This is a genomic window from Marinobacter sp. (assembly GCF_044799475.1).
Classification (GTDB): domain Bacteria; phylum Pseudomonadota; class Gammaproteobacteria; order Pseudomonadales; family Oleiphilaceae; genus Marinobacter.
This window is the reverse complement of record NZ_CP085217.1, coordinates 228736-286406: the sequence shown is the minus strand read 5'-3', so window position 1 is coordinate 286406 and position 57671 is coordinate 228736. Positions and strand designations below refer to the sequence as shown.

47 protein-coding genes and 1 pseudogene (2 of these 48 only partly in view) are annotated in these 57671 nt (G+C 58.0%); 23 read left to right on the top strand and 25 right to left on the bottom strand.

Annotation, left to right across the window (positions count from 1 at the left end; all coding sequences use genetic code 11):
* Both astD and astB read left to right on the top strand, forming a co-directional pair.
* Nucleotides 1-1092, top strand: partial view of a succinylglutamate-semialdehyde dehydrogenase gene (gene astD, locus LG327_RS01305; protein ID WP_404364980.1) — the 3' portion only. 390 nt of this gene lie to the left of the window's left edge; the window shows 1092 of its 1482 coding nt (coding positions 391-1482); its start codon lies off the left edge, out of view; its stop codon occupies nucleotides 1090-1092.
* Between the two features lie 52 nt (nucleotides 1093-1144).
* A complete protein-coding gene (astB, locus tag LG327_RS01300; protein WP_404364978.1) occupies nucleotides 1145-2494 on the top strand; it encodes an N-succinylarginine dihydrolase in 1350 nt (449 codons plus the stop codon).
* 18 nt (nucleotides 2495-2512) lie between these two features.
* Here astB and LG327_RS01295 read toward each other — a convergent pair whose 3' ends face one another.
* A complete protein-coding gene (locus LG327_RS01295) occupies nucleotides 2513-3154 on the bottom strand; it encodes a TetR/AcrR family transcriptional regulator (protein WP_404364976.1) in 642 nt (213 codons plus the stop codon).
* A 191-nt stretch (nucleotides 3155-3345) separates the two neighbouring features.
* On the opposite strand from LG327_RS01295, the gene LG327_RS01290 reads away from it, so the two are divergent.
* Nucleotides 3346-4431 (top strand): efflux RND transporter periplasmic adaptor subunit, encoded by a 1086-nt coding sequence (locus LG327_RS01290; protein ID WP_404364974.1) that lies wholly within the window; start codon nucleotides 3346-3348, stop codon nucleotides 4429-4431.
* Nucleotides 4428-7463: an efflux RND transporter permease subunit gene (locus tag LG327_RS01285; RefSeq protein WP_404364972.1), complete on the top strand. Its 3036-nt coding sequence runs from the start codon at nucleotides 4428-4430 to the stop codon at nucleotides 7461-7463. Before LG327_RS01290 ends, LG327_RS01285 begins: the two co-directional genes overlap by 4 nt.
* 16 nt (nucleotides 7464-7479) lie before the next feature.
* On the opposite strand, the gene LG327_RS01280 is transcribed toward LG327_RS01285, so the two are convergent.
* From LG327_RS01280 to LG327_RS01260, 5 genes are all read right to left on the bottom strand, one after another.
* Complete coding sequence (locus LG327_RS01280; protein WP_404364971.1) at nucleotides 7480-8508, bottom strand: succinylglutamate desuccinylase; 1029 nt, start codon at nucleotides 8506-8508, stop codon at nucleotides 7480-7482.
* 20 nt (nucleotides 8509-8528) lie between these two features.
* Complete coding sequence (locus LG327_RS01275; RefSeq protein WP_404364969.1) at nucleotides 8529-9251, bottom strand: ABC transporter permease; 723 nt, start codon at nucleotides 9249-9251, stop codon at nucleotides 8529-8531.
* A gap of 3 nt (nucleotides 9252-9254) precedes the next feature.
* On the bottom strand, nucleotides 9255-9959 hold the full coding sequence (locus LG327_RS01270) for an ABC transporter permease (protein ID WP_404364968.1): 705 nt from the start codon (nucleotides 9957-9959) through the stop codon (nucleotides 9255-9257).
* Nucleotides 9960-10010: 51 nt separating this feature from the next.
* Nucleotides 10011-10766 carry a transporter substrate-binding domain-containing protein gene (locus tag LG327_RS01265; RefSeq protein WP_404364966.1) on the bottom strand — a complete coding sequence of 252 codons (756 nt, stop codon included), beginning with the start codon at nucleotides 10764-10766 and terminating at the stop codon, nucleotides 10011-10013.
* Nucleotides 10767-10852: 86 nt separating this feature from the next.
* On the bottom strand, nucleotides 10853-11623 hold the full coding sequence (locus LG327_RS01260) for an ABC transporter ATP-binding protein (RefSeq protein WP_404364964.1): 771 nt from the start codon (nucleotides 11621-11623) through the stop codon (nucleotides 10853-10855).
* Nucleotides 11624-11865: 242 nt separating this feature from the next.
* Between LG327_RS01260 and LG327_RS01255 the strand changes: the two genes are divergently transcribed.
* A complete protein-coding gene (locus tag LG327_RS01255) occupies nucleotides 11866-12072 on the top strand; it encodes a hypothetical protein (protein WP_404364962.1) in 207 nt (68 codons plus the stop codon).
* Between the two features lie 109 nt (nucleotides 12073-12181).
* On the opposite strand, the gene LG327_RS01250 is transcribed toward LG327_RS01255, so the two are convergent.
* Nucleotides 12182-12925, bottom strand: coding sequence for an FCD domain-containing protein (locus tag LG327_RS01250; RefSeq protein WP_404364960.1), 744 nt, complete (start codon nucleotides 12923-12925; stop codon nucleotides 12182-12184).
* Nucleotides 12926-13215: 290 nt separating this feature from the next.
* Between LG327_RS01250 and dctP the strand changes: the two genes are divergently transcribed.
* The 7 genes from dctP to glcF all read left to right on the top strand — a co-directional run bounded on the left by dctP (nucleotide 13216) and on the right by glcF (nucleotide 20989).
* Entirely contained in the window at nucleotides 13216-14337 is a 1122-nt protein-coding gene (gene dctP / locus LG327_RS01245; RefSeq protein ID WP_404364958.1) for a TRAP transporter substrate-binding protein DctP, read from the top strand.
* A 99-nt stretch (nucleotides 14338-14436) separates the two neighbouring features.
* The gene (locus LG327_RS01240) at nucleotides 14437-15141 is read left to right on the top strand and encodes a TRAP transporter small permease subunit (RefSeq protein ID WP_404364956.1); all 705 of its coding nucleotides are present in this window, start codon (nucleotides 14437-14439) and stop codon (nucleotides 15139-15141) included.
* Nucleotides 15138-16673 carry a TRAP transporter large permease subunit gene (locus LG327_RS01235; RefSeq protein WP_404364955.1) on the top strand — a complete coding sequence of 512 codons (1536 nt, stop codon included), beginning with the start codon at nucleotides 15138-15140 and terminating at the stop codon, nucleotides 16671-16673. The genes LG327_RS01240 and LG327_RS01235 overlap by 4 nt, the downstream gene beginning before the upstream one ends.
* 85 nt (nucleotides 16674-16758) lie before the next feature.
* Nucleotides 16759-17184 carry a heme-binding protein gene (locus LG327_RS01230; RefSeq protein WP_404364953.1) on the top strand — a complete coding sequence of 142 codons (426 nt, stop codon included), beginning with the start codon at nucleotides 16759-16761 and terminating at the stop codon, nucleotides 17182-17184.
* Between the two features lie 48 nt (nucleotides 17185-17232).
* On the top strand, nucleotides 17233-18705 hold the full coding sequence (locus LG327_RS01225) for an FAD-linked oxidase C-terminal domain-containing protein (RefSeq protein ID WP_404364951.1): 1473 nt from the start codon (nucleotides 17233-17235) through the stop codon (nucleotides 18703-18705).
* A gap of 1 nt (nucleotide 18706) precedes the next feature.
* Nucleotides 18707-19765 carry a glycolate oxidase subunit GlcE gene (gene glcE, locus LG327_RS01220; RefSeq protein WP_404364949.1) on the top strand — a complete coding sequence of 353 codons (1059 nt, stop codon included), beginning with the start codon at nucleotides 18707-18709 and terminating at the stop codon, nucleotides 19763-19765.
* A 12-nt stretch (nucleotides 19766-19777) separates the two neighbouring features.
* Nucleotides 19778-20989: a glycolate oxidase subunit GlcF gene (gene glcF / locus LG327_RS01215; RefSeq protein WP_404364947.1), complete on the top strand. Its 1212-nt coding sequence runs from the start codon at nucleotides 19778-19780 to the stop codon at nucleotides 20987-20989.
* Between the two features lie 18 nt (nucleotides 20990-21007).
* On the opposite strand, the gene LG327_RS01210 is transcribed toward glcF, so the two are convergent.
* The 8 genes from LG327_RS01210 to LG327_RS01175 form a co-directional block, all read right to left on the bottom strand.
* Nucleotides 21008-22006, bottom strand: coding sequence for a bile acid:sodium symporter family protein (locus LG327_RS01210; protein ID WP_404364946.1), 999 nt, complete (start codon nucleotides 22004-22006; stop codon nucleotides 21008-21010).
* Nucleotides 22007-22017: 11 nt separating this feature from the next.
* Nucleotides 22018-24810, bottom strand: coding sequence for a cation-translocating P-type ATPase (locus tag LG327_RS01205; RefSeq protein WP_404364944.1), 2793 nt, complete (start codon nucleotides 24808-24810; stop codon nucleotides 22018-22020).
* Between the two features lie 108 nt (nucleotides 24811-24918).
* Nucleotides 24919-27114, bottom strand: a complete 2196-nt coding sequence (locus LG327_RS01200) for a TonB-dependent receptor family protein (protein WP_404364943.1) — start codon at nucleotides 27112-27114, stop codon at nucleotides 24919-24921.
* Between the two features lie 143 nt (nucleotides 27115-27257).
* The gene (locus tag LG327_RS01195) at nucleotides 27258-28739 is read right to left on the bottom strand and encodes a DUF4856 domain-containing protein (protein WP_404364941.1); all 1482 of its coding nucleotides are present in this window, start codon (nucleotides 28737-28739) and stop codon (nucleotides 27258-27260) included.
* A gap of 33 nt (nucleotides 28740-28772) precedes the next feature.
* A complete protein-coding gene (locus tag LG327_RS01190; protein ID WP_404364939.1) occupies nucleotides 28773-29789 on the bottom strand; it encodes a sterol desaturase family protein in 1017 nt (338 codons plus the stop codon).
* Between the two features lie 15 nt (nucleotides 29790-29804).
* On the bottom strand, nucleotides 29805-31055 hold the full coding sequence (locus LG327_RS01185; RefSeq protein ID WP_404364937.1) for an imelysin family protein: 1251 nt from the start codon (nucleotides 31053-31055) through the stop codon (nucleotides 29805-29807).
* An 88-nt stretch (nucleotides 31056-31143) separates the two neighbouring features.
* A complete protein-coding gene (locus LG327_RS01180) occupies nucleotides 31144-32124 on the bottom strand; it encodes a PA14 domain-containing protein (protein WP_404364935.1) in 981 nt (326 codons plus the stop codon).
* Nucleotides 32125-32348: 224 nt separating this feature from the next.
* Nucleotides 32349-33011, bottom strand: coding sequence for a DsbA family oxidoreductase (locus LG327_RS01175; RefSeq protein WP_404364933.1), 663 nt, complete (start codon nucleotides 33009-33011; stop codon nucleotides 32349-32351).
* 213 nt (nucleotides 33012-33224) lie between these two features.
* On the opposite strand from LG327_RS01175, the gene LG327_RS01170 reads away from it, so the two are divergent.
* A complete protein-coding gene (locus LG327_RS01170; RefSeq protein WP_404364931.1) occupies nucleotides 33225-33893 on the top strand; it encodes a cupin domain-containing protein in 669 nt (222 codons plus the stop codon).
* Between the two features lie 2 nt (nucleotides 33894-33895).
* Nucleotides 33896-35011 (top strand): flavin monoamine oxidase family protein, encoded by a 1116-nt coding sequence (locus LG327_RS01165; protein WP_404364930.1) that lies wholly within the window; start codon nucleotides 33896-33898, stop codon nucleotides 35009-35011.
* 157 nt (nucleotides 35012-35168) lie between these two features.
* On the opposite strand, the gene rhuM is transcribed toward LG327_RS01165, so the two are convergent.
* The 10 genes and pseudogenes from rhuM to LG327_RS01115 all read right to left on the bottom strand — a co-directional run bounded on the left by rhuM (nucleotide 35169) and on the right by LG327_RS01115 (nucleotide 50608).
* The gene (gene rhuM, locus LG327_RS01160) at nucleotides 35169-36206 is read right to left on the bottom strand and encodes a RhuM family protein (protein ID WP_404364928.1); all 1038 of its coding nucleotides are present in this window, start codon (nucleotides 36204-36206) and stop codon (nucleotides 35169-35171) included.
* Nucleotides 36207-37313: 1107 nt separating this feature from the next.
* Nucleotides 37314-39833 carry a DUF748 domain-containing protein gene (locus LG327_RS01155; protein ID WP_404364926.1) on the bottom strand — a complete coding sequence of 840 codons (2520 nt, stop codon included), beginning with the start codon at nucleotides 39831-39833 and terminating at the stop codon, nucleotides 37314-37316.
* Between the two features lie 27 nt (nucleotides 39834-39860).
* Nucleotides 39861-40601: an NYN domain-containing protein gene (locus tag LG327_RS01150; RefSeq protein WP_404364924.1), complete on the bottom strand. Its 741-nt coding sequence runs from the start codon at nucleotides 40599-40601 to the stop codon at nucleotides 39861-39863.
* A gap of 120 nt (nucleotides 40602-40721) precedes the next feature.
* A pseudogene (locus tag LG327_RS01145) lies at nucleotides 40722-40859 on the bottom strand (IS3 family transposase); the annotation flags it as partial.
* 90 nt (nucleotides 40860-40949) lie between these two features.
* The gene (locus tag LG327_RS01140; RefSeq protein ID WP_404364922.1) at nucleotides 40950-42284 is read right to left on the bottom strand and encodes a DUF1329 domain-containing protein; all 1335 of its coding nucleotides are present in this window, start codon (nucleotides 42282-42284) and stop codon (nucleotides 40950-40952) included.
* Nucleotides 42285-42299: 15 nt separating this feature from the next.
* The gene (locus LG327_RS01135; protein ID WP_404364920.1) at nucleotides 42300-44240 is read right to left on the bottom strand and encodes a DUF1302 family protein; all 1941 of its coding nucleotides are present in this window, start codon (nucleotides 44238-44240) and stop codon (nucleotides 42300-42302) included.
* A 52-nt stretch (nucleotides 44241-44292) separates the two neighbouring features.
* Nucleotides 44293-46749 (bottom strand): RND family transporter, encoded by a 2457-nt coding sequence (locus LG327_RS01130; RefSeq protein ID WP_404364918.1) that lies wholly within the window; start codon nucleotides 46747-46749, stop codon nucleotides 44293-44295.
* An 11-nt stretch (nucleotides 46750-46760) separates the two neighbouring features.
* Complete coding sequence (locus tag LG327_RS01125) at nucleotides 46761-47741, bottom strand: WD40/YVTN/BNR-like repeat-containing protein (protein WP_404364916.1); 981 nt, start codon at nucleotides 47739-47741, stop codon at nucleotides 46761-46763.
* A 305-nt stretch (nucleotides 47742-48046) separates the two neighbouring features.
* Nucleotides 48047-48619: an antibiotic biosynthesis monooxygenase gene (locus tag LG327_RS01120; RefSeq protein WP_404364914.1), complete on the bottom strand. Its 573-nt coding sequence runs from the start codon at nucleotides 48617-48619 to the stop codon at nucleotides 48047-48049.
* 282 nt (nucleotides 48620-48901) lie between these two features.
* Nucleotides 48902-50608 (bottom strand): sigma 54-interacting transcriptional regulator, encoded by a 1707-nt coding sequence (locus tag LG327_RS01115; protein WP_404364912.1) that lies wholly within the window; start codon nucleotides 50606-50608, stop codon nucleotides 48902-48904.
* A 383-nt stretch (nucleotides 50609-50991) separates the two neighbouring features.
* Between LG327_RS01115 and LG327_RS01110 the strand changes: the two genes are divergently transcribed.
* The 9 genes in view from LG327_RS01110 to LG327_RS01070 are tightly spaced (at most 49 nt apart) and all read left to right on the top strand, a layout consistent with a single transcriptional unit that may run on beyond the window.
* A complete protein-coding gene (locus tag LG327_RS01110; protein ID WP_404364910.1) occupies nucleotides 50992-51243 on the top strand; it encodes a phenol hydroxylase subunit in 252 nt (83 codons plus the stop codon).
* A gap of 49 nt (nucleotides 51244-51292) precedes the next feature.
* The gene (locus LG327_RS01105) at nucleotides 51293-52297 is read left to right on the top strand and encodes an aromatic/alkene monooxygenase hydroxylase subunit beta (RefSeq protein ID WP_404364908.1); all 1005 of its coding nucleotides are present in this window, start codon (nucleotides 51293-51295) and stop codon (nucleotides 52295-52297) included.
* The gene (locus tag LG327_RS01100; RefSeq protein WP_135954373.1) at nucleotides 52294-52563 is read left to right on the top strand and encodes an MmoB/DmpM family protein; all 270 of its coding nucleotides are present in this window, start codon (nucleotides 52294-52296) and stop codon (nucleotides 52561-52563) included. Before LG327_RS01105 ends, LG327_RS01100 begins: the two co-directional genes overlap by 4 nt.
* A gap of 14 nt (nucleotides 52564-52577) precedes the next feature.
* Nucleotides 52578-54125, top strand: coding sequence for an aromatic/alkene/methane monooxygenase hydroxylase/oxygenase subunit alpha (locus LG327_RS01095; RefSeq protein ID WP_404364906.1), 1548 nt, complete (start codon nucleotides 52578-52580; stop codon nucleotides 54123-54125).
* A gap of 15 nt (nucleotides 54126-54140) precedes the next feature.
* Complete coding sequence (locus LG327_RS01090; protein WP_404364904.1) at nucleotides 54141-54551, top strand: phenol hydroxylase subunit P4; 411 nt, start codon at nucleotides 54141-54143, stop codon at nucleotides 54549-54551.
* 10 nt (nucleotides 54552-54561) lie between these two features.
* The gene (locus LG327_RS01085; protein WP_404364902.1) at nucleotides 54562-55623 is read left to right on the top strand and encodes an NADH:ubiquinone reductase (Na(+)-transporting) subunit F; all 1062 of its coding nucleotides are present in this window, start codon (nucleotides 54562-54564) and stop codon (nucleotides 55621-55623) included.
* Between the two features lie 14 nt (nucleotides 55624-55637).
* Nucleotides 55638-55970 carry a 2Fe-2S iron-sulfur cluster-binding protein gene (locus LG327_RS01080; protein WP_404364901.1) on the top strand — a complete coding sequence of 111 codons (333 nt, stop codon included), beginning with the start codon at nucleotides 55638-55640 and terminating at the stop codon, nucleotides 55968-55970.
* A gap of 5 nt (nucleotides 55971-55975) precedes the next feature.
* Nucleotides 55976-56899: a catechol 2,3-dioxygenase gene (locus tag LG327_RS01075; RefSeq protein ID WP_404364899.1), complete on the top strand. Its 924-nt coding sequence runs from the start codon at nucleotides 55976-55978 to the stop codon at nucleotides 56897-56899.
* 31 nt (nucleotides 56900-56930) lie between these two features.
* Nucleotides 56931-57671 carry the 5' portion of a 2-hydroxymuconic semialdehyde dehydrogenase gene (locus LG327_RS01070; RefSeq protein WP_404364897.1) on the top strand. It continues 720 nt past the right edge of the window, so only the first 741 of its 1461 coding nucleotides appear in the window; the start codon lies at nucleotides 56931-56933; the stop codon falls past the right edge of the window.

The window sequence follows — 57671 nt, the reverse complement described above, 5'->3', positions numbered from 1 at the left end:
GCCGCAGGCCGGGCGGTACTCCGACATCGGCCTCACGGCGTGGTGGCGGTCTTTGGCCCCTACAATTTTCCCGGCCATCTGCCCAACGGCCATATAGTGCCAGCGCTTCTGGCTGGCAACACGGTTGTTTTCAAGCCCAGCGAACTGGCCCCGGGCGTGGCCGAAATGACTGTCAGACTCTGGGAGCGCGCGGGCATCCCGGCGGGTGTCATCAACCTGGTCCAGGGCGGCCGGGATACAGGCATTGCCCTGGCGCGCCACGATTCCATTGATGGACTGTTTTTTACCGGCAGCGCCGATGTCGGGCACAAGCTGCACGAGCAGCTGGCAGGCCAGCCGGAAAAAATCCTGGCGCTGGAAATGGGCGGCAATAACCCCCTGATCGTTCAGGATGTGAAGGATCTTGATGCGGCTGTTCACCACACCATCCAGTCTGCCTTTCTCTCGGCTGGCCAGCGTTGCACCTGCGCCCGGAGGCTGCTGGTGCCGAAAGGCGCTGAAGGCGACCGGTTTATTGACCGTCTGGTCGAGGTGAGCGGTAAGATCCAGGTAGGTGATTTTGATGCGGATCCCCAGCCATTCATGGGTTCCGTCATATCGCTGGATGCCAGTAACAGGCTTCTTGATGCTCAAAAGCTCCTCAGGAAGGCGGGCGGCAAGGTGCTGCTGGAAATGAAGCGGGTCCGGGAGGGCACGGCCCTGATGTCACCGGCCATCATTGACGTCACTGGAGTGAAGCTCAAAGACGAAGAGTTTTTCGGGCCGATGCTCAGTGTGTATCGCTACGACGATTTCGATGAGGCACTGGCTGTGGCCAACGACACCCGCTTTGGCCTTTCCGCCGGCATACTCACGGACGACAGAAAGCTCTATGAACGCCTTTCCGAAGAGGTAAGGGCCGGCATAGTGAACTGGAACCGGCCACTGACCGGTGCCAGCAGTGCCGCGCCTTTTGGTGGCGTAGGTGCCAGCGGAAACCATCGCCCCAGTGCTTATTACGCCGCGGACTACTGCGCCTGGCCAATGGCTTCGCTGGAAGCAGATAGAACCGAGATGCCCGAGAGCCTGCCGCCAGGGCTGAAGTTCGACTGAGCGCAGGCAACGGCGGTCGTTGCCCCGGCCGTCGAAACCATCAGGATGTGTCATGCCAATAGATGCAGTTGAAGCGAACTTTGACGGCCTGGTCGGGCCAACCCACAACTACGCTGGCCTGTCCTGGGGCAACGTGGCATCCAGATCCAATGTGCGGGCAGTTGCCAATCCCCGTGAGGCCGCACTGCAGGGGCTGCAGAAGATGAAACGCCTGGCGGACCGGGGTTATGTCCAGGGTGTTCTGCCGCCCCATGAACGGCCTCACATACCGACGCTGCGGGCGTTGGGCTTCAGCGGCTCTGACAGTGATGTGCTCCGGGCGGCCGCCCGGGACAGTCCGGTCATCCTGGCGGCTGTCGCTTCAGCCTCCACCATGTGGACGGCAAATGCGGCAACTGTGTCTCCCAGTGCCGATACCCGTGACCGGCGGGTGCATTTCACTCCTGCCAATCTCAGCGCCAAGTTTCACCGGTCCATCGAGCATCTGGTGACCGGCCGCGCCCTGAAATCCATCTTTGCCGATGAGGCCTGTTTTGCCCATCATCCTGCACTGCCCCCGGTGAGCCAGTTCGGGGACGAAGGGGCCGCCAATCACACCCGGCTCTGCGCTGCCTACGGCGAGCCAGGCGTGGAGCTTTTCGTCTACGGGCAGATTGCCATGGACGAAAGTGCACCGGCTCCCCGGCGGTTTCCCGCCAGGCAGACTCTGGAAGCAAGCCAGGCCATCGCCAGGCTCCACGGGCTCAGCGATGCCCGCGCCGTCTTCGCCCAGCAGAACCCGGACGCCATAGATGCGGGGGTGTTTCACAATGATGTGATTGCCGTGGGCAATGGCAATGTGCTTTTTTATCACGAAAAGGCCTTTCTTGATGAAGACCGGGTGCTGGCGGATGTCCGCAGCCGGCTCAGGGGCGCGGAGCTTGAAGCCGTTCGGGTGAGCGAGTCGGATGTTCCTCTTGGGGATGCGGTCTCTTCCTACCTGTTCAACAGCCAGTTGCTGAATCTCCCGGGGGGCAAGGGCATGCTGCTGGCGGTTCCCGGGGAATGCCGTGAAATTCCCTCGGTGAGCCGTTATCTGGATTCCCTGCTGGACGCTGGCGGTCCCATCCGGGCGGTCGAGGTATTTGACGTCAAACAGTCCATGCGTAATGGCGGCGGCCCTGCATGCCTGAGGCTGCGGGTGGCGCTCACCAATGAAGAACTGGCCGCCATGCATCCGGGGGTTCTGCTGACAGATGAGCTCTATGAACGGCTTACCACCTGGGTGCAGGGCCATTACCGCAGTGAAATGAGTCAGGAAGATCTCGCCGACCCCATGCTGCTGGATGAAAGCCGTCATGCCCTGGACGAACTCACCGGTATCCTCGGGCTTGGCTCTATCTACGATTTCCAGCGCAACTGAAGCGCTTTGCCCGGCTGGTCATCCGGCGATGGACGACATCAGCATGGCCATGGTGTGTTCGATCAGCTGCTCCCGGGGATAATCAGCCAGCGGCCCTTCTGCGTTCATCTTCTGCTGGCAAAGCATGATCACGCCGTGGAACGAACCCCGGAGGTAGAGCGCCGTGTTCAGCGGATCACGGACGCGCTGCCGGCTGAGTGATCCGTCTGCCAGACCGCGCCTGATAGCGGCGACCATCAGTTCCATGGTCGCTGATTCACCACAGAGCATCTGTTCAGCCTGCACCTCATCCGCATCCTGCATGGCGGTGGTGGCCTGGGTCAGCGCGGTAAAGTAGTCCGGCTCTTCCAGATAAAACTGGTAATAGGCTTGCCCGATCGCGCGGATCTGCTCCAGGCCACTGTTTTTTTCCCGGCAGGCAGCGGCAAAGCGCTGACGCAGACTCTCCCCCGCACGAAGCATGATGCCCCGCTGAATGGCGGCTTTGTCACGGAAGTAGACATAAAGCAGAGCCCGGCTCAGCCTGGCCTGGCGTGCGATGTCATCCATGGAGGTGCGCTCATAGCCTTTGCTGGAAAATATCTGCTCCGCAGCATCAAGAATGGCCTGGTATCTGGCCTGTTTTTCCTGTTCTCTCCGCGATTTCAGATCATTGCTCATGGGTGCCTGATGTCCGTTACAGGGTGCGAGTGATAACGACAGCCCAGTGACAGGAGCTTATCGTTGACAATCTGTCAAAGAGTGACATTATGGCTCATCCGTAACCGGAAATCGATCACGGAATACCAGTCACAGGTCAATCAAAGCCAGTCACAGGTCAATCAAAGACAGGGACGAACGGAGAGTCCGGCATGAAACCAGGAAAAATCGCCCTCCTCTGGGCAATGGTCATCACCCTTCTGACGGTGTCCGGCTGCAAGTTTAATGAGCCGGAGCAGGCGCCAGCGGAGACGGTTGTCACTGTTCGCACGGCCCCGGTGGCAGAGGGAGAGTCCATTGCCGAGCCCCTCAGGTTTGCCGGTATCGTCCAGGCCCGTCAGCGCGCCACACTGACTTTTCAGATGAGTGGCACTCTCAGGGAGCGGGCGGTGGAACTGGGCGAGCATGTTGGAAAAGGTCAGGTTCTCGCCCAGCTGTACAACCCTCGCCTGGCACCGGCAAAGGCGTCTGCCGAGGCCCGGCTGCAGGAGCTTTCCACTCAGCTGGAGCAGGCTCAGCGGGAAGTTGAGCGCTCCAGGCAGTTACGGGAAAAAGGCGTGGTCTCGGAACAGGCGCTGGAGCAGATCACTGCCCGCAGGGATGGCCTCATGTCCAGTGTTGCAACCGCCAGGGCGGCGCTTTTTGAAGCTACCCAGATGGAATCCGAGAGCATTCTGCGGGCGCCATTTGCCGGCCGCGTCGTGGCTCTGCTGGTGGAAAAGGATGAATTTGTGGCTGCCGGACAGCCGGTGCTGAAGCTGTCCTCGCCAGAGGGCAGGGAAGTGGAGATACGGGTGCCGGCCTACCTGCTCAGCCAGCTCGCCGTGGGGGATGACGTGCCCGTCTGGTCGGTTCAGGACCGGCGCCAGGCTCCGGCGGCCGGCCAGGTCAGCGAAGTAGCCCAGGCCGGAGCCGAGAGGGGGCAACTGCATCAGGTGCTTGTCGCGCTCCCGGACGCCGCTTCCACGCCCGGTGTTGGCGAGCCGGTCGAGGTTGGCGTAACACCCCGCATTCAGGGCCAGATCAGCGTGCCGATTCTTTCCGTCATACGTTCGAACACCGGCACCAGTGTCTTCCGTATCAGCGGTGATACGGCCAGGCGCGTGCCGGTTTCCGTGCACCGCATCATCGGCGAGCAGGTGGTGGTGTCCTCTGACATCCTGGTGGCGGGAGAGCAGGTAGTCTATGCCGGCCTTACACGTCTGGCCGACGGCGACAGGGTGGAGATTCTGCCATGATGGGCGCTCTGCTGGGCTGCCGTCGCCTTATTGGCATGGTAGTGGTCATGCTCTGCCTGCTTGGTATCGCCGCCTACAACACCATGCCGCGCCAGGAGGATCCTTCCTTTCCCCAGCGTGCCGGTCTGGTCACGGTGAGTTATCCCGGAGCCACTGCCAACGCCGTTGAACGCCTTGTGCTGCGCCCGCTGGCTGATGAACTCCTGCAGGTCGAAGAAGTGGATGTGGCAACTGGCACCGCCCGCACCGGCGTGGCGCTGGTCCGGGTGCGCCTGGAGGATGACATCTATGATACCGATGCCGCCTGGGACCGGGTGCGCCAGGCCATGAAACGCGCCCGGGGCGAGTTCCCTGCAGACGTCGGCCAGATGGCGCTGGATGACCGCCTCATTGACATACCCGCCATAGTGCTGGCGGTGGGTGGATCGCCCTCCACCGTTGAGCTGACTGCCGTAGCTGAACGTGTAAAGGCTTCCCTGTCCGACATTCCGGGGGTATCCCGGGTGGAGCTGGAAGGGGATGTGACGGAACAGATCACCCTGGCACTGGACGATGCCGCGCTTTACCGTCTGGGCATATCTCCCTCTGTCGTCCTCAATACCCTTGCCAGCCGCAACCAGACCACCGCAGGGGGCTTTGTCGTGTCCGACGGCCGCAGGCTGTCCGTTCTGCCCAACAGTGAATTCGGCAACCTGGAGGCCATCCGTGCCACCCCCATAGCCCTGCCTGATGGCAGTCAGGTGCCGCTGGCCGCGGCAGCCGAGGTCTGGCGCGGCCCCGCAGAGCCCCACCAGCCGGAAACCTGGCAGGACGGCGAGCGAGTGGTACTGGTATCGCTGGTCATGGAGGAAAACCAGACTGACGCCATCCGGTTTGGCGAGCGGGTGCGGGAACGCGTTGAGAGCCTCCGGCAGGAGCTGGCGCCCTACACCGTGAAAGAGATGTTTTTCCAGCCCGATCAGGTATCGGATCGCCTCGACAATCTTGCGGGGAGCCTGCTGGCCTCAGTGGCAATCATAATTGCGGTGGTGTTCCTGGGTATGGGCCTGCGCATGGGACTGCTGGTGGCCTCCATCCTGCCCATGGTAACCATGATCAGCATAGGACTTTACGACCTTGGCGGCGGAGTGCTGCACCAGATCGCCATCATCGGCATGGTTATTTCCCTTGGCATACTGATCGATAACGCCATTGTGGTGGTGGAAAACATCCAGACCCGGCTGGATGAAGGGGCTGCGAGATTTGATGCGCTCAGGTCGGCCATAAGAGAACTGGCGGGCCCCCTGGGGGCCTCCACAGGAACCACTCTGGCCGCCTTTGCACCTCTGCTGCTGTCGAAGGGGGGAACGGCGGATTTCACCCGTGGCATTCCGGTGATGATCATGCTGACTCTGTCGGTGAGCTACCTTCTGGCCATTTCAGTGGTACCCCTGCTGGCCGCCCGTTTTCTCAGGCCCCGTAAAAATACCGGCAGGGATTACATGGCCGGTCTGGGGCGACTGCTGGGTAGCCTGGTTTCCCGGGTGCCGGGTACCCTGGTGGTGCTCAGCCTGTTTCTGGTCGCTGGCAGCCTCGCCCTCACGCCGTTCCTGAAGCTGCAGTTCTTTCCGGAGGCAGACCGGCCCCAGGTGATTGTTGAAATGTACATGCCCGAGGGCACGGATCAGAGCCGCACGGCCGAAGTGGCGGAGACTCTGGAGCGGGCACTGCGCACCCGCCCGGAAACCGTCAGCGTGCAACGATTTGTGGGCTTTACCGGCCCCAGTTTCTATTACAACCTGCTGCGTTATCCCCAGGCGCCCAACCGGGGCCGGCTGGTAGTGGAAACACCCACCCTGTCCGATACAGGTGCGATAGTTTCCTGGGTCAGAAACCATGCCGCACAGGAAATGCCGGAGCTGGATCTGTCGGTCGCGGTGCTTGGCCAGGGGCCGCCCAGGGCTGCCCCGGTGGAGGTCCGGATCTATCATGCCAGTGACGAGACCCGTGCCGAGGCTGCCGAGCATGTGTACCGGCTGCTGCGGCAAAGCCCGGGAGCCGTTGATGTGCGACACGACATCGACCTTGGGGTACCAGGCATAGCCGTCAATGTGGATGACGCGGTAGCGGCCCGCTACGACATAGACCGGTCCGACGTTGCCCGCAGCCTTTACGGCCAGAGCTTTGGAGTGGTGGCCGAACAGTACCGGCAGGAGGATGACCCCATTCCCATGGTCCTTCGCTCCAGGGAGGGCACAGACCTGTCCCTGTCGCGGCTGATGTCCATCAACATCTACAATAGCCGGGGCGATGCCGTGCCCCTGTCGGCCCTGGTGTCCACTGAGACGTCCTGGCAGCCCGCGGCGCGCTATCTTCGCAATGGGGTTCGGGTGGCCACGGTCAATGCCAACCTGGCGGCAGGTTCCAGCTTCAGCGACGTGCTTGGCGATCTGGAAACAGGGCTGGCAGAAACCCCCCTGCCCGAAGGCAGCCGGATGGAATACGGCGGTGACGCCGAGGGTTCCGGCGATGCCAACAGCGCCATTCTGACCACGGCCCCCATCGGTATCCTGTTGTTGCTGTTCTTCCTGCTGCTGCAGTTCAATTCCTTCCGCCGGGTGGGAATTATTCTGCTGACCGTTCCCCTGGCCACCGTCGGCATCTTCCCGGGCCTGGTGCTTTCCGGGTCGCCCTTTGGCTTTCAGTCCCTGCTTGGGGTGATAGCGCTGGTGGGGATCGTGGTAAACAATGCCATTGTGCTTGTGGATGTGGTGGACCGGCAGCTGGCACGGGGAATGGCTGTTGTGGATGCAGTGCGCATGGCAGTGGAGCAGCGGACCCGGCCGATACTGCTGACCACGGCCACCACAGTGGCAGGTCTGCTGCCGCTGGCGTTCTCCAGCTCCACACTCTGGCCGCCCATGGCGTGGGCCATTATTTCCGGCCTGCTGGCCTCAACCTTACTGACCCTGCTGGTGGTTCCCTCCCTGTGCCGGATGGTTCTCCGGTCTCCGGCGCCAGAGGCCAGCACCGACCTGGCCCCGGAAGCCTGATGCCTGCCCGCCGCCTTCAGGTGGCGGGCGTCTGCTTTCTCGCCATGAGCCCGACCCGCTGGCCCACTGGTACGTCGCGGTTGGGAAAAATGATCACCTCCGGCCGCGGGCCGACCCGGTAGGTCTGCTCCGCATCTTCCCAGATCACTTCCCCCGGCGCATATTCGGTGAAGTTGGCGGCATCCTCGGGAACATGGAAGCGGAATTCCCTGCCAGTGTTGATGATCTCCTCGACCACTTCAAAAATGACGACCTGGCTGGCGTCGGCCGAGGCCCCCGGATCGCCGCCTTTCAGCAGATCGCGGAGGCTGTTTTCAATGCCACGGAAGCGGCCCGCCTCGTTCTGGCCAAACGGCCGAACCCGCCCCAGCTCAACGGTCATGCTCTCGGCTTCCAGCTCTTTTGAGGAAAAGGCCGCGAAGGTGGTGCCGGGTGCGTGCTGGAGTAGCAGGGTGTGGACATCAGAGGCGGCCAGGAAACTCAGCTGGTCACCCGGGACCTTGCGGTCCGGTATGAAAGGATAGAGGGCAAATTTTTCCCGTTCTGATGGCTTTATGGCGGTGTGCAGATCGTAATGGACCAGCTGGGGGGCACCGCTGGCGAACGCCCTGCAGGTGTGCTCCAGGAGCTCTGCCCTCAGGGCCTCGGGACTGCCAGCGTAGAGTGGCTTCTGGTGGGCACCATTGAACAGACGGTTGAGGTTATGATCCATGAACCGCCTGCCGGCCACCATGGCGGGCGGGTTGCCCAGAATGAGCAGGGTTTCCGTTGCCAGTGACCATTCCCCGACCAGCAGCTCATTCACCAGCCGGTTGAGCACTTCGATGGGCGCTGTCTCATTGCCGTGAATGCCAGCAGACACAATCAGCCGGAGGTCCGGCTGGGGGCTTGCCGGCATCAGCCTCAGCAGGCCCGGCCCCCTCATTTCGATCCGGCTGCCGTCGGCCAGGGATGCGTGCCTTCCGGAGGTGGGGGCAGTGGGGTTGGCCAGGGTAAAAGCAAGCCAGTCCGGATGCTGTTCAAACAGCTGCTCCCGTGGCGTCATGATCAACCTCCTGTTCCAGATCAGCTGTTGGCAGGCTTGAGATGCCGGAGCAGACGCTGTTCCAGTTTCCTGAAAAAGAATACCAGCGCGAAGGTGAGCGCCATATAGATGAGCGCTACGGCAATGAAGGCCTCGAAAGGAGCATAGAATCGGGAGTAGATATCCCGGGCCGCGCCGGTCAGGTCAACAATGGTGACCACGCTGGCAATGGCGCTGGAATGCAGCATGAAGATCACTTCATTGGAGTACGCCTGAACGGCCCGCCGGGCAGCACTGGGCAGGACGATCCGGCGCAGCCGCATGAACCAGGACATGCCATAGGCCTTGGCGGCTTCTATTTCTCCTGCCGGAGTGGCGACTATGGCGCCACGGATTATCTCGGTCGTGTAGGCAGCCGTATTCAGGGTGAAGGCCAGCAGGGCAGGGTAGAAGGGTTCTTTGAAAATGTCCCACCAGAAGGTTTCCTGGATGCCCTCGATCTGGGCCACGCCGTAGTAGATGACATAAAGCTGGATCAACAGTGGGGTGCCGCGGAACAGGTAGGTGTAGAGCCAGATTGGAGCTGATATGAAACGGTTCCGGGAGGTACGGAGAACCGCAAGGGGAATGGCCATTACCAGACCCAGCAGCAGCGACAGGAACACCAGATGAACGGTGGTCACCATGCCATCCCAGTAATGCATCATGGTAGTGGCGGTGAAGATGTCGTTCTGGTTGAGCCATTCCGTGATCAGTTCTGGCATCCGTCAGTCTCCCCGGACCACGCCGACGTTGGCGCGCTTGTCCAGCCACTTGATGAATAGCTCGGAGCCGGCCGTGAGAAGCAGGTAAACCAGTGCTACCGGAATGAAGAAGAGAAAGGGCGAGCGCTCGGCCTTCGCAGCCTGTTCAGCAACGCGCACCATGTCAGTCAGCCCGATAATGGAGACAAGGGCCGTGGTTTTCAGGAGAACCTGCCAGTTGTTGCCTATGCCGGGCAGGGCGTGACGCATCATTTGCGGGATCATCACCCGCCGGAAGGTATGCCAGCGTGTAAAGCCATAGGCTCGCGCAGCTTCGATCTGGCCGGAATCCACCGCCAGAAAGGCACCCCTGAAGGTCTCTGTCATATAGGCGCCAAAAATCAGCCCGATGGTCAGGGTGCCTGCAATAAAGGGATTGAACTGGAAAAAGAAATCGTAGCCCCAGGCTTCGTAGATGTAATCGGAAAGGTTGTTCACTGCCACCTGACCGCCGTAATAGAACAGCAGCATCATCACCAGATCCGGTACGCCACGGATGAGCGTGGTGTAGGTGGTTGCAGTCACCTGCAGGAAACGGTTCCGGGAAAGTTTGGCGGACGCTCCGAGGAGGCCCAGGGTGAGTGCCAGGACAAGGGACAGGAAGGCAAGTTCGGTGGTAACAACCGCACCCTCCAGCAGGGCCGGGCCATAACCTTTCAGATCGAGCATGAGTCGTATCCGGCATTCAGGGGCCCGCCCGGAGCAGGCCCCTGACAGGGTTTACATCTTGATGTCGTAGCTGAAGTATTTGTCCATGATGGTGTCGTAGGTTCCATCGTTCTTCAGTTTTTCGAGGGCTGCGTTCACCTTCTCCGCCAGTTCCTTGTCACGCGGACGCATGGCTACGCCAACGCCCTGACCCAGCTTGACCGGCTCGCCAACCTGCTTGAAACCTTCCCGCGACAGGATGGTCTGCTCGCCAACCGGGTAGTCCACGAACACCAGGTCCAGACGCTGGCCTTCCAGGTCCAGCACCATGTCGTCGGCAGTGGTGTAACGCTTGACGTTTACCACGTCGCTGAGCTTTTCGGTGACGTAGGTGTCCATGGTGGTGCCACGCTGGACGCCAACCGTCATGCCTTTCATGGCGCTTTCGTCCGTCACATCCACGTTCACGTCTTCACGTGCGAACCAGGCGCCGGGGGTGTTGTAGTAGGGCTCGGAGAAAAGCACTGCCTCTGCCCGCTCCGGGGTGATGGACATGGAGGACATGATGGCGTCGAACTTCCGCGCCAGCAGGCCGGGAATCATGCCGTCCCAGGCCTGGATAATGAAGGTGCAATCCGCCTTGAGTTCCTCACACATGGCTTCTGCCAGTTCCACTTCAAAACCGGTCAGTTCACCTTCCGGGGTCTTGTACTCAAAGGGCTCATAGGGGACGTCGAATGCAATGCGGATTTCATTCCATTCTTTGGCATGGGCAGTGCCTGCGATCATGGCGAGGGCGCAGCCTGCTGCAACAATCAGTTTTTTCATGTGTCACTTCTCCATTGGGTTGCCGTGCGGCTTTATTATGTATTGCATGCTCAAGATAGCACCCTGGGGTCTGATCGTCTCGCTGATCAGAAATTGGGCGCCAGAAACTGTTTCATGCGTTCGGACTTGGGGTAGTCAAACACTTCCTTTGGTGTGCCCTGTTCTTCTATGACCCCCTGATGCAGAAAAAGCACCTTGCTTGAGACATCGCGGGCAAAGGCCATCTCGTGGGTTACCACGATCATGGTGCGGCCTTCTTCGGCCAGGCTCTGCATTACTCTCAGCACTTCTCCCACCAGCTCCGGGTCCAGAGCCGAGGTGGGTTCATCGAACAGCATCACGTCCGGCTCCATGGCAAGCGCTCTGGCAATCGCCGCCCGCTGTTGCTGGCCGCCGGACATCTGGGCCGGGTAGTAGTCCTTGCGCTCATAAATGCCGACCTTGTAAAGGTGGGCCTCGGCGCGTTCTATGGCTTCCTTGCGGGGCACCCCGAGAACATGGATGGGCGCTTCGATGATGTTTTCCAGTACTGTCATGTGGGACCAGAGATTGAAGCTCTGGAACACCATGGACAGCCTGGAGCGGATGAGTTCCACCTGTCTGTTGTCAGCGGGGACCCGCTCTCCCTTGCGGTTGGTTTTGAACCTGACCGGATCGCCATGCACGATGACTTCTCCGGCAGTGGGAGTTTCCAGCAGATTGATGCAGCGCAGGAAGGTGCTCTTGCCGGAACCTGAACTGCCAATCAGGGAGACGACATCGCCCTTCCGGGTCTCAAGGGAAATGCCCTTGAGTACCTCGAGGTCTCCGAATTTCTTGTATATGTCCCTGCAGACCAGTGGCGCATTGTCCGCCATTTAATACTCCCGGACCGGGTGAAGGTTTGGCGTCATTTTTACGGAGTGTGGTGCCACAAATCAATACTTTTCGGGCTCTTCGGGCCTGCTTCGGGGGCGAACGGTGGAGTTTTGTAAAAGCCCGCCGCTCTTTGAACCGGTTCACGTTATGGTGACAAAAAGCTGACGGCACCGAGACTGGTCCGTAGTATGCTGCAACAGGAAGTCCGAAATTTAACCGTTTTATCCCAAGAGGTTATGTAATGTCCGCAACGCAAAAGATCGTTTTTGAAAGAGGCCTTTTGCGTGTTGTTGCCCGAACAGTCCTTGAAACCCTGGGCGAGTTTCGTTCCGGTGATACCGTGTACGACGTGGAAATCCACGAACAGGAAGTGTTGCACACCTTCCCCTCTCTTGGTGAAGCAACACAGTTCGTGCATCTGTTGGCTCCCCTGGAGGAAGGAAAATAGCCGTCTTCTCCGCGACAGGGCGTATGCGCTCCCAATATGCCTGTTCCGCTCTGCAGAAAAGAACAGCAGGCTGAACCACGACCATGTTCATCCGGCACCAGCCCGGACTTCAGACAGGCGAGCCAGGTTCAGCCCTGATACGGATTATGCTGTGCTCACTCTGTTCGATCTGCCGCATGGAGTCACTGACGTGGCGGACGTGAGCCTGGGCCGCGGTCCTCGCCGCGTTCGCCTGACCCTTCATCACTGACTGGTAAATCTTGTGATGATGCCTGTCCAGCTGCTTTTTGAAGGATTCCCGGGGGCTCAGGTTGGCCACGGAAGCCTTGACCGACAGCAACATAAGGCTCTTGAGACTGTCCAGCACATGCACCAGAACCGGGTTATGGGATGCTTCCACGATGGCCAGGTGAAAGGCATGGTCCAGGTCAGCGTTGGTCAAGGGGTCAGCGGCTTCCATGGCATTGAACGCTTTGGTGATGCGGTGCAGATCCCGTGGCGTGGCTCTTTGAGCTGCCAGCCAGGCGGCCTGGCCTTCCATCTGCTCCCTTACCTCGAGCAAATCGTAAAGTGTCCGTGGATGGCCTGAGAACAGGCGCATCAGAGGGCTGTCGCTGGCCGGTTCCGGCACGATATGGGAGACAAACGAGCCCCGGCCATGATGGGTCTCGATCACGCCTCTGCCATGCAGTTCATGCAGAGCTTCCCGGATGATGGAGCGGGAGACTCCAAGGCGGGAGGCGAGTTGCCTTTCAGAGGGTATTTTCTCACCCGGGGACATGCCCCCGTCCAGGATCAGACGCTCTATCCGGTAGGAAACCGCTTTCGCTACAGGCAATGGTTTGTTTGCCATCGATGTTACTGGTTGGACCAGCCCTCTTTTTAATCAGCGGAAAATATCTGATAACGCGCCGCTGCGGCCTTTAACTATGGGGCGGCGGGGTCGATGCGTCCACCAAACAGCTACAAAAAACTGGTCCTACCAGTTCGCTAATCGCTGGACTTGGGTCGAAACCACTACGATTATCAAACTGAGTTGTGGCAGCTTTATCGCTGATCCACTCTGTGCTTTTGCGCCGGCTGGTCAGCATGGGCCTGTCGAAACAGCGGCTGGATAACAACAAAAGAACTGGAGAATGATCGATGAACAACAATCCCAGCAACATCGAGACAACCCGTCCGCGGCGCGGACTACTCAAATCCATTGCGGTTTCCACTGCGCTCGCAGGCGCAATGTCCCTTGGCAGTATGCAGGCCATGGCGGCCACGACCTGGAAAATCCAGTCCGTATGGGACGCGGGCACGGTCGGCTATGACCTGTTCGAGGACTGGTGTAACGGCATGGAAGAGAAATCCGGCGGTGAACTGGTTTTCAAGTGTTTCCCTGCCAAGGCTGTTGCCGCCGACAGCAATTCGCTGTTCGATTCGGTTCGCAGTGGCGTTCTTCAGGGCATGAACCCGTTCACCCTGTACTGGTCCGGCAAGATTCCCGCGTCCGTATTCCTGTCCTCTTACCCGGCCGGTCCTGACCAGCCCCACCAGTGGGACATCATGTTCTATTCCATGGGTATGCTGGAGAAGACCCGGGAAATCTACAAGAAGTTCGGGCTGTTCTACGTTGGCCCGATTCAGCATGATGCAAATATCATCCATTCCAAGGAGCCGGTAAACAGCCTTGATGACCTTAAAGGCCTGAAACTGCGGGTTCCCGGTGGCATGGTCGCCGAGGTGTTCCAGGCGTTCGGTGCTTCCACCGTGAGCATGCCCGGATCTGACATCTTCCCGGCCCTGGAAAAGGGCACCATCGACGCAGCGGATTATGTGGGCCCGGCAGTGAACTGGGAACTGGGCTTTTCCCAGGTGACCGATTACATCCTGTTCGGACCTCCGGGCAATATGTCCATTTACCAGCCGGTGGATCTGATGGATCTGACTGTGAACCTGCGTGCCTGGAACGCTCTGGATCCGAAACTCCAGCAGCTTGTCGAGGATGAAGTACGCATCTATTCCCAGAAGCACTTCCTGACCATCCAGAAGCGCAACGTCGAGGCCATGGAGAAGTTCAAGAAAGCGGGGGATACCGTGAGCCGTCTGAGCCAGGATGACGTGGACGAATGGCGCAAGAGAGCCATTCCGATCTGGTACAAGTGGGCGAACAAGAACGAAGACGCCCGTGCCATCTTTGATATCCAGATCGAGTACATGATGAACGAGACCGTCGGCTATATCGAGGAGTCTGATCTGGAAGGTGTCCCGGGCCGGTAACGCTTTCCTGAACCCATAAAAAGAAACAGGGGGAAGGTCAGGGACGACTCCGAAAGAGGCGGCCCGCCTTCCCCGCTTTGTGGCTGAGGAAGTAACAACATGTCTGATCTTGAAGGTTTTGGATTCGTAATGCCGCACTGGTTCTACTGGGGCTGGCTTGCGGTTATGCCGCTGATCATGATGGCCTGGGACAAGTGGAGCAGTGGTCGCGGAGACGAGGCTGCAGAACCGGAATTGACACCGGGGGAACTGCAGGCGGAAGAGGAAGATCCCCTGATTTATCTCCAGTTCGAGGGGAACTGGTTTACCAGGATAGTGGACTGGATCTGTGACAAATCCGGCCTGTTCGTGGCGTTCTGGACAATCAACGCCGTTGTCTTCTATTTCTTTGGGGTGGTCATGCGCTACATTTTTAACATGCCCACCATCTGGGTCCATGAAGCCAGCTTCATGCTGCTGGGCATGCAATACATGCTGGCGGGCGCATTCGCCATGCTTCATGGCGCCCATGTGCGCGTCGATGTGATGTACAACCTGCTGCCGGCGCGGGGAAGAGTTGGCCTGGACATCTTTACGTCCATGTTCTTCTTCATTTTTGCCCTGATTCTGCTGGTTACCTCCTGGACCTTCTTCCAGGATTCCTATGCCATGGATGAACGCACGGTTGAGACCTGGGGCATCCAGCTCTGGCCGGCCAAAGGCATGATGGTGCTGGGTTCAGTCCTTCTCTTGCTCGCAGGCATATCCAAACTGCTCAAGGATATTGTCCTGTTTGTCCGTCTTGGCCGGGAGCGCAGCGCATGACTACAAATACAACCACTGTGCGGGGCAGCAACCTTGTCGGAAAGCTGAGTACCTGGCTGATGATTATCGCCACGGTGGCACTGGCGTTTGTCATCTGTGTCGAAATGATCAACATTCTTTTCTACGATCCGTGGAGCGACGAGAAGTTCCTGTTCAATCTCTCCGGTAGCCTTTCTGACGTCAAGATCGGGCCTTTGACCTATCTGATGTTCGGTTCTCTCGCCGTGGCCCTGATGATGGGCCTGCCGCTGGCCTTCGTGACCGGTGGCCTCGGGGTGATGTTCATCTACCTGGTGGGCGACGCGATGATGCTGAACCTTGTGCCGGGTCGTATCTTCCCGATGATGACCAACTCTGATCTGGCGGCGATACCGCTGTTTATCTTCATGGCGTCCATGCTTGAGCGCGCGGGCCTGATTGAGGAAATGTTCAGTGTGGTGTACAAGTGGATGGGTGGCCTGAGCGGTGGTCTGGCGACAGCAACCATCCTGGCTTCCACCCTTCTTGCAGCCATGGTGGGTGTTATCGGAGCTGCGGTTGTCACTATGGGTATCATCGCTCTGCCGGCGATGCTCAAGCGCGGTTACGACCAGAAAATCGCCCTCGGCTCGATCATGGCGGGCGGTACCCTGGGCATACTGATTCCGCCCTCCATCCTGGCAATTCTCTACGCGGTTGTGGCGCAGCAATCGGTCGGGGAGCTGTATCTCGGCTCGGTGATCCCGGGCCTGATGCTGTCTTCCCTGTACATTGCCTATGTGCTGGTTCGCAGCTGGATCAACCCCAGGCTGGGGCCACCCGTACCGGTGGAAGAGCGGATTTCCCTGAAGGAAAAGCTCCTTCTCACGAAAAACCTGATTGCTCCGCTGATTCTGGTGTTTCTGGTGCTGGGTCTGCTGTTCGGTGGCATCGCAACGCCGGTCGAAGCCGCGGGTATCGGCTCCTTTGGCGCCATCGTCGTGGCCATGATGCATGGCAAGTTTTCTATTGGCGGGCTGCGGGAGGCATCCGTAACCACTACCAAGGCATCCGCCATGGTGTTGTGGATCATGTTCGGTGCTTCTGTCTTTGTTGGCTTCTACATCCTTCAGGGTGGTCAGCAGTTTGTAACGGATGCCATCCTGGGTACTGGCATGTCGCCTTACGGCATCCTGTTCCTGCTGATGTTCCTGCTGGTGGTTCTGGGAATGTTCCTGGACTGGGTGGGTATCCTGCTGCTGGCAGTTCCCATCTTCATTCCCATTGTCAAAGCTCTGGAATTCCCGGGGCTGCTGGGTTTCCCGCCGGTGGCGGGCGATGACGTGGTGCTGTGGTTTGGTGTGCTCTATCTGGTCAATATGCAGATGTCGTTCCTCAGCCCGCCATTTGGTTACGCCCTGTTCTATCTCCGCGGCGTGTGTCCGCCGGAGATATCCATGGGTACGATTTTCAAGTCATCGCTGGTGTTCCTGGCTATCCAGGCGTTTGGTCTGTTCATGTGTATCATGATTCCCGGCCTCGTCACCTGGCTGCCAGGGCTGGTCTATGGCTGAGCCGGAGGCCGCCCGTTGAGGGGCGGCCTTTGCTCTCACTGATCTGAACGCAGCGCAAAATACATACTGGAAGGAGAACAGAATCATGTTGACTATCAACCGCCTGGACCTGAACGACGCCCGCCTGCTGATTGAGGGGGCCAGCCGCAAGGCCCGTGAAATTGGCGTCCCCATGTGCATCGCCATCACCGACGAGTCCGGCAACCTGGTTGCCTTCGAGCGGATGGATGGCGGCAAGGTCACCAGCAGCACCGTAGCCCAGGACAAGGCCTTCACCGCCGCCGCTGCGCGCAAGGCGACCCATGAGTACAACCAGGCCTGCGTGCCGGGTAATCTGGTGTTTGGCATTCACACCGCAATCGGGGGCCGGTTGTGTGTTGTGGGGGGCGGCCTGCCCATTGCGGTCGATGGAACAGTTGTCGGCGGTATTGGCCTGAGTTCCGGGACGCCCCAGCAGGACATTGAATGCGCCGAGGCTGGCATCGAGCACTTCATGAACGAACGTGCGTAAAAACCGTCGATAGTAAACATTTACCAGGACCTGCCGGGACACAATGCCATGACAGCCACCCCAAAAATAAGCCGGGATGAACTGGCCCGTAAGCTCCGGGAATTCATCGCCGCTGAGTATGTGATTTCTGATGAGGAAACCCTCAGGCCCTATGAGTGTGATGGCATGTCCATGTATCGGGAGCTGCCGCTGCTGGTAGTGTTGCCGGAAACCGTGGCCCAGGTGCAGCAGGTCATGCGGGTCTGTCATCAGCAGGGGGTTCCAGTGGTCGCCCGTGGCGCCGCAACCGGCCTCAGCGCCGGGGCCATGCCCCACGCCGACGGGGTGGTACTCTCGCTGGCCAAATTCAATCGCATTCTCAGCATTGATCCGCTGGCACGCTCGGCGCGTCTGCAGCCGGGAGTGCGAAATCTCGCCATCAGTGAGGAAGCGGCCCAGTATGGCCTCTACTATGCGCCGGACCCATCCTCCCAGATTGCCTGCACCATCGGCGGCAACGTAGCGGAGAATTCGGGTGGTGTTCACTGCCTGAAGTACGGGCTTACGGTTCACAATGTTCTGAGCGTCGAAATGGTGACGGTCGATGGCGAGAAAATAACCATCGGCACGGATGGTCTGGACAGCTGCGGGATGGATCTGCTCGCACTGATGACAGGATCCGAGGGCCTGCTGGGAATTATTACCGAGGTGCAGGTGAAGCTGCTGCCGAAACCTGAAAAAGCCCAGGTGGTCATGGCAGGATTTGACAGCGTACAGAAAGCAGGGGATGCAGTCGGCGGCATTATTGGCCACGGCATTATCCCTGGCGGGCTGGAGATGATGGATGGCTACGCCATTACTGCGGCCGAAGATTTTGCCCAGGCAGGCTATCCCAGAGAGGCATCGGCGGTACTCCTGTGTGAAGTCGATGGCACCAGCGAGGAGGTTCAGGAACACATTGAGCAGACTGAAAGCCTGTTCCGGCAATTTGGAGCAACCACCGTGCGTACCTCCCAGAGCGAGCAGGAGAGGGCGCTTCTCTGGAAAGGTCGTAAATCGGCTTTCCCTGCGGTAGGGCGGATATCCCCGGACTACTACTGCATGGATGGCACCATTCCCCGGCGTCACCTGGCCCATGTACTGCTGGAAATGCAGAAGATGTCGGAGCGCTTCGGCCTGCGGGTGGCGAATGTGTTCCATGCCGGAGACGGCAACCTGCACCCGCTGATTCTGTTCGACGCCAATGTCCCGGGCGAGTTTGAGCGCACCGAGGCGTTTGGCAGCGCAATTCTGGAGCTGTGCGTCGAGGTGGGGGGCTGCATTACCGGCGAACATGGCGTGGGTGTGGAAAAAATCCGTCAGATGGCGGTGCAGTTCGATGACCGGGAACTGGCCCAGTTCAATGCCCTGAAAGAAGCCTTTGACCCCGGGGGCACTCTGAATCCGGGCAAGGGGGTGCCGACTCTGCGCCAGTGCCAGGAATACCGCTCGATTGAGCGCAAGCCCGAATCAACCTCCGAATCAAACAGGGTGGGAGCCTGATATGGCGGATATTTCCCAGCGTCTGCAGGACGAAGTCCTGGCGGCACGCAAAGATGGACGCGCCCTCAACATTGTTGGAGGCGGCAGCAAGAAATTCATGGGTCGCGCAGTTGAGGCTGCCGACCTTGATGTCAGGGGGCACGCGGGCATTGTGGAGTATCACCCGGTGGAACTGGTCATTACCGTGCGGGCTGGCACCCGGCTTTCCGAGGTGGAAGCGGCTCTCGCCGAAAACAGTCAGATGCTGGCTTTCGAGCCTCCCCATTTCACTGAAAAAAGCACCATTGGCGGCACCCTGGCCTGCAACCAGTCCGGCCCTGGCCGCCCCTGGACAAGTTCGGTACGGGACCACGTGTTGGGAATCCGGCTGATCAATGGTCACGGGGAGCACCTGAGGTTCGGCGGCCAGGTGATGAAAAATGTCGCAGGCTACGATGTCTCGCGCCTCCAGGCCGGCGCAATGGGCACCCTTGGGCTGATTACCGAAGTCAGCCTGAAGGTCCTGCCCAAGCCAGCCGCAACAGTGACGCTGGTACAGGATATGGCGCTGGCGGAGGTGGTGAAGTTCATGAATGCCCGGGCAGCCGAACCCAAGCCCCTGACGGGCGCCTGCTGGCACGATGGCAGGCTCTACCTGCGGCTTTCCGGCGCCCGTTCTGCGGTGGATGCCACCGCAAAGCAATGGGGCGGCGACATTCTGGACGATGGCGACACCTTCTGGGCAGGCCTGCGGGACCAGAAACTGGACTATTTTGCCGGCGAACGGCCGCTCTGGCGTTTTTCCGTCAACCCCATGGCCTCCAATCCTTCTCTGGATGGCGACTGGCTGATTGACTGGGGCGGCGCCCAGCGGTGGTACCGGGGGGAGGGCGAGCTGGCCCAGATGGAAGCCCTGGCCGCAAGAGCCGGAGGCCAGGTCAGCCTGTTTCGGGGCGGCGACCGCAGCGGAGAGGTGATGCACCGACAGCCGGCAGCACTGAAGACCATTCAGCAGCGGATCAAACGGTCATTTGATCCTGGCGCCATCTTCAATCCCGGTCGTTTATACACCTGGATGTAAAGCAGGAAACCCATGCAGACTAATCTGGTTCAGCAGTTCAAGAATACGTCCGAAGGCCAGGAGGCCGAAGCCATACTGCGCACCTGCGTACACTGTGGCTTCTGCACCGCCACCTGCCCCACCTACCAGGAGCTCAACGACGAGCGGGACGGCCCCAGAGGCCGGATCTACCTGATGAAGGAATTCCTGGAGGGCGCCGAAACCACTGAAAAGACACGCACCCACCTGGATCGCTGCCTCACCTGTCGCAGCTGCGAGACCACCTGTCCGTCAGGCGTGGAATACGGCCGCCTGATAGACATCACCCGTGGCTTCATGGAGGAAGAGCTTCCCCGGCCCGCCCGGGACCGCTGGCTGCGCTGGAGCCTGAGAAAGGTGTTGCCCAGGGCCCGGCTGTTCGGTTTCTTCCTGCGGCTCGGCCAGGTGTTTCAGCCGGTTCTGCCCGGCGCCCTGCGCACCAAGGTGCCGCCGCGCCAAAAGGCCGGATCCCGGCCGCGCAGCCATCATGGCCGCACTGTAGTGGCGCTGGCTGGCTGCGTGCAGCCTTCCGCAACGCCTGGCACCAACGCCGCCGCTGCCAGGGTGCTGGACCGCCTGGGCATCAGCCTGGTCGAAGCACCGGATGCGGGCTGTTGTGGTGCGGTGAGCTATCACCTGTCGGCCCATGAAGAAGGGCTGGACTACATGCGCCGCAATATCGATGCCTGGTGGCCGTCCATCGAGGCGGGCGCAGAAGCCATTGTCATGACCGCTTCCGGCTGCGGGGCCATGGTGCAGGATTACGGCCATATACTGCGCCATGATCCGGTCTATGCGGAGAAGGCGCGACGGGTCAGCGAACTCACCCGGGACCTGGGGGAATTCCTGCTCGACGAGGATGTAGCCAGCCTGAAGCCTGCCGCTTGTCCCGGCCGGGTTGCCTTCCATTGCCCCTGCACCCTGCAGCATGCCATGAAGCAGAGCGGCACCGTGGAACAGGTATTGCGCAAGGCCGGCGTGGAACTGGCGGAAACCCGGGACAAACACCTCTGCTGTGGCTCTGCAGGCACCTACTCGATAACCCAGCCGGAGCTGAGCCAGAAGCTGCTGAAGAACAAACTGGCGGCCCTGACCGTCGACAATCCGGATCGCATTGCCACCGCCAATATAGGCTGTCAGTTACATCTGGGGACAAAATCCGAAGTGCCGGTGCAGCACTGGATTGAGTTGCTCGACCAGCGTTAGCAGAACTCCGGGGTCAGGTCACTGCGACCTGACCCCGTCAATGGTCTGATCTGCTTCTGCGGCGATTCTTCTGCCGTAATACCTGGCCACGAAGGCCCCAACAAAAATCTGGATCTGGTTGTAGCACATGATCGGCAGCACGATCATGCCGAACCCCGGGTGCCCGGCAAACAGAACCTTGGCCATGGGCAGCCCCGAGGCCAGGCTTTTCTTGGAACCGCAGAACACCACCGCAGCCTCGTCGGCCGCATCCAGCCCCATGGCCCGTACCACCAGCCGGGTAAGCAGTATCACCACGAACAGCAGCAGAAAGCACAGGGCAATGGTCAGCACCACCGAGGCGACGGGCAGCTTCTGCCAGAGCCCGCTGACGACCGAGTGGGAGAAAGCCGAGTAGACGATCAGCAGAATCACCCCCTGATCGTACTTGGCCAGCAGCGGCTTGTATTTATCAATCAGCTGCATCACCCATGGCCGTATGGCGTGGCCGGCAAAGAAGGGCAGCAGCAGCTGAAGGACTATGTCCCGAAGCGCACCGGCCACATCAAATCCGGCGCCGGTGGTCTGGGCCAGCAACAGCAGCAGGAAAGGGGTCAGCATCATGCCGAAGACATTTGAGGCAGCCGCACTGCAGATGGCCGCCGGCACATTGCCTTTCGCCATGGCGGTGAAGGCAATGGATGAGGTTACCGCAGAGGGCAGCACGCCCAGGTAGATGAATCCGAGCGCCAGATCCCCCGGAATCCAGCTTTCCGGGAACAGAGTGACTGGCAGCACGAGAATCGGGAAAACCACAAAAGTCATGGTGGTGATCAGGGCATGCAGGCGCCAGTGGCTTGCGCCGGCAATGACCTGTTGGCGTGACAATGCCGCGCCATGGAAGAAGAACAGCAGCCCCACAGCCACCGAGCCGGTGACTGCCAGAGCCTCAGCCGAGGCCCCCTGCACCGGCACCACCGATGCCAGCACAATGGCCCCCAGCATGAGGGCGGTAAAGCCATTAATGGGCAAACGCATTCCTGATTTCCTCAGTCTGAACCCGTATCGGCAGGCCCGGATTCAGGCCGATTTCCGTTTTGGTCCCGGTCTCCAGGCCCCCTGTTTTGCCAGCGCCTCACGACCGCTTTCTCGATCTCGACCAGCAGAAATATGAGCAGACCTGCCGCCCAGACAAGACCCCAGTGGGTTGCTGTCAGGGCAGTGCTTTCAAACAGGAACTGCATGGGCCCAGTGTAGGTCCATGCCAGCTGGAACACCACTACCAGGCCGATGGCGATCAGCACCACCCGACTGCCAAACAGCCCCTTGATGCAAAGCGCCGGTGCGAGAGAGCGCCGGACGTTCAGCAGATAGACCACCTCGCCCACCACCAGCATGTTGACGGCGGCAGAACGTGCCAGTTCCAGCGACGCCCCCTGAGCTTCCTGTAGCCAGATAAACAGGCCGTAGACCGGCGCCACCAGAAGGCATGCCACAAATACTACACGCCAGGCGAGGAACAGATTGAGCAACGGTTCTTTCGGATCCCTGGGCGGCTGTTGCATGATATCCGGCTCTGCCGCTTCAAAGGCCAGGGAAAGGCCCAGAGTGACTGCCGTCACCATGTTGACCCAGAGTATCTGCACGGGGGTAATCGGCAGCAGCGCCCCGGACAGTACCGCAATCAGAATGGCCAGACTCTCAGCGCCGTTGGTTGGCAGAAGGAAGGCGATGGTCTTGCGGATATTTGCGTAAACCCGCCGGCCTTCCTCGACGGCATTGACGATGGAGGCAAAGTTGTCGTCCGCCAGCACCATTTGGGCTGCCTGCTTGGAGGCTTCGGAACCCTGGATGCCCATGGCCGTACCTACATCCGCGCGTTTGAGGGCAGGGGCATCGTTGACACCGTCACCGGTCATGGCGCAGACCTGTCCTTTGGACTGTATGGCTTCCACCAGCCGCAGCTTGTGTTCCGGGGAGGCCCGGGCGAAAACGTTAACTTCGTCCAGCCGGTTGCGGAGCTCTTCATCTGAAGTCTCTTCAATCTCTTTGCCGGTCATGGCCTCGCCGGTTTCGTCCAGTCCTATCTTGTCGCCAATGGCGCGGGCTGTCCGGGCGTGATCGCCGGTAACCATCCTGACATGTATGCCGGCCTCCCGGCACCGCTTCACTGATTCGATGACCGCCTCTCTTGGCGGGTCCAGCATGCCCACCAGCCCCAGCAGCACAAGGTCGCTTTCCACATGTTTCTTTTCAAGGCTGTCAATGTCATCAGCGGTCCGCATGGCCAGAGCCAGAACCCGCAGACCCTGGGACGAAAGGGTTTCAATACGCTCCTCCCAGTAACCCGGGTCCAGCTCCTCATCACCCTCCTCTGTGGCGACACGGCTGCACATGTCCAGCAGTACATCCGGGGCACCCTTTACGTGGATTATCCGCCCGCCATCCTTCGCTGGCTCATCCAGGGTTGCCATATATTTATGCGCAGAGTCGAAGGGGATTTCATCAAGCCGACGGAAGTCCTTGCGGATATCCTCCGGTTTCCTGTCTGCCCTGGCGGCCAATACCAGCAGGGAACCCTCGGTCGGGTCACCGTCAATGGTCCAGTCACCGTTCTCCTCGTTCAGATTTGAGTCATTGCACATTACACCGGCAATCAGAATGCGAGCCAAGACATCGGAGTCGCCCGGGTCGATCTTCTCCGGCTCCGAATCGTCCCCGGCTCCGTCGGTGAAGCTCCTGTCTGATTCAAAGGCAGTACCGCGGACCCGGACCCTCCGCTCCAGCATATCAACGGCGCTTACAGTCATTTCATTACGGGTCAGAGTGCCTGTCTTGTCAGTGAAAATGGTCGACACTGATCCCAGGGTTTCCACCGCCGGCAGATGGCGGATGATGGCGTTACGTTTGGCCATGGCCTGCACGCCTATGGCCAGAGTAATGGTGACAATCGCAGGCAGGCCCTGTGGAATCGCGGCCACGGCGAGACCCACGCCCGCCATGAACATTTCCTGCAGGCCAAGATCGTAAACCAGCACCCCGAACAGGCCCATCGCAAACGCCACCGCCGGAATGATTCCGGCAAGCATCTGGCCAAAGCGGTCCAACTGCTTCTGCAGGGGAGTCTTGATCTCTCGCACATCCTCGATCATCTCGGAGATGTGACCGATTTCAGTATCCATGGCCGTGGCGACCACAAGGCCCCTGCAGGAACCGTGAACGCAGAGTGTGCTGGCGTAGGCCATGCTGGAACGGTCGGCGAGGTCCGTATCTTCATCCACGGCCTCGGTGGTCTTGATTACCGGCTCCGATTCGCCGGTGAGGGGGGCCTCCTCATTGCGACACTGGCTGGCGGACAGCAGCCGCAGGTCGGCGGGGACCCGGTCGCCACTTGCAAGAATCACCACATCCCCCGGAACCAGCTCTTCCGCCGGCAGGGTTTTCTCTTTTCCATCCCGGACTACCCGAGCCCTGGGGGAGAGCATGTTTTTGATGCTCTGCAGGGCCTTTTCGGCCTTGCCTTCCTGAATAAAGCCGATGAGGCCGTTGATCAATACGACCGCGAAGATGGCGCCGGCATCCACAAGCTGACCAAGAGCCCAGCTGGCAGCCCCGGCAACGATAAGAAGAATGATCAGGATGTTGTTGAACTGGTCCAGCAGCCGGCGCCACCAGGGGCGACCCTCCTCCTCCCGTATCTGGTTCGGACCGTGCTTTTCCAGCAGCTCCGAGGCCCGATCTTCACTCAGACCATCTTTTGAACTCTCCAGTTTTTCAAGGGCTTCCTCTGGGGACAATGCGTGCCACGGTGTGGATTGCTGATCCTTGTTGCCCTCGGGCATGGGTGTTCTCCTCGCTGTCTGACTTCCTGGTCTGTCATAAATACATGAACCACCAGCTTAAAGTCTTGCTACAGCGGGTTCCAGTCTGCCTGTCCGTTTTGTTTCTGTTCAGAAACCGAATTTGTAGCCCAGTACCAGTGTCCGGTCGATGCCGGGGCGGGCGCCCAGTGGCCGTCGGGATAGCAGGTAGTCGTTATCAAGCAGGTTTTCCACCCGGCCATAGATCAGGTGTTCCGGCAGAAACTCATAATGCCCGTTCAGGTCCACCACCGTGTGGTCATCCACTTCAGCACCGGCCAGTGGACCGCTGTCGCCAGCCTGTTCTTTCTGGCTGCCAACATAACTTGCCCGGACATTCACGCCCCATTGCCAGCCTGTCAGGCCCAGTGTCGCTGAACCCTTGTGACGGGGCATGTAGGGCAGTTCGTCTCCCTCGCTGACATCGCCCCACAGGGGGAAATCCGATTCAAATGAGGTCTGGAATTCTGACTCGGTGTAGGTGTAGGTGACGCCAAGGGGAACCCGCCAGCCATTCTCAAGGGTCCATTCGTGACGCAGCACGGCCTCAAGTCCATAGACGTCCACTTCGCCAGCATTGAAGGCTTCGCCAGTGGCTTCGATGCAGCCGGAGGAAAAGGTGCAGACGCCCTTCAGATTGCTGTAGTCATTGAAAAAACCGATCAGCTCGACCTGGGTTGCACGGGTGATGTAGCGCATGCCGGCTTCGTAGCTGACGCTCTCTTCCGGTTCAATGTCGTCATCCATGCCGGGGCCGGTGGGCACAAACCCGCGGTGGGCTCCGGCCAGCAGCCCAAAGCTTTCGGTCAGCTGATAGTGGACCCCCAGACCGGGCAGCCAGATGCTGTTGTCGTTTTCGCTGCGCTCCCCGGTTTTGCGATTCTCCGATTCGTATTCCACATATTCAAGGCGCACACCGGGGATTAGCCGCAGTTTGCCGTGGCGGATTTCATCCTTGATGAAAAACGCCAGGGCATCCGCGCCTTCCCGTTGCAGAAGAGTGGTTTTGACTCCGGAGCCTTCGGGCCGGAGTTCCCCTGAACGCATGAGGAAGCCCTGTTCCGTGTGATCCCGCTCTACTTCATCCTGATGAAAGCGCAGGCCGGTGATGACCCGGTGGTCAGTAGTGCCCAGCGCCGCGTTCCATTCCAGCCGCGTCTGGACGCCCCGGGAAAAGTACTCCCGGCCGTTGTTGCCAATCATCAGCACTTCCTGCGCCGTCTGGGTGTCCTTTTCACCTCGCAGCACTGCCATGAAATCCGCATTCAGGCCGCTGTCCGGGTTTGCCAGAATCTCTCCCAGGGTCCGGGAGGTGTTGAAGCGGTTGAGCTTGTTCCAGTCCCGCTCAAAGATCTGATAATAGCCCTCGGTGACCAGGGCAAGGTCGGAGCTGGGCTCAAACCTGTGCTGCAGATGGGCCTGGTAGTAGTCCCATTCAAACAGGGCATTCTGGCTCGCGGCATATCGCCGGAAAGGGGTCTCCGAAAAATCATCGTCCGTCAGGCCCAGATAGGTCTCGTTAGAGGTCTCAGTGGCATAATTGAGCGTGAGATCCAGCTGATGGTAGCGAGTGGCTGCCGGGTCGCTGTTGAGGCGCCCCTTGAGCATCACATCGGTTTTGTCATAGCCGGTGTCTCCCCCGTCGTCGAGTTTCTTGAAACCGTCCGTCCGGGTGTGAATGGCTTCCACCAGGAAGCCGGCCCTGTCTCCCGAGCGGCCATAGTAACCATGCACTTTGCGGTAGTCGTCCGTGCCACCGGCAAGGTCGAGACCACCTTCCTCGCCGCCCGGTATCGACCGGCTGATCAGGTTGACGGCGCCCCCCACGGTGGCCGGCCCATGGGCGATTGCGGCCGGGCCTTTGACGACTTCAACCCCGGTCATGCGGGAGACCTGGGGGAAGAAATAGGCGGCAGGGGCCGAGTAGGGGGCGGGGGCCATGAGCACGCCATCCATCATCAGGGTGATTTTCTGGCTGCGTTCAGTGGTGGTCCCCCTGAGACCTATGTTCGGCCTGAGGCCATAACCATCTTCCCCGCGGATGTAGACTCCGGGCACATCATTGAGAACCCGGTTGATGTTGTCGTATTCGTCCTGCTCCAGGGTTTCTTCTGTGACCCGGAAGGCCGAGCCGGGCGCGGTGGCCTGGTCGCCGCCCTGGGTTCCGATGACGGAGATGCCTTCCAGCATGACCGGGAGAGGTTCATCGGCATGTGCAGCGGCAGGACTGAGGGCAAGGAACAGCAGTGCGAATGACACGCCGTTTTTCATACGTAACTCTGCCATGGTATCGCTCCGGCAATAGAGGTAGAAACAAAGGGATAAAATGAAAGAACCGGAAATTGCGTGTCGGAAATGAAAAGGCGGCATCCCGGGGAATACCGCCTTCTGCGGATCATGCCGGCGCTGTAGGGCCGTCAGGTGCCGCGTTACCAGTTTTCGACGTCTGCCTGGTCGAAGCCATAGGCTTCCTGCATCAGGTCGCGGGCAGCCAGCAGGTCGTCGCGGTAAGCCGCAAAGGCCTCATCAGCGTCGGGCAGAGGCAGAGCAGGACGCTCGCCTGCCAGATCGTGGAAATCCGCGAACCGGCTGCCTTCGTTCAGCGGAGAGCGGGGGTTGAACTGCAGGCCAAGGGCAAAGGCTTTCATTTCAGCCCAGTGCTTGGTATGAGCGAGATAGCTGTAGCTGGTGATGTCGGCATCAGCCTTGTCCATGTCTCCCAGGGTGTCATTGATGTAGTGAACCACTGTGGCAGCAACCGCCTTCTCCCAGGCGTCCACGGCCAGGTCACGCTGGGCTTTGAGGACCTGCATTTCCACCTCGGTCAGATCGCCTTCGCCGTCATCGCCGGCGCGGGCAATAATGGTGCGGCCGGTGAGGAAGGCTTTCATGGCCTGTTGGGTGAAATCGGTTCCGGTGGTGCTCCCCAGGTCACGCTTGGCGGCGTTGGTGGAGTTGCCGAAATTGAACTCGGCATTCAGGTCGATTTCGCCGTCGCCGTTGCTGTCGTGATAGCCGTCACTCCATCCCTCGCGGCCACCCTTGCCGGCAATTTCCTTATCGGTGTAGGCGAGGTAATCCCGCGCCGCGCCGAAGTAGCCAAAGCCCTCATCGAACTGGTGCTCCAACTGGGTGTACGGCTTTCCGCTGACCGCATCAAAGTTGTCGGTAAGCAGGCCCTTGCCGTCGGTGGCATCGTCCAGGTAGTCATCCGCGCCCTGGGAAAAGGGGATGGCTCCCAAAAGGAATTTCTGCACCATCTGTTTGAGGTCCAGGCCATCTTCTGTGTGATAGTCCTTCAGGGTTTCCGTGCCATTGACCGGATCCATTCTGGTCTCGCCGCTGGCTGCATTGGCCGCGATCACCGTGAACCATTCCTGAACCAGCGCATCGGGTGAAGCTGCAGTCCAGCCCTGGAAACCCCCGTTATCCCAGTCCTTGTGATCCGTTATGTCATCATTGCCGGCGATTTTGCCGACCAGGTTCTTGCCGGAAGAGATATCGTTGTAGGTATTCTGCGCGGTAGGGGGAGTGGTCGTCAGCAGCAGGGGTTCTTTCCCGATGACCGTCGTGCCATCCTGGTAGTAGGCATTCAGCTCTGCGAGAAACTCCTCCAGGGTATTCACGGTTCCGCTTTCCTTCGCGGCCCGCAGGTTGGAGGCAATGATCCGGTTGAGATCGTCGATCAGCACCTGGCGGGTGACCTGGCCGGAATACAGGGCACTTTCGGCGCCGGAAACAAACCGGCTCTCGAATTCATAGGTGTCAGGAACCTCAAGAGAGCCCAGCAGTTCAGCCACAGGATCGTTCTGTGGAGAGCTTACGTCGCTGTCAGAAGAGCTGTCGCCACAGCCGGCCAGCCCCAGGCCCATGGCCCCTGCAATGATGGTTACCAGAATTTTTTTCTGCATGATTTTTCTCATTCCGATTGAGTGTATTTTATTTCACGAACGTGAATCTAAATGATACTCATTATCAATGCAAGTGATAATCCGGGACTTCAGGGGCCTGGAACGGACAATCCTGCGCAGGGCATGGGTACAGGGTTCGATGTACGCCCGGGCCAGGCTGGTATGGGGAGAGGGCTTGCCCCGGGAGAGGCCGTAGCCTGAGACCTGCTCACCACGGGCGACTAACAGGGTGTGGAAGAGTCCGTCCCAGACTGCAAGAAAGGCCCCCATGTTGCGGTCGAAATGCCGGGGATCACTACTGTGATGGATCTGATGCTGGGCCGGACTGATGAAGATGCGCTCCAGCCAGGGGCCCCAGGATATCCAGACATGGGAATGGCGCAGATTGGCGCCAGCCAGGTTGAACAGGTAGGTGAAAGCATTGGCACCGGCAATCTCCCAGACCGACAGGTTCATCCCGACTGCGAAGAAAAACAGGCCAAGGACAAGACCCTGAGTGATCACCATGCGCAGGCTGTAAAGAAGGCTTTCCAGCGGATGTATCCGGTAGACCGTGAAGGGTGTCATCACCTCGGCGGAATGATGCAGTCGGTGAATGGACCAGAGCCAGGGCAGTTTGTGCATCAGGTAATGCAGCAGAAAGCGGGTGAAATCGTCCGCCACAAAAAGCACCAGGGTGTAGGCGGCAGTGATCTGAAGGCCGGGCCAGTCAAGAGAGAGTGAGCCGGCCCACCGCTCCAGAAAGTTGCTGGTGGCAAGCGCCACCGGTACCAGGGAAATCCCCACAAACCCCAGAAAGAACGTCCGTATCAGGGGATTTATCGCCAGTAGCTGGTAGTCCAGCCTTGCCGATGGGTGAAACCATATCCCCGGGCTGGCAAAGGCCTTCCATATTCCGGCAGCACCGTTCCGATCCCTGGACAGCAGGCGCAGAGCCATTACCAGCAGCACCATCGCGAGGCTGCCCAGGAGGTAGAACACGTAAACGCGTTTACCGGAGTCCAGCGGGTAGCCCAGAAGGGTCTGAATGTGGCTCAGCAGGAATTCCATTCCCGGCCGCTCCTGTTAGTCGCCGTCCCCTGCGGCAGCGGCGGGAATGGACAGTCCCAGCACGGCCAGGAAGTCCTTCTTCAGCCTGTCAGTGATCTTCTTGGTGGACTCGTGAATGCCTTTTGCCAGATTGACGCCCTCCGGATCGGTGACGGCTTCCCTCAGCGGCTGCCCGAGCTGGTCCACCGCCGCCAGGGCTTCATTGATGTCGGCCTCCATGGACGCTGACACGTTCTCGCCGCTGGCCGAATCAATCAGGTCATCGAAGCCCGGGCCTTCATTGCCGTCTGTGTCATTGCCCAGGAAAATCTGACGAAAAGCCACCAGATTCTGGCGGATGTGCTGGGCGCTGCGGCCACTGAAAGGATTCTCCACCGCGTCGGCGCAGGCGGGCTCGCCCTGGGTGCACTTGCTATTTTTAATGCCCAGGGGCTCTGCCAGTTTGGTGTCCTTGACCTGCTTTTCCACATAAAAGAGGGCATCGGAAATGGCGTTGACCGCCCCCTGATCCGACCCGAACCGGCTGTCAGCTGAGCCTGCCTGCAGCAGCTCCTTCCGGAAGCTTCCGGTGCCTGTGGCCCAGCGCCTGACCAGTTCGTCAGCCAGCCGCTCGATGTCGCCGGCCGCGGCCAGGGCATAGGTGGCGCGGGCAGAGAGCTTTTCGCTGCCTGGCTGGCTGTTCCAGTTCTGGGTGCTGCTGGTGCTGGCAGGGCAGGTGTGGTCAAGGGTTGGGGTGTAGAGAATGTATTCCAGGGCATCAAGGCCCTTTCTGAGGGGCGTCCGGCCGGCGATGTTGTAATCCACGCCCTCGGCTTCAGCCTTGATGACCTCCTGGTCCACCACGCAGGTGCTTGTCGAAGGCCAGGAGTAGATGCTGTCCCGCAGGAAGGAGGAATTGTCCACCAGCGGGCCGGTCTGCATTACTTCCACCGACTGCCAGGCAAGCATGGTCTCGTTCCAGGCCGTCTGCGCCGTTTCTTTCAGGGCAACATTTGCCGGTTCCGCCTGCCACGCCACGACCGCACTGCTGAAGGCAGCGGATTCGTTCTGGAACTGCCGCATGGCGGGGATCATCACATTGTCACTGAGGTTTTCCAGCATGGCTCCGCAGTCGAAACCGGCGCAGGCCCCTGATGTTCCGGGAGAGCTTTCGTCGCTCCCTGAACCCCCGCCGCCGCAGCCGGCAATTACAAGGGTGGTGGCAAGGAGCAGGGAGGCTGGGAGTATGCGCCTGTTCTGATCAAGTGAAAGTCTGGTATGTGCCATGTGAATGATCCCGTGAAAGTTCAGCCGGGAACATAGCAGTAATACAAATGCGAATCAATATCATCTGATTTGGATTATGGCTCTCATTTTAATTCACCTTTGTGGCTACTGATCTCGACTCGGGGCTCACCAGACCTTTCCGGTCCACCACCCGGACAGTGAAATACCATGAGCCCCGGCCAAGGCCGCGAAACCGGTAAGACGTCTCATCACTCTCCACACTTGCGGAGCGGCTGAGCTTTTCGGGCTTCTGGCCATACCGTATTTCGTAATAGTCAATTTCGCTGAGTGCGATGGATGTGCCGTCCATCCGGGTCAATGGTGCCGTCCAGGACAGGGTGACCACATTTTTTGAGGGCGGTGGGGGTCTGGATTCGGGCTCAGCTTCTACCTCTGCCTCGTCCTCGTAGGAGCGCTCCTCGTGGGAATCATCCTCCCGCGGAACATAGGCGGACACTTCCTGCTCCTGCTCCTGTTCTGGGGTATTTCTGTCGGACTCCTCGCGGCTGTCCCGTGATGGGCTCTTTACTGTGCCGGCGGTGGACAGGACCTGGCCGGTGACCATATCCGTGATCGACAGTTGCGCCACCGCAGAACCCTGATTTTCATAGTATTCCATGATGACGGAAACTCTCTGGCCGGCCTCCAGCACCGCAGTGTGTCGGAAGTTTTTGGCGCCATGATCCTTCCATTCATCAATCACCAGCTCATCAGCCAGAAAAAGCCTGACCCCATCATCGGTTCTTGCGTTAAACAGGTATTTGCGTTTCCCTTCCCGGTGGGGGGCGGTAAACAGACCGCTCCAGCGAACACTGAAACGGTCCACCGGCATTTCCGCAGCCGGCCCGCCGCGCCCCCAGCTGAAGTTGATGGCCGGGTCCGTCCTTGTCATAAGCGGCCGGCTGAAGCCGGTGCCTCTAAAGTACTCCCCGGTAAACCCCGAAAGGTAGTGAGGTGCGGCTTCCTCCGGAAATCCCCCGGTTGTATTCTCTTGCCCATGGGCAAAACTGGCCAGCAGGCTTCCGAGAAGCAACAGGCCTCTGGCGCTGGTGGTTTTTTTAAAAAGCATCTGATCTCCGCTGTTAGTGTCACGGGAGAGTCGTGCCGTTATTTTGCCTGACCTCAGCAGCCCGGCTGGCAGGACATGTGGAATTGCGCGTGCAAGGATATAACCATTCCGGGCTGGACAATATGTGAACGATTGCTACGGGTGGGGTTAAAGTGGCAAAAGCCAGAATGAGCAGGGCAGGTCATCGTTGGGCGTGATATCGAAGTGGCCAGCCTCCGAAAGCATCAGCCCTGCTGTGTCTCAACCTCACCTGAAGCAATCTGCCGCAGCGCCTGCACCAGGTATTCAGGCTCCTGGGCACCAGAGATCAGGTATTGCTGATCAATGATAAAGGCAGGCACGGAGGAGATGCCGGCCTGCTGGTACCGGGCTTCGTCTTTCCTCACCGCATCGGCGTAATCGTCAGAGTCCAGAACCTCTTTCGCCCTTGTGCCATCGAGTCCTGCGGATTCGACGTAGCGGACCAGCACTTCGTGATCAGAGATGTTCTCGGCGTGACCGAAATAGGCTTCGAAGAAAGCCTTCATCAGATCGGTTTCACGGCTCTGCTCCCCGGCCCATTTCAGCAGCCGGTGTGCATCGAAGGTATTGCAGGTGCGGCGCTCCTGCATCCGGGTGAAATCAAGTCCAAGATCTCTGGCAGCTTCCTGCATCCCGGCCTGAGCCTTTTCCATCTCGGCCTGAGTGCTGCCGTACTTTTCGGCCAGAGCCTCCAGAATCGGGCGGCCCTGAGCGGATTCGTCCGGGTTGAGTTCAAATGCATGCCATTCGATCCTGAAAGACAGCTCTCCAGCCAGCTCCTGCATGGCCTGTTCGAGACGGGCGAAACCAATGGCGCACCAGGGGCAGGCGATATCGGACACAATGTCGATCTGGAGAGTTTTCATGATTGTGGCTCCTGGAAAAGTGGGCAGCCTCAAGGTAAAGGGCTTTGCCGCCTTGGTGCAAGGAAAAGGCCTCATCCGCCAGTCACGTTCTCCGGTGTCAGCGCCATTGCTGGCCAAAACCAATACACTTGAGGCAGCGCACGTATAATGAAAGCCGAGCGGTCGGTCAGCTTCGACTGCCTGCTTTTTCATCGAACCACCGGGAGTAGTCTTTTGCTCATAAATGCCGATTTTACGCGCCCTGCCATGGTGGGACCCGATGAGTATGAATGGGTTGCCTCTCCGCAGGCTGGCGTGGAACGTGTGATGCTGCACCGCGTGGGGGAAGAAAAAGCCCGGGCGACCAGTATCGTGCGATACGCCCCCAATTCCTTTTTTCCCCGCCACCAGCACCCGGAAGGAGAAGAGATATTTGTAATGTCCGGGACCTTCTCCGACGAGGAAGGTGATTATCCGGCCGGCTGGTATGTCCGCAATCCCCCAGGTTCGTCTCACAAGCCCTCCAGTCAGGACGGCGCGACCATTTTTGTAAAGCTTCGCCAGATGACGGCCGAGGAAAGCCACCCGGTGCGCATCGATACCCGCGATCCATCCAGCTGGCAATTCGTTGACGGTCAGGAAGTCTGTCCGCTGTATTCCAGTGACAAGGAACAGGTCTGCCTGCAGCGGGTGGCTCCGGGGGCAAGCCTGGCTGGCGATCTGGCAGCCGGCGCTGAGCTGCTGGTGATCGACGGGACGGTCGTCGCTTATGGCCAGTCATATTCCCGCGGGGGCTGGATTCGCCTCCCCCCGGGCACATATCCCGGGATCGTCGCCGGCGCAGAGGGTGCCACTTTCTATCTGAAGACAGGGCACCTTGCCCACGCGGTTCCGGAGAAATAATCATGCAGACAGCGCAAGTTGCCATCGTCGGCGCGGGCCTCGCTGGCCTGTACGCGGCCTTCCTGCTTGAGCAGAAAGGCATCAGGGATTATGTGCTGCTTGAGGCCCGCGACATCCCCGGCGGCCGGATTGCCTCTACTTCTGCGGCCGGGCAATCGTCGTCTGAGTCAGTACCGGACAGTTTCGATCTGGGACCGGCATGGTTCTGGCCCGGATTTCAGCGCCAGATGGCCAGTCTCGTCGAGGCTCTGGGCCTGGAGAGTTTTGAGCAGTTCGAGACAGGGGAGATGATGCTGGACCGTTTACCCAGTGAGCCTCCCATGCGCATGCGGGGCTACGTGAACTCTCCGCCCTCGATGCGTCTGGCCGGGGGCATGAGCGCGCTGATCAATGCCCTTTACAGTCGCCTGGATGCAACGCGGATTTTCACCGGCCAGGCGGTGCGATCACTAAGCGCGACAGAAACCGGAGTCGAACTGGACAGTGAAGATGCCGAAGGCCGTGTCACCACCTGGCAGGCCGACCATGTGCTGCTGGCCATACCGCCGCGCCTCGCTGAAAGCGGGATCCGGTTTGCACCCGCCCTGCCATCAGCCCTCTCCAGCCAATGGCGGGAGACCGCCACCTGGATGGCGCCCCACGCCAAATATGTTGCCATCTATGACAGCCCTTTCTGGCGGGATCAGGGCCTGTCTGGGGCCGCACGCAGTGCGCTGGGGCCGCTGGGAGAGATACACGATGCCTCGATGCCCGGTGGCAGTGCCGCGCTGTTCGGTTTCTTCGGGGTTCCGGCGCATGTGCGCATGGGAGTACCTGAAGAAGAGCTTCGCGAACATTGTCGGGCTCAACTTGCACGTCTGTTTGGCCCGAAGGCGTTGACGCCCAGAGGTGAATTTATCAAAGACTGGGCCCGGGAACCCTATACATCCACGGCCGCCGACCAGCAGCCGGGTGTCCAGCATGCGGCAGCGCCAGCCGCGACGGCGGATGCCGGGCCATGGAGCAACCGTTTGACCGGCATTGCCAGCGAATGGGGGCCGCAGTTTCCGGGTTACCTGGCCGGGGCCATAGAAGCAGCGAGCCTTGGTGTCGCAGGACTGGTGTCCGGGAATAGCTGAACACTACACGTCTGGGCAAGATCCTGCTCAACCCGCTACTATTCGGAAGGCCCTGGGTCACCTGCGGTGCAGGAAACGGTAATCCCCGATTTTCAACGCCGTTAAAAATGGGGGATTATCTTCGGTCGGCACTGCATCAGCCGATGCAAAAAGTCGGTCAAAACCGACCTTCACGCACATATCCGCGCTTCTCTTCGTCCGGCTCTTTCAGCAGAATGAAATGTTCAATCAGCCGGATCATCAGCGTCTTCTGATCCGGCAGGCTTTCAGCCACCAGCAGCGCCAGCGCCACCAGGGTGTTGTCGTTGATGAGTTGTTCTACCGGCCGTGCCAGCAATGTCTGATTGCGACGCAGGTACCACAGAAACAGGAACGAACCACAACGCTTGTTGCCATCAGCCAGGGGGTGGTTCTTGATAACAAAGTACAGCAGGTGAGCTGCCCGGCTCGCCACATTGGGGTAGAAAAGTTCCTCCCCGAAGCCCTGTTCAATGGTAGCGAGGGCCGAGGTCAGGCCATCTCCGCGGAGCTGGCCAAACAGTTCCGTCGCTTCCCCTTTGTCCATCAGGATCTGTTTCAGTTCTCCAATGGCCGCCAGGGCTTCATCGATCTCCAGCGAGCGCATGTCAGGCTGTTTGATATCCACCTCGGCGAGCTGTTGCTCGTCATAGCCTTGAAGCAGGCTCCAGGAGCGGGCGTAATCGCTGATTACCTCCGCCACTGCCTCGCCTTCTCCAGAAACCAGGCCCTGGTTGGTGAGGGTGCGGCTTAATAGATCAAGCGCCTGCTGGAACTCGATGCCCTGTTCAGCCAGGCGTCGCTGGTTAAGGGTGTAGCCCTTAACCAGGTGGTCTTTAAGCACTTGGGTGGCCCACTGGCGAAATTGCGTGGCTCGTCTGGAACTGACCCGGTAACCAACGGAAATGATGGCATCCAGATTGTAGTGTTTGATGCGACGACGGACCTGACGCTGACCTTCCTGGCGAACTACCGAGAAATCCTCGGTAGTTGGTTCTTCCGCCAGCTCCTTCTCCTGATAAATATTCTTCAGGTGCAGACCAATGTTATCGGTGGAGCTGTCAAACAGGGCTGCCATCTGGCTTTGATTGAGCCAGACTGTTTCCCTGTCCAGTGCCACTTCAAGTTGCGCCTGGCCGTCATCCGAAGTGAAAATCCTGATTGGCTGATCTGGCACGACTGACTCCCTGTCCATCCATCAAAGGGGCGGTAGTATAGCGCGTTACGCATTCATCCTCTGGGCCTTGACTTCAGGAAGCTCCGGCAGGCGTAGTTGCACTCCTCGGTGTTCTGTTACCGGGCTCGCTCACTTCCCGGGAAATGGGGCAGCCGGTTTTCCCAAAAGGATCCCGAACATTATGCCTTGATGGTCAAACGCTGTTTTCCGGATTACGGCCGGCCACGGAATTTCCGCATGGACACCACGTTGTGGGGAAGCTCTTCGGCTTCATTCGATGAGGGAGCGAAGATGCGGACTTCTGCGTTTGACGTGTTTTTTGTCTTTGCCCTGTGCATCGGCTACACCCTTGTACGCCCAGGTTGGAAAGAAGGGTGAAAAGTTGAAGCCGACGCCCTTGGTCCGAAGTTTCTCTTCAAAAGCGCTGTAGCGTTCCCATCCCTGGTGCACCGCTTCCTCTGCCCCAACTGGGCGGAGGAATGGCAGAGTTAACAGCAGCAGGCTTGTGATTTCAGGTTTCAGGTTTCAGGTTTCATGGTTCAAGGCGCGATTCACAGGAAGCAGGGCTGATGTTCGGGCAGCTTTTGGCCGTCGCTGGCAGAGGTTATGAAGAACTCACTCTTGAGCCATGAGCTCTCAGCATCTGTGAACAGAATATCGACAATGAGTGGATCTCCCTCCGGGGTGTGGCCGCGTACCGTCATGCATTTCTGACCCTTGCCTGTTGCGATAAAAACAGGGTCAGCTGGCACTTCCCGGAACATTAGCGGATAGCGGAGCACGCTTTCAAAACGCTCCGGAGGCAACAGACCGCCTTTACCGTCTGGTGCTTCAAAGATCAACTTGCGGTTGGACGCGTCCCAGTGTTCCGCCAGCGTGGTAAGGCTTTCTTGCTGCCTGACCTGAGCCTGGACAAGGCCATGCTTCAGGACGTGCTGTCAAAAATAGCCCGGGAAAAGAGAAACTTCAGGAAAAGGTCGACAAAGCTCACGATAAGTTTGAGGAAAAAGTGCGTAAAGAAAATGCCAGGTTTGACCGGAGAAGGGCGAAGATTCTTGATCGGCGTTAACGGGCTTCGATGGCCGCCACTTGGCCCAGAGGCTCACCTCAACCCGCGGTGATTCCAACTTCCATGGCAATGCGTTCCCCGTCCACTGAATCGATTTCTTCGGGCTCCAGGACACGCACTCGGTCAGCTGCGATACCGGAATCCGAATCCGGAGCGGTCAGGGCGCCCTTTACCGCGGATGCGCGGGTGTTGGCGATGGCCTTGAGGTCAGCGTCCGTCACAGATTGTGCAGCAATTATCCGTTCGGCCAAGTGGTTGCGATATGACAGAGCGTCAAATCCGTTTTCGTCAGATGCCCCATCCTGTTTTTCGGAGAAACGCGCCTGGACTGCCTCAAGGTCAGCGTCCGGATAATAGGTGGTGAATATCGTCTCTACGATGCCCTGATTCGGCTCGGCCGTCAGGGCGGGGTCCTCCGCTTTGCGGCCCGCCTCAGCCAGTCGTTGCCGTAGGATGTCGATGGCTTTTTCTCGCTGCAGGGCCTGACCATCGAAAGTCCGGCTGAAGGGACCGGCGAGTTCCAGGGCCAGCGCCGGGCGCTGGTTGAGCGCTTCGCGGAGTTTGGCGACGCGTTCACGCTGTGGAGGCAGCAGGTCGGTGCGACCGGCCGGGAATTCAACCTTGCCAAGGTCCTCCGACTCAGCGCCGACGAGGCTTGCCAGAAAACTGAACGGCGCCTTGATGACAGACGTAATGGCGCTTCCCACTGCTTGACGGATGACCTGGCTCACGTCGAATTCCGGGTCGCCAACATTCCCGCTTACCGGCAGGTCCAGATTGATAACCCCGTCGCTATCCTTGAGCAGGGCTACGGCGAGGTTGAGCGGCAGGTCCATTGCGTCGCTGGAGGCCATCTTTTCGCCGAGTTTCAGATCGCGAAGCACCAGGTTGTTGCGTCCCTTGAGTTGTTTGTCCGTGATTGTGTAGTCGAGGTCCAGATCCATGGTGCCCCCTGCGATTTTGCGGCCCGCGAAGTCCACGGTGTAGGGAGAGTATTCCGGGATCTGAAGATTGCGGAAGGTCAGTTTCAGATTGGTCGCGCGCCTGGGGTGCCAGGCGTCGATGGCGCCTTCAATGCGTGCCAAGGCGTACTCCGCGACCTGGCCTTCAAGCTCCACGCGCGCCGGTTCGGCCGAGGTGGAGCTCAAGGTCGATATTTCTCCATTCAATGAGTGGATGCTCGTTGAGAAGGGCAGCGGCAGTGAGCGATCTGCAAACCGCAGAGCGCCGTCCGTCAGCTCAATACCCTCAATGGATATACCGAAAGGGGTTGCCGCTTCATTCGAGCCGTCCTCGCGTGCGCCATCTCCATCCTTGCCGTTGGCCGCAGGCCTGGCGAGCACCAGTCCGAAGTTGGTGCTCCGGTCCTCGTGGATGACGATTCGGCCGGAGAGACCCTTAATTTTGATGGGGTCGGTCTCAAGTTTCCGTTCTTTGAGGCGTAGATGGATCTGTTCGGTGTGAAGGCGTTGCCACCCGATGAGGGATTCGTCATTGGGTCCCTCACTGATGCTAAGCCTGTCGATGCCGGCGGAGCCCTGGAACGCAAAGGGCTGCTGTGCATCTGCATGAACCCGGCCGCTCACATTCAGCGTCCCGCTACCGAGCCGCACGTCCGCGAACTGTCGCAGGTAGGGTTCGCCCTGTTTCAGTGCCAGCCCATCGAGACCGACCTTGCCCTCCAGGGCAGGGGTCGGTAAAAGTCCAAACCTGCCATCGAATGTGAGCTTACCGCCGTCCGCGACCTGCCCCTCCAGATGCACCGGGAAGTTCGTGCCTTTTTGCAGTGAAAAGTCTTTTATGGATAGCCCGACATTCTGCAACGCGAGCGACACCCGCTTCGGTTTATCGGCGTCAGCGGCCATCGGTTCCTGCAGGTTGTCAACGAAGCGCACATTGCCGGCCTGAACGCGCAGATCGTCGATTCGCAGTGCAGGCAGAGGCGTAGGTTCATCCTCGGCCCGGGCCTTGTCGGGCGAGTCGGGGGCGAGCCGGGAAAGGCGCGTTTTGCCAGAGAGGAAGCGTTCCTCCTGAATGAGCAACTTGTCGAAACGGACTGTTTCGAAGGTCCAGGCTCTGTTGACCAGGCTCGACCAGGAGAGATCGATGAATAGCCGTTCCCAGCCGAGCAGTTGTCGTTTGTCGATGTCGTCAAGTGCGACCCCATCGATCTGGAGCGTCAGCGTGAAGGGGTTGGAGTCTACCGCTTCGATGCGCAGTTCGCGCCCAAAGTCTTCCTGGGCGGCATTCACTGCGACGTACTGGAGGATCCAGGGCACGGCGAAAAAGCCCAGCAAGGTGTAAACAATGACCAAAAGGAGTAGCCAGAACCGAATCCGGCGCGGGGAAATCCATCGTGTTCGCACATAGCCGCCGAACTGGCGGAGTGAGCCGCTGGGCATAAGACCATCCCTGGTGGAGTGAGCCATACTTGTCAGTGTAAGCCTGGTTGTGGCCAGCGTCACTTCCTGACTTTTCTGCTGCCTGGGAGAGAAAAACCGTCCCGCAGCCGACCTGAGTTGATGATTGCGGTGAGGGTGCAAACGCGCAAGAACCATCAGGGGGCACCTGGTTCGCGCCCGATGTCAGGGATTTTTGACGTACATGACGTTCTTGTCGCGAACACTGATCTCAAACAATTCACTGGCCCGGATCAGGTCACTCAACTTTTTGTATCCGTAGTTCACCGGCGAGAAAGAGCTGTTGTTGGAAATGTACTGGCCAACCCGACCCAGGTGCGCCCAACCATCATCATCGGCAGTTTGCTCCACCGCAGTGCGTAAAGTGCGAACCAGAACGGAATCTCCGCGCAACTGATTACGATCCCATTTCGAATCCGACGACGGTTTTGGGCTTCCTCCGTTGCCGGCGTTTACCTGTTCATCACTGTCTTCACGAAGATTTTCAGTGTAGATGAACTGAGAGCAGGCGTTGACGAAAGGCAGCGGTGTTTTACGCTCTCCAAAACCGAAGACCGGAAGGCCAGCCTCAAGAATGCGCATCACCAGGGGCGTAAAGTCGCTGTCACTGGTCATCAGGGCAAAGGCGTCGACGTTTCTGCTGTACAGCAAATCCATGGCATCAATGATCATGGAGGCGTCTGTGGCGTTCTTTCCGCTAGTATAGGCGAACTGCTGAACGGGTCGAATGGCATTATTATGTAGCTTCTCGATCCAGCCACCCAGTTGCGGGCCGTTCCAGTTTCCGTGGGCGTGACGAACGTTTACGGCGCCGTATTTGGCGAGCTCCTGGAGCACGCCTTCAATCGACTGGTGGCTGACGTTGTCGCAGTCAATCAGGAGGGCGATTTTGTAGTTGTTGTTCATTTTCCCTCGATATTCCTGTTCATGGGAGACCGCCAGAACCTTATCTCACATCTGTCGGAGATTAGTTGAACACTACACGTTTGGGCAAGATCCTGCTCAATCAGCTACTATTTTGGGGGGCCCGTGGATGCCGGAGGTCTGGTGGGCCTGTTTATAGGTGAATTCGCCTTTTTCGACCTGGTCTACAACAGCTAATTTAAAGCCCGGGTTGTAATCACGCTGCGTGCGTTTCTTGCGGGCGGGAGTAGAGTTGTCCATCTGCGTAATCTCCAGATGACAACGTATTTCAGGACGGGACAAATTAAATAAAAAAGGGCCCGTTGCTGGGCCCTTTTTTATTTGGAAATATTAGCTACCGGTTGCCCGAAGATGCTGTACGTTGAACATCTGTACAGGAGATAGTTCAGGGTCCACCTGTCCCTTGAACTGGCCGGTGGTGCAATGGCTTGCCTGCACATCAATCATGCTGAAGCTGTCATCAATGGAGACTCCAGTGCCCCTGTTTTTGGGCAGATGGTGATCCGGATGAGCCTGACCGATGGTGAAGGTTTTCCAGAGACTTTCCTTGCGGTCATAGGCCACTGTTCTCGGGATGGTGAACGTCTGGGCGTCCATATAATGTACGCGTCTGGACAGCGGGTGGCTGTCATCCACCGGCACGGCCTCTACTTCATAGACTTTTCGCAACTGCCAGGTAATGTCCGGGAAGCAGCCGCCCTGACCACTGAACGCAACCACCTGATAGCCGTCGTCGTCACTATGGGTTTCCTTGTCCAGGGTCAGGTCGTTATGGTTGTAGAAGGGCATGAGCATGTAGCGCGTGCCTTTATAGTTCCAGTTCATATCCGATATGCGGCCGTTGTAACCCTCGAAGTCTTCGATCATCAGATCGGAGCCCAGGAAAGCATCAGTCACCTGACCCGTTGCAAGACGGCGGACCCGGCGCTGGAAGCCAAGGTAAAGCCAGGAATTGTCCCGTTTCAGATCGTCCGCTGCCCGGTGGATGAGCAACTGCGTATTCCGGACATCGTCTGGCTGGAGTACCTGGACGTAAATTGCTCGGAAAAGCTCTGCGGGATTCGGTTGTATTTCCGGTGTGGGTTCGTGATTGACCCGCCCTATGTAGTTCAGGAAGTGAAAGTTGAACTTGATGGTGCGTTCGACCTTCCCTGAATCCATATTGCGGTACTTCCAGTAGAAGGGGTAAATGGCGGCGCTGTCACCCCAGTTATACCCATACTTGTAGTTCCAGGCGAGACGCTCGCCCGTCCGGGGATCCTCTTCCCGCGGGGCTTCAGGGAAGGGTCTTCCTGCCTTCCAGTTTTTGATTTCACCCACCTTGTCTCCCAGCACAACCTGGCCCATTCCTGCCCGGCTCGCCTCAACATAATTCGGATGCAGATCAAAAGATGTGGTTTCACCAACCACGATGGACGTCCAGCCTTTTTCTATGAAGCCGTAATAGGCCGGATCAATGATCTCCTTGAACTGCTCAACGTTCGACTGGTTAATGACCATGTTGGTGGCAAGGCCGTCATAACTTGGCACGCCATCTCGATAGGGATAGAAAGAATCCCGGATAACATGTTCGTCCGCCAGTGTACCGAAAGCCAGGGCGCTCGCGAGGGCGCCGATAGCGAAGCGGTTACGCCTGGAAAATGAGGTGTTTCTTTTGATATTCATGATATCTCCCCTGGATTAAAAGCTATAGCGAACGGTGAGTTGAATTTCGTCTTCTTCCTGAGCCATGCCAATTGGCCCGGAACGGAAGCGGCCCAGCGGCTCATAACCCTCAAGCCCGGCGGATCTGGCTGGTTCCTGACCCGGGAAAGCGGCTGTGAAGGGGTCAAATGGATTGCATGTCCGGCAATCATCAAATTCTCTGGCGCCTTCACCGACCTTGAAATTGGCCACTGCAGTAACCTTGAAGCTGTCACTGACGAGCCATTCAATGCCCGGCGCAATGGCAGTTGCTTCCGCCTTGCCATCATGGGCTGCGAGAATCTGGGGGCTCAGGCGATCGTTCATCCACCAGCCTTTGATCAGCAGAGTTGCAATCCAGTTAGTTTCCCAATCCGGTATGCCTGCCGTCCCGAGCTCGCGCTCTTCACGCTCGTGTTCATGGATGTGCTGACCGAAAAGCTGACCGGAGAAAAGGAAAGCGCGACGTTCATTAAGGAGGGGGATGAAGATATTTTTATCGGCACCGACTACCGCCCGACTTACGTTTGACTCTGAGAAAAGTCGATCCTCAAGGGTATTGGCGAATTCCTCGCCTTCGGTATGGGCGTATTCGACACGAAATACGGTATCAATCCCTTGCGAATAATAGTCCACAGAACCGCCGAGCAAGTTGACCCGGGGGAAGTGAATATCGAAGGCAATCAGGCCTGGCCAGGGGCGGACTTCACCGGTAAATGGATTCTGGGCCGGGATGCCACCACGCAGGGAAGGCAGGTGCGAGCGATAGGTTAACGCATTCAGGGAGAAGCCAAAGTCACGATAAAGGCCCTCGAGTTTGAATCCCAGCTGGGTATTCGACAGGCTCCAGCTGGGCATATCCGCTTCCCGGATACCAATTTGCCCCGGGCCGAAATCAGTTGCGACTACTCCGTTGGCAAAGTTGGAAACCGTGCCGCCCTCTTCCCAGAGGGTATTCATGCCACGGAAGAAACAGCCAGCATCCAGGATCACATTGGGTTGCCCGCACTGACCGATATCGTGGGGGCGGAATTTGTCGAAATTCCAGACTACGGAGAAATTCAGGTCATCAAATACCAGACCTTCGAACACCTCGGTTGGACCCATTCTGTAATCGCTCTTCAGGATCCACATTGGGATTCGTACGTCTTCAAGCTCGGCGTAAATATTATTACGGGAGTAATCGACAGGATTGATGACGTCCAGAACCCGGAACAGGTCAGTCCGCCCCCAGATTACCTGTTGTTTGCCCAAACGGGTGCTGAGCACGTTTCCATTGTCGAAGTTGTAATCGAAATCGAGATAGAGCTCACGAATATAGTCGGCCCGGTCATTAACTTCCTGAAAACGAAGCTCATTGGTGGTTTTATCAAGATAGCCGTCGATACAGCCCCGGCTGTCCACGTCACAGGGACGGACGGGAACACCGAATGAAACCCCTCCATCCACGTCGTGCAGATTTTCACCAAGAACAATCATGCCTTCATTGGGGTGATTGCTTGTATCAAAAGAAAACGGCAGATTCAGGCCATTGCCATGGGCAACAGTGGCATCCGGCCCAGCCACACGATTTTCCAGTCGTATTGCGCCACCTGCATCCCGACCGAATTCGTCCTTATTTAAATCATAAACGCCGTCATAAGTTCCCCGGAGTACCGCGTTCCAGGAAACATTGCTGAAAATCCCGGCGTCCCCAAGCTTTTTCTCCGCTTCCAGTTGCAGCGTGTTACGGAACTTTGACAGGCCCCGGTCATCCCGGAAGAATGTCGCATTCTCCAGTGAGCCATTCAGTCGGAAACTGTCGTCGGTAAAGGGACCCATCAGACGGTCTCTGAGATCCTCCTCGGCGATGGCTCCCGTTGCCGGGCCCAAAACCAGACTGGCGCCCCAGGCAAGGCTGTAACACCAGATTTTTAGGCCTTTTGTTTTTGTTTGCATGGCAAGATCCTCGTACATCACAGGTTTTATCGAAATTCCAGGAGAAAGCCCGTTACGGCTTTCCTGGCACGAAGCCATAATCCGTTTGCCCGGAGGCGGGGGACGATGGAGGTGGTGCTTGGTTGGGGCGGTGGGAGTGCAGAATTCCGTCTTCGTCTGCGTACACGTCAGTGACGAAGCGGGGCTTGAAGACCAGAACCCAGGAGGGCACCAGCAGCATGGCTGCCAGTCCGTTGATCACGATCATTACGCAAAGCAACAGGGCGGCATCAGCCTGGAACCTGAGATCTGAGAAAATGACCCACATGATGATGCCTGCCATCAGCGTCAGGGCGGTAAAACTGATGGCCATGCCGGTGGTGGATATTGCACGCCGAACGGCATCACGGAGGTTGCCGAACCGGGCCATTTCTTCCCGTATCCGGTCCATCATGTAAATGGAATAGTCGATGCCGACACCAATGCCGACGGCAATGACCGGCACGGTATTGATGTCGATACTCAGACCGCTTAGCCCCATGTAGCCGTAGGTAAGGGTGGTAGCAAACAGCATGGCCATCAGCATCATCAGGCCTGCATGCCAGGAGGTATAAAACAGCATGACGAAGGTGAAAATCAGCAGGAACACCAGCGGCAGCACAATGACGTTGGTTTCAAAGGCGGACTCGTTCATGGCGGCAGCAACACCGAGGGTACCGCCGGCCAGTCGGATGGTCAGGCCTTCGACATTGTCGCCATTCTGTTCAATCCATTGCTTGGCCATGTGGATCGCCCGACGGATGGTTTCACCCTGGCGGTCCTTGTAGTAGAAAACCAGGTTCGCGATGCGGTCGTCGGTGTCATTGAATTCATCAAGGGCGCCTGGAATCGGGCTTGATGCCATATAGGTAAACATCAGGCCACCCACGTACCTGGCATCGTGGGGAATCTGGTACCAGCGGGGGTCGTCGTTATGCATCAGGCGGTTAACCTGTTTAACCAGGTCTGGCAGGCCTTTACTGCCTCCCACCTCCGGATCCTGAAGCATGTGGGACTGGAGGTCCGACAGGGCAGTCAGCACTTCCGGCCGCTTTAACCCACCTTTTTCGTCTGTTTCCGCAACAATGTAGAGCTCCTCCGAGCCGGGAAAGCGGTCATTTACGATGCGGGAGGAGATGTTGTAATCGTGCTCCGGGTACAGGATGGGCGATCCTGGCTCGGAGTCACCCACCTGTACGTTGGACGCCGCCAGCAGTCCCGCCAGCATGGCAAGACCCCCTAAACCCAGGACCACCTTTGCAGCGCCGGGGCGGGCGACTGTGCGGGAGCAACTGGCTGCAATATGCCGTAAAGCGGTCTCGCGAATTTCCGGATTTTTTGGTGTCGGCAGAATGGACAGCAGCAGGGGCACGCCAATCAACACGGTGAATACCACGGTTATGGCCCACAGAGACGCGTAGATGCCCAGGTGTGTATTCAGTGGTATGGACCCGATTGCAATCAGGGAAAGGCCTATGGCATCTGACACCACGCCCAGGGAACCGGGGCGGAACAGACTGTCGAAAGTGGCTTTTGCGGCCTCGGGCCCGCTCCCCCTCTCCAGGGTTTCTGCGTAGTAGCGTTCCACCAGTTGTACGCCATGGCTCATGGCCCTCGCTGCAATCAGAAAAGGGATAACCAGACCAAGGGGGTCCAGGTTGTAACCCAGAAGACTTATGATTCCGAGCCCCCAGATAGTGGAGACCAATACGCCGCCGAGCGGAATGAGAACGCCGTAAGCCTTGCGGAAGTGAAATATGAGCAGCGCAAGCATGGTAACGACGGTGAAGATGAAGATCTGGAGAATCTGCTCCATGTAGGTATAGGCCCATCCCACCAGGACAGGCTGCCCAGTTGCATACACTGTAACGCCGGGGCCTGCCACGTCAGCACGCAATTGCTGCAACTGGGCGAAGGTTTCTTCGTAGTCCAGCATGCCTTCAATCAGCTGTGCCTTCACCAGAGCCATTTTGAAATCGGGTGAAACAAGGGGACCATAAACTAGGGGGTTGGCGGCAACGTTGGCACGGATCTCATCCAGCGCACCCTGGGAATACTCCACCCGGGTCGAGTCATAGTAGGGCTCGGAGTTGATGCTCCCCACTTCGGTTAGCCAGATCTCGCGGGCGTTACGGTGGGTCACGCTTGCAACCAGGTTGTGGTTTACCCCGGGCAGGTTGTCCACGGCCTGGGTGACACGGTCGATGGTGGCCAGATTCTCGTTGGTGAAAATATCTCCCTGTTCAAACTCGACACCGACCACCAGAACGTTGGCGCCACCAAAGGTGTCCTTGATGCTGTTGTGCAGTTCAATGTATGGGTGTTGCTGCGGCAGGAGGTCGGCAAAATCTGTGTAGATTTTCAGCCCCGGGATACGCAGCGCGAATACGAGCGTCAGAATGGCAATAAGACTCAGCACTTTTCGGGGATTGTTGAAAATCCACAGCTCCAGCAAATGCAGGAGATGGGTAAAACGATTCAGTCCGGGCATGGCGGAGTTCCTCACTCTTTACCGGCCGAGAGGGCCACGGGAAGTTCAAGGTTGAGCAGAAGACCACGACCACCGGCGGCAAGCAGCTCGTGGTTGGGTAATAACAGCCCGCTGCGCAGATAAAGTGGTTGATCCGAAGTGGAAATCTTCCGCCAGGACTGATCTGTCAGTTGCAGGACGGTTGCGTTATCTGCAAGGGCGTACAGCCCGGAAGGGCCGGGAACAAAGCCGAAAATCGGAGCGCTGATGCCGGTTGCGGTCCTCTGCCAGCTCTCCCCGCTATCGGTGGTGTGATAGATGAACCCGTTGAGCCCCCCAACCCAGCCTTCATCAACCGACCGGAAGTAGCTCGTATGGGCGTAGAACTCATCAGGCAGATAGCCGGCATAATCCCAGTTCGCACCAGCATCCCGGGTTCTGAGCACAAGACCGTATTCACCGGTGGCGAAGGCGTTATCAGAATCGAGAAACTGAAGGTTATTGAGAATGGCGTCTTCGTTAAGGGAGGTTTCGCTCCAGCTAGCACCCTGGTCGGCGCTGTGCTGAATGGTGGTGAAGCTGCCAGCTGCCCACCAGCCGCCATCCGGAGAGCAGGCCGCGGTCATCATCTGTTCCTGGCTGGGAAGGGGGTGGGCAGTCCAGTTTTCTGCCTCTGTATTGCTGTGCCAGATCTCGTTGTTGAACGTTAGCGCGATAAAACTGTTGTCAGGGCACACATCCAGCGCGAGGAAGCTCTCCGAGGTGGGCGTCTTTCGGCTCCAGCTCCTGCCGTTGTCGGCACTGACCAGTACAACGCCATTGTTGCCGGAAAGGACAATAACCTCCTCGTTGCGGGCCATGGCCTGGTAAAAGTCTGTTCTTTTGACAGCCAGCTTTGAGTGCTCCTGAACCGCCTGAAGATCCAGGGGGGCCTCACAGCCGGTCAGAAGGAGGAAAGGCACTCCTGCTAACGATAGGGCGGTGCGCCATTTGCGCAAAGGGGCATTTTGCATTTTATGTCACCGTCTTTGTTTTTGTGTGTAACGCGACTGACAGTGACTAAGCAACCGTTGTGCCATGGGCAGCGTCATGATCGAAATGGGTTTTTAACCTTTTGAAAGTAAAATAAAATTAATAGCCAGGAAGAGTTTTTGCCAAGCCTGGGCAGTTAAGCGGAAAGGTTGATTTTCATCAAATGAGAAAGTCGAAAAAGCAGTTGCTGATTTCATGAAATGCGATGACGGCAACCAGACATCCCTGTCAGTGGCGGGATTGCCAGACTTTGTGGAAGACTTTCAGGGCGATGAATTAGAGCGGATTAGCGACTGGTGTCGTTTCGGCCGGGAAACAGCCAGAACGAAAACCACCGGGTCATACGCGGCATGAGAACGTAGCTCATCAGAAGCATGACGAAAACTGTGACAATCAGCGTCCGGAGCAACAGGGGCAACGTGGCCAGCAGGTCACCAAACAGGACAAAAATGAGGGTTACGGCCGGATAAAGCGCGAGCCAGCTGACAATTGTCATTTTGTATTTGGGAGGTGGCTTAACCGGGTTCTGACCAGGCAGGGTAAACCAGGTGACAATGCCAGAGGTCACTTCCCGTTCGCTGGGCTCAACCAGCAGACTCTCGATCTGCCTGAGCAGTTCCCGCCGCTCTTCGGACTCTTCCCACGCCGCCAGTGTTTCCCGATCCTGAAATCTGAAGACAATGCGATATTCCGGATCCTCAGGAGCTGAAGGTCGGAAAAGTGTGGCGCCAAGATAACCGGGGAACCCCGCGGCGCGCTCCGTCATATCGCTGCTTAGCCGCTCAAAGGCCGCGCCCTCGCCCTTCCTTACCCGTCTTGAAACGACCACGGTCACGGGTTGGCTGGATAGCTGGTTCATTTTGATCGTCCTTTCTCCATGATTCCTCGCAAATAACCCCTTGCTGAAAAAGCCCGCGGAAGCGGGCCAGCGGGACTTCGACGCTGGGCGGTTGCAACACCTATGCCACGGAATCTATGTTTCTGAATATAAGGGGAATTTAGGGGCAGACATATAGTTTTGAGGTGTCGAGAAGTAGCCTGGAGGGGAGTGTTTATCAAATGATCAAACGGGAAAAGGGGTGTTGATGCTATGAAACAGAGGGTAAAGGGGGGGGCAGACGTCCCTGTCCATGGCGGGCTTTCAGGATTCCGCGAGAATGCCGGATTTCTTGAGCCTGTAAGCAAGCGCAGGACGGGTCAGGCCCAGTATACGCGCTGCCCCTGATACGTTCTGGTTGGCTTCGTCCATGGCGCGGCGCATCAGTGTTTCTTCAACGTATTCGAGGCTGATGCCATTTCCCAGTATCTGGGTTGCCCAGTCACCGCTGGACATATCTCCCGCATCCTCAACGACCTGGCCGTGCTCGTCTACTACACTCTGGTGCTGGTCTGACTGGGGCTCAGCTATGCCGGCAAAGAGAGATTCGCGGCTGATGGACTCATTGTTGTCGGTCAGGATCACACCCCGCTCGATCACATTTTCCAGTTCCCGGATATTGCCTGGCCAGTGATAGTGGAGACAGAGCTCAAGGGCCTTGTCCGAAAGGCCAAGAGTGCGTTTGTTGTACTCCGAGTGGAATTTTTTCAGAAAGTGCTCGGCCAGTAACGGCAGGTCTTCCAGTCGATCGCGCAGGGGCGGAATTTTTACCGGAAACACATTCAGCCGGTAAAAAAGATCGGCCCGGAAACGACCCTCTTCCACCGCTTTCTCCAGGCTCTCGTTGGTTGCGGCGATGACCCTTACGTCAACTGACCGGGTGCGGTTGTCACCGACGCGCTCAAGCTCCCCTTCCTGCAGAACCCGCAGCAGCGTGGCCTGGGCACGGGGAATGAGTTCCACTACTTCGTCGAGAAAGATGGTTCCAGTAGTGGCTCGTTCGAAACGTCCGGGCCGTGACTGGCTGGCACCTGTGTAAGCGCCTTTCTCCACCCCGAACAGTTCGGCCTCGATCAGGTCCGGAGGTATGGCCGCACAGTTGACCGCAATAAATGGCTGTTCGGCCCGCTCACTGCGAAGGTGAACGCTACGTGCAATCACTTCCTTGCCTACCCCGGTCTCGCCCAGTAACAGCACTGACACCTTACCCATGGCCGCCTTGTCGATCATCCTGCAGACCCTGTTGTAGGAAGCAGACTGACCTATGCCGTAATACTGTCCCTGCTGTTTCTCCAGGCTGCTGCGCAATGAGCTGACCTGGCTCTGGAGGTCGTATAACTCTTCGATAATTGGGTCAGCCTTGAAGTACTGGGTAAACTCGGCCGCATCTTCCCACTCCTCGGCCGGTTTACCCACAATCATGCACTTCTCGTCGCCGCAACCACGGCAGCTGACTTCGCGGAAGATAATTTCCCGCCCCATAAAGGAAGATGTAAAGGCACAGGCATACCCCAGCAGTGACCAGCAGGCCGGCTCGTCCATCTGGCCCAGCTCTGTCTGGCATATCTCAACTTCAAAAGAATCGATCCATTCCAGCTCGCCATAAAAACCGCCTGACTCCTGGTTTATATCGATCTCAATGGGAACAACCTTGACCATGCCCTTGACCGAGTGCAGTTGTGGGCCAGCGAGAAAAATGTCGAGTTCACTGCAATGGGGGCGAAGCTTTCGGGCCAGTTCCGCATCCTTCAGTCCGGATTGGTAACCCAGGCGCAGGAAAAAGCCTTTGGCTCGCTCGATGCCCATGGTGTTGACCATTTCACGGCGGAAGGCTGCCATGGCACTGACCTGCATAAGGAGCATGCGCTGTTCCCCGAACCAGATTTTGCCCTCCGTGCTCAGGAAACGGATCTGCTTCGTAAGATCCAGACAGTCCACACTTTGCAATTGTGGTTTATAGGTGATGGCCATACTCGGGAGCGCCTTTTGTTGTTTTTATGGGGTCGCATGCGGAAGGGGTAATCCAGAGCAAAGGCGACCGCTTGCTGCCTCTTGTCATATAACACCCTATCCCTGTCAAAAATCAATCAAATGATAAAATCCGGTTGAAAGCCCTGTCGAGCCCGATGAGCTGAGCATTTGCTCAGTTCAGGGTTTCAGGTTGATCAAATGATCAAAAACTGCCCCTGCCTTATCCCCCCCAATCAATCATCTGGCCCACCAAAATTTGTAATGAGCTGAAAAAATAAACTGAAAAACAAGAGCCTGTGTCTTTCCTGAAGGTGATTTACGAAGCCTGGCACAACCGTTGCTCATGCCATGGTGACTGATAACAGAACCCGAGGGAGCCAACAATGACCAACCAGGCGAAAAGCTTCGACGAGATGCCCAGATACATCCGGGTGCGGAGTGGGCCAGAAGACAGGTTTGTAGAGTTCGATTTTGCCATTGGTCATCCCGAACTGTTTGTCGAGCTGGTTCTTCCCCGTGATGCCTTCGAGATTTTCTGCAAACACAACAATGTGATCCATATGAATTCCGAAATGATCCGCGAGATTGATGCAGACATGATCAAGTGGCGCTTTGGGGAAAAAGGTCGCCGCTAAACCTCATCAGGCCAATCATTCACTCACAGCAACAAGACGGTAAGTTGATATGAGCATCGAGATTAAAACCAATTCGGTGGAGCCCATCCGCCACACGTACGGCCACATCGCCCGTCGCTTTGGCGACAAGCCAGCCTCCCGTTATCAGGAAGCCAGCTACGACCTTGAGGCCAAGACCAACTTTCACTATCGCCCGTTGTGGGATTCGAAGCACACGCTGAATGACCCGACCCGCACGGCTGTCCAAATGGAAGACTGGTATGCGGTGACTGACCCCCGCCAGTTCTATTACGGCGCCTATGTAGGCAACCGCGCCAAAATGCAGGAATCAGCGGAAACCAGCTTCGGGTTCTGTGACAAGCGCAACCTCCTGACCCGGTTACCCGAATCCACCCAGAAGCAGTTGCTTAGGCTATTGGTGCCTCTGCGCCACGTAGAGCTGGGCGCCAATATGAACAACAGCAAGATTGCTGGTGATGTTAATGCCACGACCGTTTCGCAGATGCACATCTACCAGGCCATGGATCGTCTGGGCATGGGCCAGTACCTGTCACGTATTGCGCTGATGCTTGATGGCAGTACTGGTACCGGTCTGGACGAGTCCAAAGGTTACTGGATGGACGACGAGCTGTGGCAGCCCATGCGCAAACTGGTTGAAGACACTCTCGTGGTGGACGACTGGTTCGAACTGACCGTGATTCAAAACATTCTGATTGACGGCCTGATGTACCCGCTGGTTTACGAAAAAATAGATCAGTGGCTGGGGGAGAATGGCGCTGAAGATGTGTCCATGCTGACCGAATTCATGCGGGACTGGTACAAGGAATCCCTGCGCTGGACCAACGCCATGATGAAAACCGTGGTGGGTGAAAGTGAAGCCAATGCAAAACTGATCCAGTCCTGGGTCGATCAGTGGGAGCCGCAGGCTTACAAAGCTCTCACGCCACTGGCCGAAGCCACTATCGGCACGGAAGCCCTTGATGAAACGCGGGGCCAGCTTACTGCGCGCCTCAAAAAATTCGGCCTGCAGCAGAGCCAGGGAGTAGCCGCATGAGCCAACTCGTATTTATTGCCTTTCAGGACAACGACAACGCCCGTTACCTCGTGGAGGCCATCCAGGAAGATAACCCCAGAGCCGAAGTACAGCACCAGCCCGCGATGATCCGCATCCAGGCGGAAAAACGTCTGGTGATCAATCGGGAAACGATGGAAGAGAAGCTTGGTCGCGAATGGGATGTTCAGGAAATGCTCGTTGACGTGATCAGTATCGGCGGCAACGTCGACGAAGATGACGACCACTTCATTCTTGAATGGAACTAATTGGGAGAAACACCATGGCTACAAAAAACAAAAAGCTTAATCTGAAAGACAGATACCAGTACCTGACGCGGGATATGGCCTGGGAACCAACCTACCAGGACAAGAAAGATATTTTTCCGGATGAAGACTTTGAAGGTATCAAGATTACCGACTGGTCGCAGTGGGAAGACCCCTTCCGTCTGACCATGGATGCCTACTGGAAGTACCAGGCTGAAAAAGAGAAAAAGCTTTATGCCATTTTCGATGCCTTTGCCCAGAACAATGGCCACCAGAATATCTCGGATGCCCGATATGTAAACGCTCTGAAGCTGTTCCTGAGTGGTGTATCTCCGCTTGAGCATGCGGCTTTCCAGGGCTACGCCAAGGTTGGCCGTCAGTTCAGCGGCGCGGGGGCCAGGGTCGCCTGCCAGATGCAGGCCATTGATGAGTTGCGTCATTCCCAGACCCAGCAGCACGCCATGAGCCATTACAACAAGCACTTCAATGGCCTGCACGATGCCGCGTATATGCATGACCGGGTATGGTTCCTGTCTGTGCCCAAGTCGTTCTTTGACGATGCCCGCTCGGCTGGTCCGTTCGAGTTCCTGACCGCCATCTCGTTCTCCTTCGAGTACGTGCTGACCAATCTGCTGTTCGTGCCTTTCATGTCAGGCGCCGCCTATAACGGTGACATGGCTACCGTCACCTTCGGCTTCTCGGCCCAGTCCGACGAAGCCCGTCACATGACCCTGGGCCTTGAGGTGATCAAGTTCATCCTCGAGCAGCACGAAGACAATGTGCCCATCGTTCAGCGCTGGATCGACAAGTGGTTCTGGCGCGGTTTCCGCCTGCTTAGCCTGGTGGGAATGATGATGGACTACATGCTTCCGAAAAAGGTGATGTCCTGGTCCGAGGCCTGGGAGATGTATTACGAGCAGAACGGAGGTGCACTGTTCAAGGACCTTGAGCGCTATGGCATTCGCCCGCCCAAGTATCAGGACGTGGCCAATGATGCCAAGCACCATATCAGTCACCAGATCTGGTCGACGTTCTACCAGTACAGCCACGCTACCAACTTCCATACCTGGACCCCGGAGGAGGAAGAAATGAAGTGGCTGTCGGAGAAGTATCCAGACACCTTCGACAAATACTACCGCCCGCGGTTTGAGCACTGGGCCCAGGAGCATGAGGAAGGCCGTCGTTTCTACAACAACACGCTGCCGCAGCTCTGCCAGGTCTGTCAGATTCCGACCATCTTCACCGAGAAAGAAGATCCGACCAGGTTCAGTCATCGCCAGACTGTTTATGAAGGCGAGCGCTACCATCTCTGTTCCGATGGCTGCTACGACATCTTCATGCATGAGCCGGAGAAGTACGTGCAGGCCTGGTTGCCGGTACACCAGATCTACCAGGGCAACTGCGAAGGTGCGGATGTCGAGACAGTGGTGCAGAAGTACTATCACATCAATATCGGCGAGGACAATCTGGAATACCTCGGGTCCCCTGACCACAAGCGCTGGCTGGCCATCAAGGGGAAGCCCCCTTACGTCAAGCCCACAGGTGCCAAAGACGACGCGGCCTGATCCGGGAGGTGCCCGGTGTCTTCAGGCACCGGGCGTTTCACCCACAAAAACAACGAGGTGATCATCGTGAGTGTAAACGCTTTATACGACTACAAGTTTGAGCCCAGAGACAAGGTCGAGAATTTCAATGGCATGCAGCTGCTGTATGTCTACTGGCCCCATCATCTGATGTTCTGTTCACCCTTTGCACTACTGGTGGATCCGGACATGACGTTTGGCGACTTTATTGACGAAGTACTCAAACCAGCGACGGCCCCCCATCCGGATGCTGCAAAGGCGGATTTCCTGAAGGCTGAATGGCAACTGAATGATGCACCATTCACGCCCGATGCCAGGGCCAGCCTGAAAGGCAGTGGCATTGATCACAAGAGCATGCTGACGGTCACGACAAAAGGCCTTGATGGCTTGGCCGACGCCGCATTCTGAGGGTAGCGCTATGAGCCACACCGTTACTATCGAGCCAATTGGCGAACAGATTGAAGTGGAGGATGGCCAGACCATTCTTGCGGCTGCCCTGCGTCAGGGCGTCTGGCTACCTTTCGCCTGCGGACATGGCACCTGTGCCACCTGCAAGGTTCAGGTCATAGAGGGCGATGTTGAAATTGGCGACGCGTCACCTTTTGCCCTGATGGATGTTGAGCGGGATGAAGGCAAGGTACTCGCATGCTGCGCAACCGTCGAAAGCGACGTCACCATCGAGGCGGATATCGACGTCGACGAAGACTTCGAGGGCTACCCGGTTGAGGACTATACCGCGAGCGTCACCGAGATCGTCGAGTTATCTCCAACCATCAAGGGTATCCATCTCAAACTGGACCGCCCGATGACCTTCCAGTCGGGCCAGTACATCAATATCGACCTGCCGGGTGTTGATGGTGCCAGGGCCTTCTCGCTGGCCAACCCGCCCCACAGGGCCGACGAAGTGGAGCTTCATGTGCGCCTGGTGGAGGGAGGCGCTGCAACCACCTATATCCACGAGGAACTGAAAGTGGGCGAGAAGCTGCATCTTTCCGGTCCCTACGGTCAGTTCTTCGTTCGCAGTTCCCAGCCGGGTAACCTGATTTTCATTGCTGGCGGCTCGGGACTTTCCAGCCCCCAGTCGATGATCCTCGACCTGCTGGAGCAGGGAGATGATCGCCAGATCACCCTCTTCCAGGGCGCCCGTAACCTGACTGAGCTCTACAACCGGGAGCTGTTCGAGGCTCTGGCCAGGGACAACGACAACTTCACCTATGTGCCGGCACTCAGCCAGGTCGACGAAGACGGCGACTGGCAGGGGTTCAGGGGGTACGTGCATGACGCAGCCAAAGAGCATTTCGGTGGTCGCTTCTCCGAGCACAAGGCCTATCTGTGTGGTCCGCCGCCGATGATCGATGCAGCGATTACAGCATTGATGCAGGGCCGGTTGTTCGAACGGGACATCTTCATGGAGAAATTCCTGACGGCGGCAGACGGTGCTGATGAGACCCAGCGCTCGGCCCTGTTCAAGAAAATATAACCGGGAGAAGGACGATGGCGTCATTCCAGGTTTTCAACCGGACGACAGGAAACAGCTTCAGCTGTCAGGGAGGCCAGAGTGTCCTCAAAGCCATGGAACAGCGAGGCCTGAAGTGTGTGCCCGTTGGCTGCCGGGGCGGTGGCTGCGGCTACTGCAAAATCAGGGTGGTGGCCGGTGAGTTCGAGTGCGGAAAGATGAGCAAGGCCCATGCTCCTCCCGCGGCCATTGAACAGGGAGAGGTACTGGCCTGCCGGATCTATCCCCTGACGGATCTGATTATTGAGTGCCTGCCGCTACCGGCGGCAGACAGTGAAAACAGGCAAACAAAAACAACAGCGTTGAGGTGATTATCATGAAAAAAGGCGTAATGCGTCCCGGCCATGTCCAGATCCGTGTTCTCGATATGGACGAGGCCCTCAAACACTACAAAGACCTGGTGGGTCTGATTGAAACCGACCGTGACGACCAGGGCCGGGTTTATCTCAAGGCATGGAGCGAAGTGGACAAGTTCTCTGTGGTTCTGCGCGAGGCCGATGAGCCAGGCTGTGATTTCATGGGCTTCAAGGTGGTTAATGAGGCCGCCCTGGTTCAGTTGGAGAAAGACTTGGTCGAGTTCGGAGTGGATGTTGAACAGGTCCCTGAGGGCGAGCTGAAAGACTGCGGCCGCAGGGTTCGTTTTACGGTTCCTTCCGGTCACGCCTTTGAGCTTTACGCGGACAAGCTTTATACCGGCAAATGGGGTGTGACCGAAGTCAACCCGGAAGCCTGGCCCCGTGGCCTCACGGGCATGAAAGCGGTTCGCTTTGACCACTGCCTGTTTTATGGGCCGGAGCTGGCAGCCACTTACGACATCTTCGTGAATGTTCTTGGCTTCCATCTGGCGGAACAGGTGCTGACGGAAGACGGCACCCGCGTCGCTCAGTTCCTGACCGTGTCGATGAAAGAACACGATATTGCGTTCATTCATCATGAAGAGAAGGGCAAGTTCCACCATGCGTCTTTTCATCTTGAAACCTGGGAGGACGTGCTGCGCGCTGCGGATCTGATCACCATGACGGATACCTCCATTGATATCGGTCCGACCCGTCATGGCCTCACTCATGGCAAGACCATCTACTTCTTCGATCCGTCCGGTAACCGTAACGAAGTGTTCTGTGGTGGTGACTACACCTATCCGGACCACAAACCAGTGACCTGGCAGGCAGAGCAGCTCGGCAAGGCCATCTTCTATCACGACCGGGTGCTGAACGAACGGTTCCTCACTGTACTGACCTGATGATTCCCCGGTTAAACAGGACTAAGCAGCAATGAAAGACATCAAGCACTACATCAATGGGCAGTATGTTGGCTCCGCCAGCGGCAAACTGTTCGACAACGTCAATCCGGCAAACGGGGCGATGATCAGCAAGGTTCACGAGGCTGGCCGTGACGAGGTGGATGCCGCAGTCAAGGCAGCAAAAGCGGCCCTGAGTGGCCCTTGGGGCAGGATGACTCTGGAGGAGCGCACCAGCATCCTGCACAGGGTGGCCGATGGCATCAACGCCCGGTTCGACGAGTTCCTGGAAGCGGAATGCCTCGATACTGGCAAGCCAAAATCCCTGGCGAGCCATATCGATATTCCCAGGGGCGCGGCCAACTTCAAGGTTTTTGCGGACATGATCAAGAATGTGCCGGCGGAATCCTTTGAAATGCCAACACCGGATGGTACTGGTGCGTTGAACTATGCCGTTCGCCGTCCCAAAGGCGTCATTGGCGTGATCAGCCCCTGGAACCTGCCTCTGCTGCTGATGACCTGGAAAGTCGGACCCGCTCTGGCCTGCGGCAATACCGTGGTGGTCAAGCCTTCGGAAGAAACACCGACCACCACCGCCCTTCTCGGAGAGGTGATGAAAGAGGCCGGGATCCCGGACGGCGTTTACAACGTGATTCATGGCTTTGGCGGAGATTCCGCGGGTGCCTTTCTGACAGAGCATCCGCTGGTGGATGGCTTCACCTTTACCGGCGAGATTGCTACCGGCGAAGTCATCATGAAGGCCGCAGCCAAAGGC

What these genes read in the sequence shown, in the direction of transcription:
- LG327_RS01110 (WP_404364910.1), top strand. Translation starts at nt 50,992, where the DNA reads ATGACCAACCAGGCGAAAAGCTTCGACGAGATGCCCAGATACATCCGG.
- LG327_RS01100 (WP_135954373.1), top strand. Translation starts at nt 52,294, where the DNA reads ATGAGCCAACTCGTATTTATTGCCTTTCAGGACAACGACAACGCCCGT.
- LG327_RS01275 (WP_404364969.1), bottom strand. Translation starts at nt 9,251, where the DNA reads ATGCCAGAACTGATCACGGAATGGCTCAACCAGAACGACATCTTCACC.
- LG327_RS01210 (WP_404364946.1), bottom strand. Translation starts at nt 22,006, where the DNA reads ATGCGTTTGCCCATTAATGGCTTTACCGCCCTCATGCTGGGGGCCATT.
- LG327_RS01225 (WP_404364951.1), top strand. Translation starts at nt 17,233, where the DNA reads ATGACAGCCACCCCAAAAATAAGCCGGGATGAACTGGCCCGTAAGCTC.
- LG327_RS01095 (WP_404364906.1), top strand. Translation starts at nt 52,578, where the DNA reads ATGGCTACAAAAAACAAAAAGCTTAATCTGAAAGACAGATACCAGTAC.
- LG327_RS01155 (WP_404364926.1), bottom strand. Translation starts at nt 39,833, where the DNA reads ATGGTTCTTGCGCGTTTGCACCCTCACCGCAATCATCAACTCAGGTCG.
- LG327_RS01285 (WP_404364972.1), top strand. Translation starts at nt 4,428, where the DNA reads ATGATGGGCGCTCTGCTGGGCTGCCGTCGCCTTATTGGCATGGTAGTG.
- LG327_RS01125 (WP_404364916.1), bottom strand. Translation starts at nt 47,741, where the DNA reads ATGCAAAATGCCCCTTTGCGCAAATGGCGCACCGCCCTATCGTTAGCA.
- dctP (WP_404364958.1), top strand. Translation starts at nt 13,216, where the DNA reads ATGAACAACAATCCCAGCAACATCGAGACAACCCGTCCGCGGCGCGGA.
- LG327_RS01195 (WP_404364941.1), bottom strand. Translation starts at nt 28,739, where the DNA reads ATGCAGAAAAAAATTCTGGTAACCATCATTGCAGGGGCCATGGGCCTG.
- LG327_RS01295 (WP_404364976.1), bottom strand. Translation starts at nt 3,154, where the DNA reads ATGAGCAATGATCTGAAATCGCGGAGAGAACAGGAAAAACAGGCCAGA.
- LG327_RS01260 (WP_404364964.1), bottom strand. Translation starts at nt 11,623, where the DNA reads ATGGCGGACAATGCGCCACTGGTCTGCAGGGACATATACAAGAAATTC.
- LG327_RS01240 (WP_404364956.1), top strand. Translation starts at nt 14,437, where the DNA reads ATGTCTGATCTTGAAGGTTTTGGATTCGTAATGCCGCACTGGTTCTAC.
- LG327_RS01265 (WP_404364966.1), bottom strand. Translation starts at nt 10,766, where the DNA reads ATGAAAAAACTGATTGTTGCAGCAGGCTGCGCCCTCGCCATGATCGCA.
- glcE (WP_404364949.1), top strand. Translation starts at nt 18,707, where the DNA reads ATGGCGGATATTTCCCAGCGTCTGCAGGACGAAGTCCTGGCGGCACGC.
- LG327_RS01105 (WP_404364908.1), top strand. Translation starts at nt 51,293, where the DNA reads ATGAGCATCGAGATTAAAACCAATTCGGTGGAGCCCATCCGCCACACG.
- LG327_RS01230 (WP_404364953.1), top strand. Translation starts at nt 16,759, where the DNA reads ATGTTGACTATCAACCGCCTGGACCTGAACGACGCCCGCCTGCTGATT.
- LG327_RS01085 (WP_404364902.1), top strand. Translation starts at nt 54,562, where the DNA reads ATGAGCCACACCGTTACTATCGAGCCAATTGGCGAACAGATTGAAGTG.
- LG327_RS01250 (WP_404364960.1), bottom strand. Translation starts at nt 12,925, where the DNA reads ATGGCAAACAAACCATTGCCTGTAGCGAAAGCGGTTTCCTACCGGATA.
- LG327_RS01290 (WP_404364974.1), top strand. Translation starts at nt 3,346, where the DNA reads ATGAAACCAGGAAAAATCGCCCTCCTCTGGGCAATGGTCATCACCCTT.
- LG327_RS01115 (WP_404364912.1), bottom strand. Translation starts at nt 50,608, where the DNA reads ATGGCCATCACCTATAAACCACAATTGCAAAGTGTGGACTGTCTGGAT.
- LG327_RS01200 (WP_404364943.1), bottom strand. Translation starts at nt 27,114, where the DNA reads ATGGCAGAGTTACGTATGAAAAACGGCGTGTCATTCGCACTGCTGTTC.
- LG327_RS01080 (WP_404364901.1), top strand. Translation starts at nt 55,638, where the DNA reads ATGGCGTCATTCCAGGTTTTCAACCGGACGACAGGAAACAGCTTCAGC.
- LG327_RS01140 (WP_404364922.1), bottom strand. Translation starts at nt 42,284, where the DNA reads ATGAATATCAAAAGAAACACCTCATTTTCCAGGCGTAACCGCTTCGCT.
- LG327_RS01130 (WP_404364918.1), bottom strand. Translation starts at nt 46,749, where the DNA reads ATGCCCGGACTGAATCGTTTTACCCATCTCCTGCATTTGCTGGAGCTG.
- LG327_RS01235 (WP_404364955.1), top strand. Translation starts at nt 15,138, where the DNA reads ATGACTACAAATACAACCACTGTGCGGGGCAGCAACCTTGTCGGAAAG.
- LG327_RS01270 (WP_404364968.1), bottom strand. Translation starts at nt 9,959, where the DNA reads ATGCTCGATCTGAAAGGTTATGGCCCGGCCCTGCTGGAGGGTGCGGTT.
- LG327_RS01185 (WP_404364937.1), bottom strand. Translation starts at nt 31,055, where the DNA reads ATGGCACATACCAGACTTTCACTTGATCAGAACAGGCGCATACTCCCA.
- LG327_RS01180 (WP_404364935.1), bottom strand. Translation starts at nt 32,124, where the DNA reads ATGCTTTTTAAAAAAACCACCAGCGCCAGAGGCCTGTTGCTTCTCGGA.
- LG327_RS01135 (WP_404364920.1), bottom strand. Translation starts at nt 44,240, where the DNA reads ATGCAAACAAAAACAAAAGGCCTAAAAATCTGGTGTTACAGCCTTGCC.
- glcF (WP_404364947.1), top strand. Translation starts at nt 19,778, where the DNA reads ATGCAGACTAATCTGGTTCAGCAGTTCAAGAATACGTCCGAAGGCCAG.
- astB (WP_404364978.1), top strand. Translation starts at nt 1,145, where the DNA reads ATGCCAATAGATGCAGTTGAAGCGAACTTTGACGGCCTGGTCGGGCCA.
- LG327_RS01280 (WP_404364971.1), bottom strand. Translation starts at nt 8,508, where the DNA reads ATGACGCCACGGGAGCAGCTGTTTGAACAGCATCCGGACTGGCTTGCT.
- LG327_RS01205 (WP_404364944.1), bottom strand. Translation starts at nt 24,810, where the DNA reads ATGCCCGAGGGCAACAAGGATCAGCAATCCACACCGTGGCACGCATTG.
- LG327_RS01150 (WP_404364924.1), bottom strand. Translation starts at nt 40,601, where the DNA reads ATGAACAACAACTACAAAATCGCCCTCCTGATTGACTGCGACAACGTC.
- LG327_RS01165 (WP_404364930.1), top strand. Translation starts at nt 33,896, where the DNA reads ATGCAGACAGCGCAAGTTGCCATCGTCGGCGCGGGCCTCGCTGGCCTG.
- LG327_RS01255 (WP_404364962.1), top strand. Translation starts at nt 11,866, where the DNA reads ATGTCCGCAACGCAAAAGATCGTTTTTGAAAGAGGCCTTTTGCGTGTT.
- LG327_RS01190 (WP_404364939.1), bottom strand. Translation starts at nt 29,789, where the DNA reads ATGGAATTCCTGCTGAGCCACATTCAGACCCTTCTGGGCTACCCGCTG.
- LG327_RS01075 (WP_404364899.1), top strand. Translation starts at nt 55,976, where the DNA reads ATGAAAAAAGGCGTAATGCGTCCCGGCCATGTCCAGATCCGTGTTCTC.
- LG327_RS01120 (WP_404364914.1), bottom strand. Translation starts at nt 48,619, where the DNA reads ATGAACCAGCTATCCAGCCAACCCGTGACCGTGGTCGTTTCAAGACGG.
- LG327_RS01175 (WP_404364933.1), bottom strand. Translation starts at nt 33,011, where the DNA reads ATGAAAACTCTCCAGATCGACATTGTGTCCGATATCGCCTGCCCCTGG.